Origin of the sequence: Nocardia huaxiensis (assembly GCF_013744875.1) — a bacterium.
GTDB classification, from domain to species: Bacteria; Actinomycetota; Actinomycetes; order Mycobacteriales; family Mycobacteriaceae; genus Nocardia; species Nocardia huaxiensis.
Genome location: NZ_CP059399.1, coordinates 3,447,659 through 3,503,558 on the forward strand (window position 1 = coordinate 3,447,659; position 55,900 = coordinate 3,503,558).

Consider the following 55,900-nt stretch of genomic DNA (forward strand, 5'->3'; position numbering starts at 1 on the left):
ACACCCAGCCGCTGGGAGCGCTCATCCGCGTGAACATCGCCCCCGCATAGAAACTGGTCAGCGTGACACCGTCCGGCCGCGCCTCCATGGCGACCGAGCGGATCCAGATATCGAACGCGGCCTTGGAGGAGAGGTAGAAACCCCATTTGGGGGCGACCGGGAACATGAGCCCGGCGGTGGACACATTCACGATGTGCCCGCAGCCGCGTTCCCGCATCTTCGGCAGCAGGGCCAGGGTGAGGCGCATCGGGCCGAGGTAGTTGGCCGCGGTGGTCGCGTTCAGATCCTTGGGGCGGTCGTAGGACAGGTGGATCGAGCGCCGCAGCGACTTGCCCGCATTGTGCACCAGATAGTCGACCTGGCCGAATTGCGTGAGTACCTGTTCGGCAAAGGCTTTCACCGAATCCTCGGAGGCCAGATCCAGCGGGATCGCGACCGCCTGCCCGCCCGCCGCCTTGATCTCGGTGACGATCAGATTCAACTGCTCGGCCGACCGTGCCCCCAGCACGACCGTCGCGCCGGCGTCGGCGAGGATGCGGGCGGTGGCCTCGCCGACGCCGAAGGAGGCTCCGGTCACCACGGCGACCTTGCCGTCGACTTCACGTCGTAGTCGGGCCCGGTTCTTGTACGGCCGCGGCCCGACCAGCCAGGCGACGGCCCGGCCGATCGGTCCGGCGGCGAGCCGGTTGTTGGGTCCGGCGTCCAGGGATGTGCTCACTCGTCGTACTCCGTTGTCTCGGTGGGCAATTGGGATCGGTCCAGGAGCGCGCTGATGGCGCGCGAGGAGAGGGGGGTCTCGGGGGCCAGGGTCAATACCGCCTGGCCGGTGGCGAACAGGCTGGCGACCAGCAGTTCCCGGAGCTGTACCCGGCTGAGGTCGCGGGTGCGCAGCCATTCGGTGACGGTGCCCTCCACGAAGGCCAGCCAGCCCGCGACGGCGGTGCGCGCCAAGGGCGTTCCCGCACCGCCGTTGATCTCCAGCATGAGCGCGTCGATCAGCCGATCGGACTGTCGCTGCTGGATGGCGCGCAGTTCGACGTCCGGCACCCGGGTCGACAGCGCCAGCGGCGACCCCTCGAATTCCTCGGCCGTATCGAGGTACAGATCCAGACCTCGGATGAGTCGTGACACCGCGGGTCCGCGCAGCGACTGGAGCCGGTCCCAGAAGTCGCCGGAGACGGCCTCGGCGGCGGCCAGGTACAGGCCGCGCTTGCCGCCGAAGTGGTAGTTGATCAAGCCGATGGCGACGCCCGCGCGCTGCGCGATTTCGGTGGTGGACACCTCGTCGAAGCGTTTGGCCCGGAAAACCGTCACCGCCGCGTCGAGCAGCGCCGCGCGGGATTCGTCACCGCGACCGGAGGCCGAACCTCGGTTTGAACGCTTTTCAATATCGGAGGAGTGGGCAGGATCGCTTTGAACGTCTTTCAAACCCTCGGCTCCCGCGAGCAGTCCGGGCAGCAGCGTCATGATCGGATCGGGTGCGATCGTGGCATCGGCCAGCCGTTGCACGCCCAATCCCATCCCCAGGCTGAACACGGTTTTCGCCGCATCGCGGAAGGATTCGCTCACCTCGGCACCCGCGATCTCGGCGAGCAGCCCGGCCAGCGCGTCCTGGATCGCGGACCGATTGGCGCGCAATTGATCGCGCAGGCGCGGATCCTCCTGCGCGGCCAGCGTCAGCTCGAAGTCGAGCCGATTGCGCCCGGTCGCTTCGACATTCGCGCGCATCCACTCCCGCACCCCGCCCAGCCGCCCTACGCGGGTGCCGTTCCGTCCGCGCAATCGATCGATGCCGTTCATGGCCTCGACGTGGATCAGCTCCACGACCTCCAGGCAGAGCTCATTCTTGCTGCGGAAATTCGAATACACCGCGCCTTTGGAGTAGCCGGCCGCATCGGCCACCCGCGCCAGCGAGGTGTTCGCGAGCCCGTCCGCGACGAACAGATCGCGTGCGGTGCGAACCAGTTCGGCCCGCGTGCGCGCCTGGCTTTCCGGTCGTGACATCCGTGCCATGGGTCTCAAGATACTGTCGGTATTTGAATTCCGCCAGTCTGGATTCCCGTTCATCGCCGCACGCCCCATGCGGCTGCCTGTCAAGGGGTGTTTTCGCGCACCCGGGGCTTGAAAGTTTGGCGGCCCGAACTTTACATTCAGGTGATGAAGGTTTGGCCCCACCGATTTCGGAGTGCTCCTCGGCGTGCGCTCATCGCGATGCTCGCCGTGTCCGCGACGGCCATCGCGCTCACCGGATGCGGAAGCAGCACCTCTGGTAATGGCAAACCGGTGGTGCTCACCACCTTCACCGTGCTCGCCGATATCGCGCGCAATGTGGCCGGGGAGCATCTGACCGTCGAGTCGATCACCAAGCCGGGGGCCGAGATCCACGGCTACGAGCCGACGCCCGGCGATATCCGGACCGCGTCCAAGGCGGATCTGATCATCGACAACGGGCTCAATCTGGAAGCCTGGTTCGCGCAGTTCGTCGCGGATCTGGATGTGCAGCACGTGGTCGTCACCGACGGTGTCACGCCCATCGCCATCGGCGAGGACGCCTACCAGGGCAAGCCGAACCCGCACGCGTGGATGTCGCCGCTGAACGTGCAGATCTACGTCGACAATATGGTGCGCGCCTTCGGGGAACTGGATCCCGCGCACGCCAACGACTTCCGCGCCAATGGCGACGCGTACAAGGGCAAGCTCCAGCAGGTGCACAGCGAGCTGACCACGACGCTGTCGGCGCTGCCGGCCAATGAGCGCGCGCTGGTCACCTGCGAGGGCGCGTTCTCGTACCTGGCGCGCGACGCCGGGCTGACCGAGAAGTACATCTGGGCCGTGAACGCCGAACAGCAGGCCACACCCCAGCAGATCGCCTCGGCCATCGAATTCGTGCGCACCAACAAGGTTCCCGCGGTGTTCTGCGAATCGACCGTGTCCGACGCACCCATGCAGCGGGTCGTGGAGGCCACCGGGGCCAAGTTCGGCGGCACGCTCTACGTGGACTCGCTGTCCGATGAAAAGGGCCCTGTCCCCACCTATTTGGATCTGATCAAACATGACGCCGCGACCATCAGCGCGGGTCTGACGGGACGGTCGTCATGAACGCCGCGATCGAAATCGGGGACGTCACAGTCCATTACGGAGAGGTGCCCGCGCTCGAGGGCGTCTCGCTCACGCTCGGGCACGGCCGGATCTGCGGGCTGGTCGGCATGAACGGCTCCGGGAAGTCGACGCTGTTCAAGACCATCATGGGCTTGGTCGCGCCGGACCGCGGCACGGTCCGCGTCGACGGCGGCACCTCCGCGGCGGCGCGCAAATCCGGTGTGCTGGGCTATGTTCCGCAGAGCGAGGACGTGGACTGGAGCTTCCCGCTCTCGGTGCGCGACATCGTCATGACCGGACGCTACGGGCACATGGGGTTCACCCGCCGCCCGCGCCGCGCCGACCGGGACGCCGTCGCCGAGGCGCTGGCCCGCGTGGAACTGACCGACCTGGCGGACCGACAGATCGGGCAGCTGTCGGGCGGGCAGCGCAAACGCGCCTTCGTGGCGCGCGGGCTGGCGCAGGGCGCCACCATCCTGCTGCTGGACGAGCCGTTCGCCGGCGTCGACAAGCGCTCGGAGGCCACCATCACCGCGGTGCTCCGCGAACTCGCGAATTCCGGTGCCGCCGTCCTGGTTTCGACTCACGACCTGCACGCTCTGCCCGGCCTCGCGGATGAAGCGGTGCTGCTCATGCGCCGCGTGCTGGCGCACGGCGACCCGCACGAGGTGCTGGCCCCGGACAACCTCGCGCGCGCCTTCGGCATCGACGTGCTCGACGGGGACCGCGACAGCGGTGACGAGGACGATCGCGGCAGCCGCGACCGGCACCCGGCCCGGGGCCGCGACGACCTGCGCAAGGCCGGATAGCCATGAGCCTCAACGAATTTCTCGTCGAACCGCTCAGCTACGACTTCATGACGCGGGCGCTGATCACCTGCCTCATCACCGCCGTGGTGTGCGCGGTGCTGTCCTGCTGGCTGGTGCTCATCGGCTGGTCGCTCATGGGTGACGCGGTCTCGCACGCGGTGCTGCCCGGCGTGGTTCTCGCCTATATCGTCGGCGCGCCCTTCGCGGTCGGCGCGGTGATCTTCGGCTTCCTGGCCGTCGCGCTCATCGGCGTGGTCCGCAGCACCAGCCGGGTGAAGGAGGACGCGGCCATCGGCATCGTCTTCACCACGTTGTTCGCCTTCGGCCTGGTGCTGGTGTCGGTGACGCCGAGCCAGACCGACCTGAACCACATCATCTTCGGCAATCTGCTCGGCGTGAGTCGCGCCGAACTGATCCAGGTCGCGATTCTGGCCGCCATCGTGCTGGCCGCGCTGGTGCTCAAGCGGCGCGATTTCACCCTGTACGCCTTCGATCCCACGCACGCGCACGCGCTGGGCCTGCGCCCGCGCCTGCTCGGGGCCGCGCTGCTGGCGCTGCTGGCCTTGACCGCGGTGCTGTCGCTGCAGGCGGTCGGCGTGATCCTGGTGGTGGCCATGCTGATCATTCCGGGTTCGACGGCCTATCTGCTGACCGACCGATTCGGCCGCATGCTGCTGATCGCGCCGATCATCTCGGCGGTCTGTTCGGTGGCCGGGCTGTACCTCAGCTATCACCTCGACACCGCTCCGGGCGCCATGGTGGTGGTCGCGCAGGGCGCGGTCTTCACCCTCGTCTACCTCTTCGCCCCACGTCAGGGCGTCATCGGCAAGCGCATCGGGGCCGCCCGGCGCAGGTCGGCGGCCGCCGCGGCCTGATGCCGTGAACAGGCGTTTCTCCCAGGTCAGTAGAGTTTCGGGGGATCCCGACGACTCGTGAGGAGAACGACCATGTGCTACCCCGTCCAGTGCACCTGCGGAAAGACGACCTGGGACGGCTGCGGCGCCCACGTCGACGACGTCAAGGCGATGGTCCCGGAGTCCGACTGGTGCGCCGGACACGCCGACGCCGAGATCGGCTGAGCGGGCAGCTCTTTCATCGATGGGACGCGAGCGGCCGAGGCATCCCGGCCGCTCGGCGTGCGTTCGGGGGACCGCTAGGGCGTGGCCGCCATGGCGTCGCGCACCGAGGTCTCCTGCTCGCCGAGGAAGGTCGGCTCGGGTTTGGTGACGATCGAGTACACGGCCTTGGTGGCGGCCAGCTGGTCGCGGAACCAGCACTTCCAGTAGACGTTGTTGTGCCCCTGGGTGTCGTCGCCCACGCCGACCGCGTCGATGCCGACCGCGCGGCACAGGGCCACGGTGCGGGGGAGCGAGAAGTCCTGTGTCACGGCGATGGCCGAGCGCACGCCGAAGATCTCGTAGGCGCGGGCGCAGGATTCGTAGGTGCTGAAGCCCGCGTAGTCGAGGGCGATCTTGGCGGCGGGGACGCCCTTGCCGGTCAGGTAGTTGCGCATGACGGTGGGTTCGTCATGTGATTCGCGGCCATTGTCGCCGGTCACCAGAATGGCTTTCACCTTGCCGGCTTCGAGGAGTTCGCGGCCGAGGTCCAGGCGCGCGGCCAGGAACGGGGACGGCCGGCCATTGTCGTAGATCTCCGCGCCGAAGACGATGGCCACATCGGCATTGGGTGCGGATTCGGCGCTGTACTGGAAATCGTCGGCGGTGTAGCGGATCCACAGAATCGAGCTCAGACACACCAGGATTCCGGTGATCACGGCCGTCACCAGGAGTTTTCCCATGCGGCGCGGGGGCAGCCACCGGGCGAGACGAATGCGGGCGGACTGCGCGGCGGCACGGAGCTTCATGCGGGCAGTGTGGTCCGGCCGGCTGAAGGGATGCTTATCGAACCCTTGTCGATCTTGTGTCGCGCCCACGGAATTCGGGGCTCGGGGATTGATCGATTCGGCGATGGGGGAGCGGGGTGCTTTGTAGACTCCGGCGTGAGTGAAGCGGTCTTGCTTCAGTTGTTGATGTGAGGTTTCTGATGCAATCCAGTGGGCCAGGTGTTTTCGCCGTGCGTGCGGTCACGGCATTGATCGGTGCGGCGATGCTGATCGGAGGGACGGCGGCCTGCGGCGACAGCGACTCCGGCGGGGGCGCGGCACCCTCGTCCGTCGCACCGGTCAGCTCGGTCGCACCGGCGAGCTCCACGGCCCCGGCGAGTTCGGCCGCCCCGCAGCCCACTTCGGAGACCGCCGCGCCCGCACCGGAACCCGCTGTCACCGAACCGGCCGCACCCGCCCAGCCCGCTCCCGCCGTACCGACCAAACCCATCGCGACCGCACCCGCGCCGCAAACCCAGCAGCCCGCCCCGCCCACCCTCGACGCGCCCGGATTCGAACCGCGCGCCGGCTACTGAGGAAGCGGGGCCACATGGTCGGCAACAGTGGGCGATGGCTGTGCGCGCTGGCGGTGGCCATCGCCGCATCCGTGACCGCGATCGGGGACGCGAACGCCGCGCCCCAGGGCAAACAGCTTGTGGTGCTGGGTGATTCGTTCAGCGCGAACGCCTGGGACTCCACCTCCGAGGAAGTCGCGTGCATCCGCCGCGCCACCTCCTGGCCCTCGCAGTTGAGCACCCTCATGCGGGTCGCGGGCACCGAGGACGTCCTCGACGTCTCCTGCACGGGAGCCTCCATCGACACCGGAGCCGGATACACCCTCGGCATCGAGGCCAAACTCGCCGACCAGGCGGGGGCCTTCGGGCCGCGCACCGAAGTGGTCACCATGCAGTTCGGGCTCAACGACACCTGGGGCGCCGGCGACACCACGCTGTGGAAAGCCATGGACCGCTGCATCTTCGACCTGCTGCGCGGCTGCGGCCTTGACGCCATGGACCAGGGGCGGATCCCCGACCACCGCGCGGTGACCGGTGCGGACTACGCCGCGCGAATCCGCAACGCCGTCACCTACATCAAGTACTACGCGCCCAATGCGCGCATCGTGCTGGTCGGCTATCCGGAACTGTTCCCCTCCGGCACGGATACGGTCTGCCTCAGCATCCTGGGAGTCGCGCCGTTCATCCAGCCGCGCGGGCGGGCGCTCGTGGAACTGCTCGATGCCATCGACCGGGCCCAGCGTGAAGCCGCCGCCCTGCTCGGCGTGGAATTCCTCGACTCCCGCGCGCTCACCGCCGGGCACGGGCTGTGTTCGGCCGACCCGTGGATGAACGGCCTCGGCGACTGGCGCGCTGATATCGACGGCCTGCCGTTCCATCCCTCCGTCGACGGTGACGCGGTGGTGGCCCGGGCGCTGTACGACAGGTACGCACGCCGATGAGTCTCACCACCCCGGATACCGCGAAAGCCGTCGGCACCGCGGAAGCCGTTGCCGCACAGGCGGATCAGGAGCGCCCCGCGCTGCCGTCGCTGACCGGGGCGCGGTGGTGGGCGGCCTTCGCGGTGTTCCTGCTGCACGCCCTGGTGTTCCTGCCGGTCTATCCGTTCCAGAAGTCGGAGCTGTTCCGCACCATCCACCAGTGGATGCCCATGCAGCTCGGCGCGGCGGGCGTGACCTTCTTCTTCGTGCTGTCGGGCTTCATCATCTACTGGTCGTTCAAACCCGGCATGTCGGTGCGCGGGTTCTATCGGCGGCGGGTGCTCAAGATCTATCCGACCCATCTGCTGGCGGCCGGTGCGTTCATCCTCGCTGCGAGCGTGCCGCTCTCGCGCGCGGTGGTGTGGGCGCCGAACCTGCTGCTGGTGCACACCTGGGTGCCCAAGTGGACGACCGTCGGCGGCCTGAACGTCCCGGCCTGGTCGCTGGCCGCGGAAATGCTGTTCTACCTGAGCTTTCCGCTGGCGCTGCCGTTGATCCGGCGCATCCCCACCCGGCGGCTGCTGCTGGCGCTCGGCCTGCTCATGCTGTTCATCCTGGCCCTGCACACCGCCTACTACCTGTGGGTGCCCGGCCCCAAGGGCATAGCGAATGCCTTTGCGCCGCGCCTGGTTCCGGGTGACGCGTCCCCGTTCTACGAACTGCACGCCGCGCCGGTGTGGTTCCAGCAGCCCGATATCCCGGTCTCCCCGGCCTACTGGCTCAGCTACAACTTCCCGGCCACCCGGCTGCCCGAGTTCTTCCTGGGCGTGCTGGCGGCCCGCATGGTGCTCGAAGGCCGTTGGCGCAGTACGCGTCTCGCGCCGCCACTGCTCGTGCTGGCCCTCGCTTACGCAGCCACCTGGGTGGTGCCGGTGAACTACAAGATGTCCGCGCTGCTGCTGGCCCCGATGACGGCGGTGGTCGCCACCCTCGCCGCCCGGGACCTGGCGGGCATACGCGGTCTCAACGCCCATCCGCGCATGGTGTGGCTGGGCAATGTGTCCTTCGCCTTCTACCTGATCCAGTTCCCGGTGATGGTGGTCATCACCCGGAACCTCATCGGCGGCAAGCAGTTCGGCCTGCTCGGCTGGGCGGGGTTCGCGTTACTGAGCCTGGTGGTCTCGGTGGCGGTCGGGGCGGCCGCCTACCACTGGGTGGACCTGCCGATCATGCGCCGCTTCGCGGGCCGCCGGATCAAGCCTGCCGCAGTCCGACCATAGGAAGCATTGTGCGACGGGCGAACTCGCGTGCGGCCTGCTCATCGTGCAAGGGGATCAGGCCATCCGGGGTGAGCACCAGCGAATGTCCCAGGCGCGCGAAGATTTCCGCCACCAGCTCGACATCCAGTGCGGGCACCGTGCCGTCCTGCTGCAATACCCGCAGCTTGTCGGCCAGGTACGAACGGCCCACGGCGAGAACGGGTCCCGCCTCGGTGGTGAGCCGCGGCAGGATGATCTCCGGCTCGGTGCGCAACAGCCGCTGCAACAGCTGGTTGCCGGCCAGATTGGTGATGAAGGCGACGAAGATCTCCACCATCTGCTCGTCGACAGCCCTGCCATCACCCGAGACCGCCTGCACGCGTTCCTCGATCTCGGCGACGAAGCGCTGCGCCTCGCGCACGCCCACCGCCTCCACCAGATCGTTCTTGGATTCGAAGCGGCGGTACAGCGTGGCCGGGCTGATGCCGGCGCGACGTGCTATCTCTCCCATACTGGTTCGCTTGATGCCGAAGTCCAGGAAGGCCGACAGCGCGCTCTCCAGTAGTTGCTCGCCTTCTGCCCGCGGCTTCTCCAGAATGCGTTGCAGGATGGTGGGCACCGAGGGCATCGAGTCTCCAGTCGATCGGACGAAAACCGCGACGTTGCGGCGAATGCCGCGCCATTATCTCACTGCGGTCGGTGATCCGATGCCCGCCCCGCGCGCTGCGGTCCGGTGGCCGCACGCCCGAGCGGGGTCAGTGCAGGTTCAAGGCCGCCATTTCACGCTCTATCGCATTCGCCGCGAAATCGATGCCATTGGAACGCAATTCGTGAACCCGGCGCTGCAGCGCCTCGACACCCCCCGGCTGGGCCGCGATATCGGCCACGCTGATCCGACGTCGGTGCATACCGTTGTGCTCGTACGACACCGTTCCAACCTCCTGCTAGCCCCTGGCGCGCACCCGGCTAACGGCGGCACAGCCCGGGCCGCCGGGAACGCTGCGAGCGATGCTAGCAGGCGGTTATATGGTCGCTTGTTCAGTGTGCGTGATCTCACACACACTGTCGAGTCAAAGCACTTGACCGTCCCGATGCAGGCTCGTGTTGTGAAGGTACACAGCGGCATTCAACTTGATCCGATCCAGCTCCGCCTCGCCCAGCTCGCGCCGGACCTTGCCGGGCACACCGGCCACCAGCGAGCCCGGCGGAATCTGCGCGCCCTCCGGAATCAGGGCATTGGCGGCGATCAGGCAGCCTGCGCCGATCACCGCGCCATTGAGCACCGTCGCCCCCATGCCCACCAGCACATCGTCGCCGATCGTGCAGCCGTGCAGAATCGCATTGTGCCCCACCGAGACTCCCGCACCCACGGTCAGCGGGAAACCCGGATCGGCATGCAGCACACAGCCGTCCTGGATATTGGTGCGCTCACCGACGGTGATGTCCTCCAGATCGCCGCGCAGCACCGCCGAGTACCAGATGTTCGCCTCGGCGGCGATCTTCACCCGGCCGATCACGGTGGCATTCGGCGCGATCCACGCGGCCTCGTCGATCTGCGGTGCGTGCTCGCCCAATTGAATCCTCATGACCGTGAACCTAGAGCACTGTGCACAGTGCCCGGTCCGGGCGGGTCCGGGTCAGCCCGCGCGACGGTCCGCGGTGGAGCGGAAAGCGGCCCGATGAGCGGCCGGGGAAGTGCCGAGCGCGCGATGGAAATGATGGCGCAGATTCACCGCGGTGCCCAGACCCGCGTCGGCGGCAATGCGATCCATGGTCTCGTCGGTGGACTCCAGCAGCAGCCGCGCCCGATCCACGCGCTGTTGCAGCAGCCACTGCTGCGGACTGGAACCGGTGCGCTCCCGGAAGCGGCGGGTGAAGGTGCGCCGCGACATGAGGGCGATGCGGGCCCAGGCGTCCAGGTCGATGGCCTCGTCCAAATGTGTTCTGGCCCAGACCATCGCGTGCTCGAGGGTGTCGTCGTCGAGGGGTTCCGGGACGGCAACTGGAATGTACTGCGCCTGCGAGCCGCTGCGATGCGGGGCCAGCACCAGGGCGCGCGCGAGTTCGGTGGCGGTGCGGCTGCCGTGATCGCTGCGCACCAGATGCAGGCAGCAGTCCAGGGCGGCGGCCACGCCGGCGGAGGTGATCAGATCGCCGTGATCGGACCACAGCGTGTCCGCGCGCACCTGGACCGCCGGAAACGTGCGGGCCAGTTCGGCGGCGGCCGACCAGTGCGTGGTGATCTCGCGGCCGTCGGCCAGGCCGCTGGCCGCGACCGCCCAGGAGCCCAGGCACAATCCGACCACCCGCGCGCCCCGATCGTGGGCGCGGTGCAGGGCCTCGCGGGTCGGCTCGCCGAGCGAGAGTTCGCGCCGCCAACTGGGAATGATCACAGTCTCGGCGGACTCCACCGCCTCCAGGCCGTGCTGCACGATGATGTCGAAACCCGCCGGGGTCGAGAGGATTCCGGGGTTCTCCGCGCACACCCGCACCTCGTAGGGTGTGCCCGGTGTGTCACCGAGACCCGCGCGCCCGAAGATCAGGCTCGGCACCGACAGGTGAAACGGGCTGATCTGTTCGAAGGCGAGCACGGCGACCTGATGCATGGCCCGATTTTATCGATGCCGGGCCTTCGGGCCACTGTCGCGTACCGGTCGGAACGATAAAACTGACTGTCATGACGAACACGATCGAGACCATCGCCCCCGCCACCGTGGAGATCCTGCACATCGGCGGGCCCACCGTGCGCTTCCGCTACGGCAACCTGACCTGGCTCACCGATCCCACGTTCGACGAGCCCGGCGACTACACCGCGGGACCGCTCACCCTGCACAAGCTCACCGGCCCGGCCGTGGCCGCCGAACAGATCGGGCACGTGGACGCGGTGCTGCTCTCGCACGACCAGCACCCCGACAATCTCGACAAGTCCGGGCGGGCCTTCCTGGCGCAGGTCGACCGGGTGCTGTCCACCCCCGACGCCGCCGCCCGCATGGAAGGCGTTGAGGGACTGGAGAACTGGCAGTCCGTGCGCCTGGGCGACGTGACCGTCACCGGCGTGCCCGCCCTGCACGGCCCCGAAGGCTGCGAACCCATGTCCGGCGTGGTCACCGGCTTCGTGCTGCAGGCCGACGGGCAGCCGACCGTCTACGTCTCCGGCGACAATGCCGCCGTCGACCGCGTGGAGCGCATCGTCGAACGCATCGGCCGCATCGACATCGCCATCCTCAATGTGGGCGCGGCCAATCCGGGCCGCTACGGCGACACCGACGTCACCCTCAACGGCCGCACCGCCGTCAAGGTCGCCGAAGTGCTCGGCACTGCGACGATCGTCCCCGTACACGCCGAAGGCTGGGCCCACTTCTCCGAGAACCTCGACTACCTGGAGCGCAACTTCGGCTACGCCGGCCGCGCCGACCAGCTGGTGATCCCCACCCCGGGTGAGGTGCTGGCGGTCGCCGCCCGGTAGCGGTCGCCGCCCGATTGCCGTTACCGAATTCCGCCCGTGGCGCTCATGGCGGCGGGCGGGGCGGTGGTCCACGATGGCGGTATGAGGATCGGGGTGCCACGGGAGGTCAAGGAGCAGGAGTTCCGGGTCGCGCTCACGCCGGCGGGCGCCGGGGAGCTGGTGCGGCACGGACACGAGGTGCTGATCGAAGCGGGTGCGGGCGGCGGGTCCGGATTCTCGGACGCCGAATACACCGGTGTCGGGGCGCGGGTGGTGCGCGGACCCGAGGAGGTGTGGGACGCCGCCGACATGGTCATGAAGGTGAAAGAGCCCATCGCCGTGGAGTATCCGCGCATGCGGGGCGGGCAGGTGCTGTTCACCTACCTGCATCTGGCGGCGTCGCGGGAATGCACCGAGGCGATACTGCGATCCGGGATCACGGCCATCGCCTATGAGACCGTGCGGGCCAAGAACGGGTCGCTGCCGCTGCTCGCGCCCATGAGCGAGGTGGCGGGGAAGCTCGGGACGCAGGTCGGGGCGTACCACCTGATGTCGCCGCAGGGCGGGGCGGGCGTACTGCTCGGCGGGGTGCCGGGGGTGCGGCATGCCGATGTGGTGGTGCTGGGCGGCGGCGTCGCGGGGACGAACGCGGCCACCGTCGCGCTCGGCATGGGTGCGCGGGTCACCGTGCTGGACACCAATCTCGCGCGGCTGCGGGAGCTGGACGCGCTGTACGCGGGCCATGTCACCACCATCGGATCCAATGCGGCCGAGGTCGAAAAGGCCGTGCTGGCAGCGGATCTGGTGATCGGGTCGGTGCTGGTCCCCGGCGCCCGCGCACCGAAACTGGTGACCGACAGCCTGGTCGCGCGCATGCGGCCCGGCTCGGTGCTGGTGGACATCGCCATCGACCAGGGCGGGTGCTTCGAGAGCTCACACCCCACCACGCACGCGAATCCCACCTTCCGCGTAGCGGATTCACTGTTCTACTGCGTGGCCAACATGCCCGGCGCGGTGCCGCACACCTCCACGGTGGCGCTCACCAACGCCACCCTGCCGTACGCGCGCAGCATCGCCGACCTCGGCTGGCGCTCGGCCTGTGCCGCCGATCCCGGTCTGGCGCAAGGACTTACCGCCGACGCGGGACGGCTCTACTCACCGGAGGTGGCCGCCGCCCACGGCATGCAACTGGTCGCGGCCGTCGCCTCACCCAACTGACGCCGTCGTCATACCGGCATGCTGACGCCTTCGTCATCCCGGCATGCTTTTGGCCGGGATCCACACCCCCAGCAGCTCGCTGCCTGTAGTGGATCCCGGCCAAGAAGCGCGCCGGGATGACGGGCTGGGCTATCAGTTCGCCGAATCCTCCGGCGGCAGATAGCCTTCCGGCTCCACCAGATCCCAATCCGGGTCCCCGTCGAGCGGCAGGTCGCGCAGCTTGTCCGGATTGCGGACCACATCGATATTGGTGATGCGGCCCTCGTCGATGGTGAACGAGAACACGCCGGTGCTCTTGCCGTCGAACACCACCAGGCCGGGGCGGCCATTGACCAGCACCGAACGACCCCACGCCCCACCGACCTTGGTAGCGAAGCCCAGGAACCCGAGCAGCGTCTTCGCGACCCGATCCGCACCGTGCAGCGGATGCAGGAAGGCATTGACCTTGCCGCCGCCGTCCGCGGTGAAGGTCACCTCGGCGTCCAGGACACCCAGCAGCGCACTCAAATCGCCGGAGCGCCACGCCAAAGCGAAGGCCGACACCACCTTCTCATGCTCGTCGCGGCTGGCCGGAAACCGCGGCGTCCCCTGCTCCACATGCTTGCGCGCCCGAGAGGCCAACTGCCGCACGGCCGCCGGTGTCCGGCCCACCACCTCGGCCACTTCGGGCCCGGTCATGCCGAACACATCCTGCAGCACGAACGCCGTCCGTTCGGCGGGCGAAAGCGATTCCAGCACAACGAGCAGCGCCGTCGTCACCCGCTCGTCCTGCGAGATCCGGTCCGCCGGATCATCCCAGCTGGTCACCTCCGGCTCCGGCAGCCACTCCCCGACATACTGCTCGCGCCGCGACCGCGCCGACCCCAGATGATCCAGCGCCAGCCGACCCGTCACCGTGGTCAGCCAGGCCCGCAGATTCTCGATCTCGGTCCCCTCGGGCGCGGTCTCGTAGTACCGCTGCAACCGCAGCCACGCCTCCTGCACCACATCGTCGGCATCGCTCAAACTCCCCAGCGTGCTGTACGCCACCCGCCGCAAATACCCGCGATGCTCCTCGAACTGCCGAGCCAGCTCGGCCTGATCGGGAACACCCCGCCGCTCTTCGTCGCTCATAGCCACCTCACCATGCCCATTTCCCGAGTCGTCGCGCCCGCCGCCGCCGGACAAGCCCTGTCACGGAGATGACGACGCGGACCGCAACACTGTGACATTCCGGGGCGGGAGGCCGCCCGCCGGTAGGCCGCACCGCTCGGCCCCGGCACGCGAGCCGTGCACAGCCGACGCTCAGCGACGACGCGCGGCGGCCCCTGCCCCGGCGGCGGTCGCGGCGGCGAGGAGAGCGGTCGCCAACTGCACGGCCCCGGACAGCCGAACCGCGCGGCGCAGGTCCGGAACCCGCGGCGCGGGCCCATCGCCGAGCGTGGGCCGCATCTCCACACCGTGCCGATACTCGGTGCGGCCACCCAACCGGACGCCGAGCGCACCGGCCATGGAGGCTTCCGCCACACCGGCATTCGGGCTCGGATGCTGCGCCGCATCCCGACGCCACGCCCGCCACGCCTCGCCGGGGCGTCCGCCGACCACCGGCGCCAGCACAGTCGTCAGCACGCCCGCGACCCGAGCGGGAACGAGATTGGCCACATCATCGGTCCGAGCGGCCGCCCAACCGAACTGGCTGTACCGCTCATTGCGATACCCCACCATGGCGTCGAGCGTGTTGATCGCCCGATACGCGAGCAACCCGGGAACCCCCGCGACCGCCCCCCAAACCAGCGGCGCCACAGTCGCATCGGAGGTGTTCTCCGCAATGGACTCCAACGCGGCCCGAGCCAGCCCATCGGCCTCGAGCACTTCCGGATCCCGCCCACACAGCGACGGCAGCAGCGCCCGCGCAGCCTCGAGATCCCCGGCCTCGAGATGATCAGCCATCTCCCGCCCCACCCGAGTCAACGTGCGCCCCCCGAGAACCGTCCAGGTGGCAGCCGCCGTCAGAACGACATCGCCGACCGCGCGCGCACCGGCCGACCGCCGCGCGCCGGCAAGGCGACTCAGCCCGACCCCCACCCCGGTCACCCCACCGACCAGCACCACCTCGTACACGACCCCCGCCGCCCGATCATCCCGATAGGTCACCTTTTCCAGCGCCATCGCCGCCGACCCGAATCCAGCCACCGGATGCCCCCGTCGAGGGTCACCCAGCACCCGATCCAGCGCGAACCCGAGCAGCAGCCCGACCGCAGTTGAAGTCCTCCGCACCGCCCGAGGTTAGCTGTCGCACTCGAGCCCGCCGTCGGACGTGTCGCGGGGACAGCCGCCGGCGCGCACTTCTGTCCCGGAATCTGCCACTTCGGCAGATTGCGATCGATACCGAGGTCGGCGGGGCGAGGCGACCCCGTCATCCCGGCGCGTCTTTGGCCGGGATCCACACTGTCTGTGCCACAACGTGTTTCGTGGATCCCGGCCAAAAGCATGCCGGGATTACGGGGTGATTTCAGGCCGGCTGGAGGAAGCGTGGTGCGGGTGGTGTGGCGCGGCGGGTCAGCGTCGGCTGCCGCCGTAGCGATCCGCGAGCCGGGCCTCGTTGCTGAGCTTCTTGGACTCGGCCGGGGTCCGGGTGTCCGGTGCGGTGGCCGGGGCCGATGTGGTCACGGTGGTCGGTGAGGCGGTAGCGGGTTCGGCGGCGGGCGTCTCGACTGTGGCCGGTTGGGGTGGCTCGGTGCCCGATTCCGTTGTGGCTTCGGCGCGTTCGCGGCGGCGGGCGCGGAGTTCGGCGTAGACGAAGTAGCCGAGGCCGAGGGGGGCCATGATGCCGAAGGCCAGCCATTGCAGGCCGTAGGAGAGGTAGGGGCCGGCGTCGAGTTGGGGGAGGGCCACGGGGGTGAATGCGCCGGGTTGGTTTTCGGCGAGTTGGAGGTAGCCGCCGCCACCGTTGGTGGGGATGGGGGTCAGCGGGAGGCCGAGAACCGTTGCCTCCTGGGCGGTGTCGAGGGAGTAGACCTGGCGGTAGCCGTCCTCGGTGGTCGGCACGCGCTTCGGGTCGACGCCTTCGGAGGCGCGGACGCGGGCCTCGAGACGTTGGGGTCCGGTGGGCGGGGCGGCGATCTCCGGTGGGCGGGTGCCGCCGGGGGCGGCGGCCACCATGCCGCGATCGACCAGCACGGTGGCGCCACTGTCGAGCTGGAAGGCGGCCAGCACCGCGTAGCCGGGTGCGCCGTCGAGGACGCGCAGTCGCACCAGCACGGTCGAATCCGGGACGTAGCTGCCGTTCGCGGTGACCCGGCGCCACTCGGTGTCCTGGCCGGTGCCACCCAGCATGGTGGTGACATCCACGGGCGCGGCCTCCACCGAATCGGCTATGCGCTGATTGCGTTCCGAGGTCGTGGTGTTCTTGCCCAGCTGCCAGGGCGCGAGCACGGTGAAGCACAGGTAGGCGAATCCGGCGACGACGAGGGCCAGGATCACCCAGCTCGGCCGCAGCAGGAACGTGAGCCGCCGCAGCACACCGGATTTCGCGCCGCTCATGCCCGCTCGCCTCCGGCCGGTTCGCCGAGCTCGGCGCGGACCCAGTCGAGCAGTCCGGGCACGGCCGCCTCGATCTGCGTGCGCACCAGCTCGAAATCGGAGCGATCCCCGTAATACGGATCCGGCACATCCCGCCCGTCGGCTCCCGGGTCGAAACTGCGCAGCAGCCGCCGCCGATCCGACGGCACCCCGAGCTGTGCCAGCGCCCGCTCGTGCCCCGTGTCCAGCGCCACCACCAGATCGGCATCGAGATGATCGTCCCCAGCCACCGCCGCCACATGCCCGACCGGATAGCTGTGCCGCCGCAAGGTCTCGGTGGTCCGCGGATCGGCATCCTCCCCCACATGCCAGCTGCCGGTCCCGGCGCTGCTCACCCGCACCCGATCGGCCAGCCCCGCCCGCTCCAGCTCCGCGGCGAAAATCTTCTCGGCCATCGGGGAACGACAGATATTGCCCGTGCAGATGAAAGTGATGTGAAGCTCACCCATTGATGCCCAGCTCAGCCATGGTTTCTACGCCGCCTCCGGTAGCTCTTCATCGTCCGTGACAAGGTTCTGACAAGGCAGAGCGGTAATCGTCGCGCTATAGGACTGATCCATAGCCGCCGCAACCTTGTCGAGGTCCGTGTCGAACAAGTCCGCGTACGTGTCCACTGTTTCGCTCGCGTCCTTGTACCCGAGCATACGAGCCAGCGCCATGACGTTTGCACCGGCCGACACTGCCTGCGCTGCGCACGTGTGGCGAAGTTCGACCGGAAACGCGCCAGACGATCCCCGGTACTTGATCGGCCGACTAACCGTGCTGGCCGTTTCGGACAGCGCGGCTCGCGGCAGATCTGTACGTTTCGCAGATCGTGATCTGAGCTCTCAACTCGCGCACCGGTATCCAGATCCGGCCGACAGATCGTCGAACTCGCATCGAGTTGTTACGCGACTAGGTTCGACGAGGTGGACATCGTCACCGAATCAGCTCCGTACCCGATGCCTTGTATCACCTGCGGCTCGCTGACGGAGTCCACACTCACCGAGGCGCTGGTAGGCGAAGACCACCGGTGGGATATCGACGGGCAATGCGCGACGTGTGGGGCGGTCTGGGCGGACTGCGGCTATCCGCAACCACTCGCGGGTTTTCGTGATGCCATCCTGGCCGCGAACAGAACTACTGTCCTCGAACTCGAATCGGTCGATGTGCCGGCACCCGCCCTGATGCGAGCACTACGCCTGACTCGGCCCCTGTCACTTGCACAGGCCAAAGCCTTGGCCGAGGAGCTACGCACGACCGGCCTCGAAGGCACGCGTGTCGAGATGGAGATCATCAGGCGCCAGCTTCGCGTCATGGGCGTTTCCGCGAGACTTCAACCTGGCCGACCGTAGCCGCCGGAGCCCGCGAGTGAGATCGCTGCGGAATCGCCCAGATCAGTGCGTGCGGTCGGGCACCGCGACCGTCCCAAACCGAGCGATCAGCGGCATGTGCGGATGTTCTCGCTAGGACCCGCGAATTCCGGCTTGCGGCAGCGGTCAACCTTCGTAACAACGGCTAGTCGGCAGTTCGATCCGAATTCCACGGTGGTAGACGGGTGAAGTTCGGACCGTACTTCAGGTTCATCGGCGGGTACCAGACACCTGGCCATACCGGAACTCCGAGTGCCCGAAGATTCACCGGCAGGTTTTCGTCAACCACAATGTCCGGGATGATGCGGCGCACCGGGGGTAACTCGCCGCCGTCGGTGATCAGGTCCGCCACCATTTCCAGACAGTGCTGCTCGTCGTATCCGGTGACGCCGGCATACGGCGCGAGCCACCAGAGGGTCCGCTGGTGGCAATTCCCTTACGGAGAGCCGCGATTCGGCACTCGCGTTCCTGTCGAGCGCTCGCCTTGGCACTGTTGTCTTCGAGCAATGACCTGCGGTACTGGCCGAAGGCGTGACCGTTGAGGAAGGCATTCAGATGGCGGAGCGGGTCCGCAGCCGCCAAAGGTCGCCATACCCCAATCTTGCCGGTCGGGCTCGCCCGGCTCACAGCGGCCCATAACTCGCGGTGAGGGAGACCCGTGGTGGTCGCCCTCACCGCCTGTCACCTACCCGTTCGAACGGTTCATCGGAAAGCCCATCCGGCCGCCAGCAACTCGCTGACGCCACTCTCGACGAATCCGTAGCCCGCCCCGTCCGGCATCCAGATATTCCAGCAAATGTACACGCCGACAGCGACCCGACCTGGAGTTCTGATCAACTGAATCTCGATCGGCGCATTGAGTGTGTTCGCCATAGGACCTGCAATCCAGACGGATTCGTCCCTGTGAATCACAGGGTGCTCGGCGGTCGAGCTCCGGTAGTGGACAGGTATGGTTCGAATATCCGAAGGGAAATATCCGTCAGGCGTTCTGGCCATCGAATATCTGATCCAGATCTCATCCCATCCCGGACGCAGGAGGGGGTTCTCTGCACGATCCTCATCCAGTGACCGGACAAACCATTCATAAACCGAGTCATGGCTCAATTCGTCGACTTGTTCGAAAACATTTCCCGCCGAAACGAAATCGGTGAGCATCCCTTCGGGTGGAGACGCCGCGCGGATCGTGCGTTGCGACGAAGTCGGGAAAGTCTCGTCGATCGGTATATCGAACTCATTCATCCAGTACAGAGTCGAGAGGTCTACGGAGAGTGGAATGCAGAACCCGGACATTAATCGAAACACGCCGTCCAGCGTCGACCGATCGAATTCGACGTCGGATTCGAATTCCTGCGCACATCGCTCGAGATGGAAACTGTAACCAGGTGAGTCGAAGATCTCTACGCGCCTATTTTCCATATTCCGTGACGCTCTTATTGATTCGATTGAATTCGGCGATCAGGGCGTGTGTACGCTCATCGATGATCGAGATCCTGTCGAGGTTCTCAATCTTTTTCGGACCCTTCGGTCCACGTCCGGTTTCGCCGTTGAGTCGATCCTTGAAGTCGTCGAAAATGTTGGTTGTCATGCTCGGCTTGCCCCCGGAGAGGGGTCCGCCGTCCGATCTTGTTCGTACAAGGTCACCGTTGGCCTTGAATTCGAGATTCAGAGGCGTGCCGGGAACAATTCTTGGTTCAATTCTTGCGAAGATGCTCAGATGCGGGGTCATGATCGGATCTCCTACCTTCGCGCGGTCCGCGACCTTCGTGGTCGCGTTATTGAGGTGGAATGAGAAACTCTTGGCAGCATCTACCGGGCTGCTCAAGAACGCCCCGGCCAACTGCAACCGTGCCGGGGTGTTTCGCCGACTTCATAGCACTGAGCCCTTCCGGCGGTATCTGGCGTGATTTGGCTGGAGGGGCTGAGGCTGCAACCCGCGCACCCACCCCTCCGGCGGTGGCTATTCCGCCTGCTGAATCCGCTCCAGCGCCTCGTCCAGCTCGCGCCCGATCTCGTCGAGCCCGGCAATGAGCTGATCCAATTGCGCGCCCACCCCCGCGAACTCGTCCATGAAGCCGAAGTCCATGTCCTCGAACTCGGCCCGAAGGGCAGCGCGCTGCTCAGCGAGTTCGGCCAACTGCGGATCAGGTTCGGTCACCGGCCGAGAATACGACGCGACCCACCTCGCCGGTATGCCATACGGCGAAGGCGGTCCCGGGCATGGATGCCGCTCGAACCCGGCCACGTAGGGTGTCGCCTGTGCTCCAGGACACGGCAACACGCCGCGACACCCACCTCCCGGGAGGCTGCGCCCGAACAGCGGCCACCACCCTCGGAGGTGCGATGCCGGTGTCCGGGCAGGCGTCGAATCGGGAGTGCCGGTCGCGAGAGGTGAGGAGCGGGACGTCGTGAGCGGGTCCGGGATGGGCAGTGTCGATCACGCCAAGTTGCGGCATCACGGGGATGCGGAGGTGCGGCCGGGGATGGTCGACTTCGCGGTGAACGTGCAGGGGAGTGCGCCGCCGGAATGGTTGCGGGAGCGGCTCGCCGCGCGGCTGGGGGAGCTGGGGCGGTACCCGGACGCGGGAGCGGAACAGGCCGCACGGGCGGCGGTCGCGGCGCGGCACGGGCGGCGGCCGGAGGAAGTGCTGCTGCTCGCGGGCGCGGCCGAAGGGTTCGCGATGCTGCCGCGATTGCATCCCGCACTGGCCGCGATCGTCCACCCGTCCTTCACCGAGCCGGAGCTGGCGTTGCGGGAGGCCGGAGTTCCGGTGGCACGCGTTGTGCTGGAGCCGCCGTACCTACTGGAATCCGCGCTCGGTTCGGATTCGGGCGGGGTGCCGGAGGCGGCGGACCTTGTGGTGGTGGGGAATCCGACCAATCCTACGTCGGTGCTGCATCCGGTGCAGAGCATGCTGCGGCTGCGGCGGCCCGGCCGGATCGTGGTGGTGGACGAGGCGTTTCAGGATGCGATTCCCGGGGAGACGGAATCGCTTGCGGGGGAGGCTTATCCGGATGTGCTGATCTTGCGCAGCCTCACCAAGACCTGGGCGCTGGCCGGATTGCGATGCGGGTACTTCCTCGGGGATCCGGAGGTGCTGGCGCGGTTGAATCAGGGGCGGGCGCATTGGCCGCTGGGGACCTTGCAACTGGAGGCCATCGCGGCTACCAGCGCGCCGGAGGCGGTGGCTCAGTCGCAGCGGAAGGCGGAAAGCATTGCGGCGGACCGGGATGCGATGATTCCCCGGCTGCGGGAACTCGGGATCGAGGTGCACGAGCCGGCTCGGGGGCCGTTCGTGCTGATTCGGGTGCCGGATGCCGAGCTCTTGCGGAAGCGACTGGCGGACAAGGGGATCGCGGTGCGGCGCGGGGATACGTTCCCGGGGCTCGAACCCGGCCACCTGCGGTTGGCGGTTCGGCCTGCCGGTGAGGTGGATCGGCTGGTCGCCGCGATTCGCGAAGTCGGGCTGTAGGAAACGACTGTGGTGACTGTCTCGAAAGGGGTTCGGTTGTGGTGACGGCGGTGCGGTTGGCGGATGTCATTGCGGCGCTGGATGCGGCGTACCCGCCGCAGCTGGCCGAATCGTGGGATTCGGTGGGACTGGTCTGCGGTGATCCGGCAGAACCGGTGTCCCGCGTGCTGTTCGCGGTGGACGCCACCGCCGGAGTCGTGGACGAGGCCATCGAATGGGGTGCGCAGGCGCTCGTCGTGCACCACCCGCTGCTGTTGCGCGGGGTGGACACCGTGGCCGCCGATACACCGAAAGGCGCACTGCTGCACCGGCTCATCCGGTCCGGGTGTGCGCTGTTCAGCGCGCACACCAATGCGGATTCGGCCGATCCGGGGGTCTCGGATGCGCTGGCCGCGGCCATCGGGCTGACGGTCACCGGTCCGCTTGATCCGAAACCTGTTGCGGCCGTGGACAAGTGGGAGATCACCGTGCCGCGCACGCACAGTGCGGAGGTGCTGGCGGCGCTGTTCGCGGCGGGCGCGGGGGCCGGTGGCAATTACAGCGACGCCGCCTGGCGGGTGGAGGGGACCGCGCAATACCGGCCCCTCGACGGGGCGAACCCGGCGCTCGGTGCGATCGGCGAATTGCACAGCGCTACCGAGGATCGCCTCGAAGTGGTCGCCCCGCCGTCCCGGCGCGCGGCCGTCCTCGCCGCCCTGCGTGCCGCGCATCCCTATGAGGAACCGGCCTATCACGTCACCGAACGCGCCGCCCTCGCCTCCGGCCTCGGGATCGGCCGCATCGGCGAGCTGCCCGCCCCGGAATCGTTGCGCGAGTTCACCGCTCGCGTGCGCAAGGCGCTGCCCGAGACCACCTGGGGTGTGCGTGCCGCCGGTGATCCGGATCGGGTAATCAAGACCGTCGCCGTCTGCGGCGGGGCCGGAGATTCCTTCCTGGGCAAGGTGTCTCGCCTCGGCGTGGATGCCTACGTCACCTCCGACCTGCGTCACCATCCGGCGGACGAGCACCTGCGCGCGGGCGGCCCGGCGCTGGTCGACGCCGCCCACTGGGCCACCGAATTCCCCTGGTGCGCACAGGCGGAAGGCATTGTCCGCGCCGCGCTCCCCGGCCTCGAGACCCGTGTCTCGACGCTGCGCACCGACCCATGGACTCTCGGCGTCGCAGACTGCTGAGTGTCCGGGGTGCGGGGCAGCGGCTCGGCGGGGCCGCACTCTGCCCGCGGCTCCGCCCGCCTGATCGAGGTCGTGGAGCGTCGTGCGGCTGCCGCCGCTCCGACTATTCGGCGACGACCGTGGTGGGTTCGTGCTCGACCGGGAAGTTCACCGAATTGGCGATGAAGCACCTCTTGTGTGCGTCGTGGTGTAGCCGCTGCGCGGTGTCGATCATGCTCGCCTCGGCGACCGTGACCCGGGGCCGCAGGGTCACATGCTGGAACCGCTGGTCGTCCATGACGCCGACCGCCGTGTCGTGATAGCCGGTGACCACCACACCGGCTTCGGCGCACAGGTGCAGGTACCAGAGCATGTGGCAGTCCGACAGCGAACCGACCAGCAGTTGCTCCGGATTCCACCGGCTGGTGTCGCCGCGGAATTTGGGGTCGGAGGTGGCGGGAATCGGTGGCCGCCCGGCGGCGAGCACCTCGTGATTGCGTGAATACGACCGGTAGTCGGTGGTCGCGCCGGACCACGTGACCTCAACCTCGTACACATGTTCAGCCATACGCCGACCCTCGCATATCGGGCGCGGGACCGGCAGGGGATTTCCGGCGCGCATGCCCCTGCTCGAGCGTTTTCCCTGGTTGTGGCGGGGTTGGGCAATGGGACCCCGCCGGGCGGGTACGGTGGGAGTCTTGAACCGTCCATAGCGTCCAGGAGACCTTCCGCGTTGAATGCCGAACCTTCGATCCAGTCCAAGCTGCTCGACCTCGCCGCCGTCGACGCCGAACTGACCCGGATCGAGCATCGCCGCAAGGTGCTGCCCGAGGAGCAGGAGGTGCGCACGCTGGAGGCGGAGCGCACCGCCCGCAAGGACGCCGCCGTGAAGGTCGAGATCATCATCGACGACCTCGACCGCGACATCCGCAAGCTCGAGGGTGAGATCGACGCCGTCGCCAAGCGCGAACAGCGCGACCGCGGCCTGCTCACCGCCGGCACGGTCAATGCCAAGCAGCTCTCCGAACTGCAGCACGAGCTCGGCAGCCTGGAGCGTCGTCGCAAGGTCCTGGAAGACGATCTGATCGAGGTCATGGAGCGCCGCGAGGCCGCCGCCGCCGACCACGACCACGCCGGCGCCAATCTGGACCGCGCCGAACAGGATCTGGTCGACGCCGAACGCCGCCGCGACGAGGCCCTCGCCGATCTCGCTGTGGCACAACAGCGTTGCGATTCCGACCGCGCCGCCCTCACCGCCGTCTTCCCCGCCGATCTGCTCGCCGCCTACGACAAGCAGCGCACCGGCTACGGCGTCGGCGCCGCCCTGCTCCAGGCCCGCCGCTGCGGCGCCTGCCGCATCGAACTCGACCGCGGCGAGATCGCCCGCATCGCCAAGGCCGCCCCCGACGCGGTGGTCCGCTGCCCCGAATGCAACGCGATCCTGGTCCGCACCAAGCAGTCCGGGCTCTGAGCCCCGGCCCCGCGCCCGCCCGGAGTGGCGCGCGGGGTATCCGCCCCGGCGCACGGTAGCGACGAATTCGCGATACGCGGTGGCGACACTGGAAAGCACGCGCATACCGGTCGTGGCCAAGACCGGTCGGCTATGAAGGGTGAGCGATGGTGGACAAGGTGATCGTCGAAGCCGACGGCGGGTCGCGCGGGAACCCCGGACCGGCCGGATACGGCGCGGTGGTGTGGGATGACGGGCATGTGCGGGCGCTGGCCGAACGCAAGGAATTCCTCGGCGTCACCACCAACAATGTCGCCGAATACCGGGGCCTCATAGCGGGTTTGGAGGCCGCGGCCGAACTCGGTGCGCGCGAGGTTTCCGTGCGCATGGACTCCAAGCTGGTCGTCGAGCAGATGTCCGGGCGCTGGAAGGTCAAGCACGAGGCCATGATTCCGCTGGCCGAGCGGGCCCGGCAGCTGGTCGCGGGCTTCGACCGGGTGAGCTTCGAGTGGATTCCGCGCAAGGAGAACAAGCACGCGGACAAGCTCGCCAATGAGGCCATGGACGACGCGCACCTCGTCGACGAGGTGCGAGAGGCGTTGCCGAAGAACGAAACTCCGGCGACGACACCGGCACCGGTGGACGAACCCCAGCGCGGGGTTGCGGTCGAGCCGGTGACGCCACCGCAGCAGGCCGTGCCCGGTGGCACCACCGGACCCGCACCGGGTGGCACCGCGTCGGCTCCCGGGTGGACCGGGGCCATGGGCAAGCCCACACGACTGCTGCTCCTTCGCCATGGGCAGACGGAATTGTCGGTGGAGCGGCGGTATTCGGGGCGGGGCAATCCGCCGCTGACCGCGCTCGGCCGGGAGCAGGCGGCGCGCGCGGCGAAAATGCTTGCGGCCAAGGGCGGTATCGCGGCCATCGTGTGTTCGCCGCTCGGGCGGGCCAAGGAAACCGCCGAGGCCGCCGGGCAGGCGCTGGGTGTGCCGGTGCGGGTGCTCGACGGGTTGATCGAGACGGATTTCGGTGCGTGGGAAGGGCTTACCTTCCTGGAGGCGCGGGAGCGGGATCCGGAACTGCACGACCGGTGGCTGGGGGACCCGTCGCTGGCGGCGCCCGGTGGCGAGAGCTTCGATCAGGTGCGGGAGCGGATCGAAGGCGTGCGGCGGGATCTCGTCGCACTGTATCCGGGCGCGAATGTGCTTGTGGTGAGCCATGTGACGCCGATCAAGACGCTGCTCCAGCTGGCCCTGGGTGTCGGGCCGTCGCTGCTGTACCGGTTGCATCTGGATCTGGCGTCGCTGTCCATCGCGGAGTTCTATCCGGACGGCGGCGCGTCGGTGCGATTGGTGAACGACACCTCCTACCTGTGAGCGTCTGAGCGGGCGCGAGCCCCGGCGGTTCGGCGTTTGTGCCGCTCGGGGCCGGGTATGCCGCCGTCACTGGAGGTGGCGGACATGCCCGAGCAGACCACGATCGAGCCGGGCGCGCCGGAGGGCCCGACGGACCTGAAACGGCGCTCCTGGTGGTCGGTACTCAAACGCACGGCGGCGGAACTACTGGGCGACCGCATCACCGACTGGGCGGCCGCGCTCACGTATTACAGTGTGCTGTCGATCTTTCCGGCGCTGCTGGTGCTCACCGCCCTCCTCGGCCTGCTGGGCCCCGAGCCGACTCGGTCGTTGATCGACACCGTCAAGCAGATCGGGCCGGGCAGCGGCACCGACCTGCTGGTGTCCGCGATCACCGAACTCCAGGACGCCAAGCCGCTGGCCGGACCGCTCGCCATCATCGGTGTGCTGGTGGCGCTCTGGACGGCGTCGGGATACATCGGCGCGTTCATCCGCGCCGCCAATGACATCTACGAGGTGCGGGAGGGCCGCCCGCTCTGGAAACTGCTGCCCATGCGGTTCGGGCTGACCGTGCTGCTCATGCTGCTGCTGGCGGCGGTGCTGGTCGGCGTGGTGCTGACCGGCGCGCTCGCCGACCGCGTGGGGGAGTGGCTCGGCATGGGCGAAACCGCCGTGCGCGTCTGGGGTTTCGTGAAATGGCCGACGCTCGCGCTACTGGTCTCCCTGGCCTTCGCGCTGCTGTACTGGGCCGCCCCGAACGCCCGCCAGCCGGGCTTCCGCTGGCTCAGCCCCGGCAGTGTGCTGGCCGTGCTGGTGTGGCTGGCCGCCTCCGCCGGATTCACCGTCTACGCAACGAATTTCGGCTCCTACAACAAGACCTACGGTTCCCTGGCCGGGGTGGTGGTGTTCCTGGTGTGGTTGTGGCTCACCAATATCGCGGTCCTGCTCGGCGCCGCCTTCGATGCGGAGCTGGCACGGGCCCGCGGCATCGAACGCGGCCTGCCGCCCGACCACGAACCCTTCCTGCCGCACCGCGACCCACCCGGTGACGAGGACGACCCGCCCGCCGAAAACCCGGACGGCGCAACCACTCCGGCCCTCGGGAGGAACCGCTAGTTCAGGGACGCAGTACGGCGGAGAGGAACTCGGTCTGGTCGTAGACGGCCTTCTCGAACCAGTCGTCGAAGTAGATGTCGAAATGCCCGATCGGATAATGCTTCACCACGGCGTGCTTGGTGCGCTCGGCCGCCTTCACCGTCGGTCCCGGGGGTGCGACGGTGTCGTTGTCGCAGATCGCGTAGAACACCGGCGCCTTGATGTCCTTGGTCCGCCGCGCCGGTGCGTCGAACAGCGTCGACAGACCCACCCGCGCAGCCACTTTCGGCCGATACTGCGAACTCTCCTCCGCCAGCCGCCCGTACCCCGACGGCACATCGGCGGCGCTCATCAGCGCCGACGAATGCCGTCCGCCCGCCAGCCGCACCCGGATCGGTTTGCGAATGATCGGCCCCACCAGCAGATCCGTGGTCGCCACCGTCCCCGTCTTCAGCAGGCTGATCGGCCCCTTCGCCATGGCCGAGGACCACCCGCTGGTGAACGGGCACTGCGCCACCACCGCCGCGATGTAGTGATCGTCCGGCGCCACACTCAGCACATGCCCGCCACCGAACGAACTGCCCCACAGGGCGATACGCGTGGCGTCGATCCCCCGCAGCGTGCGCGCGAACGCGATCGCGGCATGCCAGTCCTCGCGCTGCCGCTTGATATTGATCAACTGCCGGGGTTCACCCGAACTCGCCCCGAAATGCCGGTAGTCGAAGACCAGCGCCGCCATGCCAGCCGCCGCGAACCGCCGCGCGTACCGGTCCAAACCCATTTCCCGATCTGCCCCCAGCCCGTGCCCCATGACCACGAGCGGACGCGGCTTCGGCGGCCCGTCCGGCTGATACAGCCACCCCGCACACTGTTCACCACCGGAAGAGAACCCCACCTCGACACGCTCCATGGCCCCTTACCGTACATTGGTGGCGCGGACGAGTCGGTCGGGCGGTCGCGGCGAAGGGAACGGGCATGGCAATGCCGCCGCCCCTCGTCGAGGAAAGTCCGGACTCCACAGAGCAGGGCGGTTGCTAACGGCAACCCGGGGCGACCCGCGGGACAGTGCCACAGAAAACAAACCGCCGGTGGCGGCCTCCTCGGAGGACGACGCCGGTAAGGGTGAAACGGTGCGGTAAGAGCGCACCAGCGCGCCGGGTGACCGGCGCGGCTAGGTAAACCCCGCCCGGAGCAAGGTCGAAGGCCGGACTCGCGAGAGTGCGGCTGCGCAGGCGTTCGAGGGCTGCTCGCCCGAGCCTGCGGGTGGACTGCTCGAGGTACCCGGCAACGGTGTGCCCAGATGGATGACCGTCACTCGGTGGCAACACCGAGGACAGGATCCGGCTTACAGACCGACTCGTCCGCCGCTCTTTCAGAGGCGTTCCCGCGGTGCCATGATGGATGGTGCGCCGCGCCGATCCTTATGGCGCAGCAAAATTCTCGCGGAGCGAACAATGGACGTTCTGTTACTGCTGGCGGCATGGCTGGTGGGTCTGGGCGTGGTGCTCGGGGCCGTCGCGGCATCGTCGGTGCGGGTGGTCGCGCAATACGAGAAGGGCGTTGTGTTCCGGCTGGGGCGGGCCAGGGCGGTGCGAGAACCCGGATTGCGCATGCTGATTCCCGGCGCGGACCGGATGGAGAAGGTTTCCGTGCAGGTGGTCACCATGCCGGTGCCCGCGCAGGAGGGGATCACCCGGGACAATGTGACGGTTCGGGTGGATGCCGTCGTGTACTTCCGGGTCATCGATCCGCTGCGGGCGATTGTGGAGGTGCAGGACTATCTGTTCGCGGTCGCCCAGGTGGCGCAGACCTCGCTGCGATCCATCATCGGCAAGAGCGAGCTGGATGATCTGCTCTCCAATCGGGAACAGCTCAACAAGGGGCTGGAATTGATGATCGACAATCCGGCGCTGGGATGGGGCGTGCACATCGATCGGGTGGAGATCAAGGATGTGGCGCTGCCGGATTCGCTGAAACGGTCCATGTCGCGGCAGGCCGAGGCGGAACGGGAGCGGCGGGCGCGCGTCATCTCCGCGGAGGGGGAGTTCCAGGCGTCCAAGCGGCTCGCGGAGGCCGCGGCGAATATGGCCCAGGCGCCGGCCGCGCTCCAGCTGCGATTCCTGGAGACCGTGGTTCAGGTTGCGGCGGAAAAGAATTCGACCCTGGTGCTGCCGTTCCCGGTGGAACTGCTGCGGTTCCTGGAACGCAGCGGTGCGGGGGACAGCGCGGGCACGCCGGAGAAATCGCCTGAGATCCAACAGAAAACAGCTGAATAGGGAGTCGTTTCATGTCGCTGTCGATGCTGATCCAGCCGTTGGCGGTACTGGTGTTGTTCGCCATCGCTTATCTGTTCAAGTTCATCTCCGTGGTGCTGCCGGGTGGATTCCGCGGCAGACAGCCGTAACTCGGCGACACTTCCCGAACCCGCGTGCGGCGTGACCGACACCGCTCGCGCCGTGCTGTGCGCAGACCTCCGGCATGGCTGACAATTGCGGCGCGTCACTTGGCGTGTCTCGGCGCGTCCCGGTGTGCCAAACCGTGATCTTCCCGTAACTGGCCCCGGACGTGATCGGCGTCATAAAGTGTTGCGCGTTGGAAAGTTCCGTTGCGATCGCAACGGGCGAAGGGCATTCTCGAACTTCGGAAAGCAGGTCTCGTCTATATGCGAATTGCTCGCAAACTGGCAGCAGGCGCGCTCCTTGCCGCTGCCGCTTCCGTTTCGGTTGTGCTGGGTTCCGGGTCCGCATCGGCGTTCTCGGTGACCCCGCTGCCGGGTGGGGTGCAGGTGGATCTCACCCCGGCGGATACGCAGTGGGTGGCGCAGAACCAGTTCGGCAATACCATCGCCGGTCTGCCGCACCCGTCCGCCGCCTCGTTCGGTGAGGCGCTCAATTCGGCTGCTGCGCTCTCCTCGCAGTACCCGAACGGCCGCGTGGTGTTCACGGTCTACGGTCCGTTCGATCAGCTGAACGGCACCATGCTGGCCCTCCAGTAGGGTCAGCGTTCCGCAGTGGAACTGCATCAGCGGATCGTGTCGGCGCCGGTCGATTTCGGCGCCGTCCGAACCGAATTCGGATTGGCCTCGGACTATCCGTCCGAGGCCGTCTCGGAGGCCCGCGACGCGGTTGACGCGTTCGCGGGTGCCCGAGCCGACCGGCGTGACATTCCGCTGGTCACCATCGATCCCCCCGGCGCCATGGATCTGGATCAGGCGCTGTGCCTGGAACGCACGGACTCCGGCTTCCTGCTCTACTACGCCATCGCCGACGTCGCCGCGGTGGTGCGCCCCGACGGCCCGCTCGCAGCCACCTCCATGGCGCGCGGCCAAACCTTCTACCTCCCTGACGGCACCGTGCCCCTGCACCCGCCCGTGCTCTCCGAAGGCACCGCCAGCCTGCTGCCCGACCAGGATCGCCCCGCCGCCCTGTGGACCATCGAGCTCGACGAAAACGCCGAACCGCAGCGCTGTTCGGTGACCCGCGCCCTGGTCCGCTCCCGCGCCCGCCTCGACTACACCGGCGTCCAGGCCGACGCCGACGCCGGCCGCCTGCACCCCTCCGTCGCCGCCCTCCCCGAATTCGGCCGCCTGCGCATCGAAGCGGGCCTCGAACGCGGCGCCATCACCCTGCGCCTGCCCGCCCAGAACGTGGTCCCCGACGGCCGCGAGCAAACCGATGTCGACCACTGGCAACTGGTCGTCGAACCCCGCACCGCGGCCGACGATTGGAACGAACAGGTCTCGCTTCTCACCGGCATGTGCGCGGCTCGAATCATGTTGAACGGCTATGACTCCGGTGGCCGTGCCGGGGATGTCGCCGCGGTGGCGGCCAACGCCGCGCCGCAGCCGGACGGCTCCCCGGCGGTGGCGGCCGACCCGCATCTGGGCCTGCTGCGCACCATGCCCCCGCCCCCTCCTGCGGCGATCGAATCCATGCGCCGCACGGCCGCCGCTGTCGGCGTGGAATGGCCCGCCACGGAATCGGTAGGCCGCATGCTCGCCCGACTCGACCCGAACACCCCCGCCGCCCTGGTGCTCATGTCCGAGGCCACCGGTCTGCTGCGCGGAGCGTCGTACACGCTGCTGAACGGCCAGGCTCCGGATACCGTGCAGCACAGTGCGATCGGCGCTCCCTATGCCCACGTCACCGCCCCGCTCCGCCGCCTCTCCGACCGCTTCTCCACCGAGATCTGCCTTGCCTATTGCGCGGGAACCGAAGTCCCCCAATGGGTCCGGGCGGGCCTGGCCGCGGCCGCCGACGCCATGCGCCGCAGCGACGCCATCGCCGGCAAACTCGAACGCGCCTGCATCGACCTCACCGAATCCACTGTTCTCGCACAGCGAGTCGGCGCCGACTTCGACGCCGTGGTGCTGCGCGAAGCCAACGGCACCCGCCCCGCCGAAATCTTCGTCGCCGCCCCGCCCGTCCTCGCCAAATGCAGCGGCTCGCCGCCGGAAGGCAAACGCGTCCGAGTCCGCCTGGTAACCGCCGACCCCGCCACGCGCACAGTCACTTTCGACTTCACTCCGCCGGAGAACGGCTCGCACGGCAAGGCGTCGGATGGCAACGCCCCGGCGAGCCCGCCCGCGTAGCCGGATTCACCCGGCGGCGGGCCGGTATCCGCGCAAATCGAGGCCCCGCAACACAACTCGCCGCCGTGCGGCCTCGATCGGCGTGGTGGGGTGGCGAGCCGGGGTGTGGGGTCTGGCGGCGTCGGAGGACATCTACTACACTCGGTCGTAGAATTGTCGGTGTCTGGGGGCACACATGATCGACTCGACAGCGGCGCGCAGCCCGCGATCGACAACAGCGAACACCGTCCTGCGTGGGGTGACCATCGTCTTCGCCATCGCTCTGGTGGTGCACGGCGCCGATCACCTCCGGCGCGGCATGAACACCATCTCCATGCTGGTCATGGCGCTCGGCGTGATTCAGCAGCTGGCGGCGGTGGTCACCATCGCGCTGGTGTTCCGCCGCGACCGGCGAGCCCCGATCGCGGCCATGGCCGTCGGCGCCGCCAGTGCGATCGGATTCACCGTCGTGCACCTGCTGCCCGACTGGTTCGGCCCGCTCAGCGACAGCTTCATCAACCCGCCGGCCTCCGCCCGGGTGACCGGATTCTCTTGGTTCGCAGCACTGTTCGAGATCGTCGCCGCCCTGGCGATCGCCGCCGCCGGCCTGCGCGCCCGCGCCGGCCGAGGCTGAGCCCCCGGGTCAGAGGGGACGGTCGCGGAGGAATTCGGTTGCGGCCGGATACTGTTCGAGGGCCTTGGCGGCGGCTGCCTCTTCGGCGTCGCAGTAGCGCTGGTAATCGGGGGCATCGGATTCGGCGGCGTGGGCGCGCAGGGCGGCGGCGGCTTCGATGGCGTCGCGGTGGTCGCCCAGCACGCCCTGCAGGTGTTTGGCATTGCGGGACAACAGGGTTGCGGGCTCACCGAGGACGGCGGCGGCCGCCTCGGCGGAGTAGCGGAGACGTTTGGCGGCCTTGCGGATGTCGTGCAGGTGCTCGACGCGCTGCTCTTCGGTGAGAGTGGGTTCGATGCGGACCAGGCGGCGCAGGGCGCGGAAGTCATGGCGGAGGACCGTGGCGAACAGGTCGGCGGCGGGTTTGTCGGCTTCGCTGTGGCGCAGGGGTGGGTTGTCGATCAGGTCGTGCAGGCGCTCGGTGAGGGCGGTGTAGCGGCGGCTGTCGAAAGCGTCGAGGACGGCGGCGTGCGCTCCCGCGTAGATGCGGCGCTCCTTCGCCACCAGGTCCGCGCCGAAACTGGCTTCTCCGCTCCGCTTCGCTTTCGGCGATCGCTTCCCGCCGTTCTTCGCGTCGGCTCGGGCGAGCGCTCCGCTGTGGTCGCCGAGCAGTTTCTCGAAGCGGTCGGCCTTGACCTCGGCGTCGCGGGCCACGCCGAGCAGTCCTGCGAGCCAGCGCAATTCGTCGGTGATCTCGGCGGCCGGTTTGCGGCGCAGGATGCGGCGGTAGGACTTCACGACGCTGCGCAGGCGGCGGGTGGCCACGCGCATGGAGTGGACCGAGTCCGGGAGGTCCTGGCGGACTTCGGGTTCGGCGGCGCACAGCCGGTCCACGTCGAGGGATAGGGCTTCGACCAGGGCGGGACCGGCTGTGGTGTTCATCTAGTACCTGTACTTGTCCGTGGCCGAGACCAGGTGGTGGGTGATGCCGGGTTCGGCGGCGGCGTGGCCGGCGTCGGGGACCAGGTGCAGCTCCGAGCCGGGCCAGGCTTTGTGCAGGTCCCAGGCGCTGACGGCGGGGCACACGATGTCGTGGCGGCCCTGCACGATGACGCCGGGAATGTGGGTGATGCGGTCGATGTCGCGCAGCAGCTGACCGTCGTCGAGGAAGCCGCGATGCTGGAAGTAGTGGTTCTCGATCTTGGCGAAGGCCAGTGCGAACCGCGGATCGGCGGACTCGGCGACCCGATCAGGATGGGGCAGCAGCGAACTCGTGGCGCCCTCCCAAGTGGACCACGCGACGGCCGCGTCGGTGGCGGTGGCTGCGTCGGGAGAGTTCAGCAGACGGTGATACACCTCGACGAGGTCGTCGCCGCGCTCGGCTTCCGGGATCGGCGCCAGGAACTTCTCCCACTCGTCGGGATACACGTATCCCGCGGAGCCATTGTAGTACCAATCGATTTCCTTGCGCCGCAACAGGAATATCCCGCGCAAGATCAGCTCGGTGACCCGATCGGGATGGGTCTGCGCGTACGCCAGCGCCAGTGTGGAACCCCACGATCCGCCGAACACCTGCCACCGCTCGACGCCGAGATGCGTGCGCAGCGCCTCGATGTCGGCCACCAGATGCCAGGTGGTGTTGGTCGCCAGGCTCGCTCCGTCGGCGATGTGCGGCGTGGACCGCCCGCACCCGCGCTGATCCAGCAGCACGATCCGATACGCCTGCGGGTCGAAGAACTGCCGATGGAACGGCGCCGTCCCGCCACCCGGCCCGCCGTGCAGGAACACCACCGGCTTCCCGTCCGGATTGCCGCTGACCTCCCAGTAGATCCGCTGCCCGTCACCGACGTCGAGCATGCCCTGCTCGTACGGTTCGATCGGCGGGTACAGGGTGCGCATCAGAACGCCAGTCCCGAAGCCATGGAGGGCATTTCGAGCGCGGACAGCGCCTGGTCGCGCACGTCCGAGCAGTTCGCGGTGGTGATGCGGTCGATCGCGTCCTTGTCCTGCAGCACCTGCACATTGATGCCGCCATTGCGGACGGCCCACTCGTGCACGGTGGCGTTGTAGGCGATCTTGCCGAGTGTCGGCCCCTGCACGCGCCAGTCGGACAGCTGCGGCCGCAGCATGTCGCACAGCTGGGTGGCGGCGTCGGCGGACACGTTCAGCTGCTGATCGCCGCTGCCGGTGCCCGTGCTGGTCTTGGGTGCGGTCGTGGTGGTGCTCTTCGATGTGCTGGTGCTCGGCTTGCTCGAGCTCGGCTGCCCCGACCCGGTGGTCGAATTGCCGCCACAGGCGGCGGTCAGCGCGAGCACGCCCGCGGCGGCGATCAGCAGCGGAGCGCGCCGGACCCGGCGACTGCTCATCCAACGGCGATGCATAGCTTCCCTCTGGTCGTTCCGGCTCGTCAGCTACCGAGTCTGCCACCAAATTCTGGCGGGGGTCTGTGAAGAGGACGCTCGCCCGCAATTCGATAGCCGACAGCTATGAACTGTCCGGCCGGAACGCGAAAGCGCCCTCCGCGGTACTCCGCGAAGGGCGCTCGACCCGAGCCACGATCAGAAGGTGTGCTCCGGCGCGGGGAACACGCCCCGCCGCACCTCGTCCGCGTAAGCCGCTGCGGCCGAACGCAATTCGTCGCCCACACGGCCGAACTTCTTGACGAACTTGGCGGTCTTCCCGGAGGTGTATCCGGCCATGTCCTGCCACACCAGCACCTGCGCGTCGCACTCCGCGCCGGCGCCGATGCCGACCGTCGGAATGGTCAGCTTGCGGGTGACCTGACCGGCCAGCTCGGCGGGCACCATCTCCATGACGACCGAGAACGCCCCCGCCTCCTGCACCGCGATGGCATCGGCGATCAACTGCTCGGCGCCGTCGCCGCGCCCCTGCACCCGGAAGCCGCCCAGGGTGTTCACGCTCTGCGGGGTGAAGCCGATGTGCGCCATCACCGGAATGCCGGCCGCGGTCAGCTTGTGAATGGTGTCGGCGACCCGCTCGCCACCCTCCAGCTTCACCGCGTGCGCACCCGCCTCCTTCATGAAACGGACGGCGGTGGCGAGGGCCTGCTCCGGCGAGGACTCGTAGGAACCGAACGGCAGATCAGCCACCACCAGCGCGTGCGGCGCACCGCGCACCACGCCGCGCACCAGCGGAATCAGTTCGTCGACGGTGATGGGCACGGTGGTGTCGTAGCCGTACACCACATTGGCGGCCGAATCGCCGACCAGGAGCACCGGAATCCCGGCCTCTTCGAAGAGGCGGGCGGTCGAATAGTCGTAGGCGGTGAGCATGGACCAGCGCTCGCCGGACTGCTTCATCTGCTGCAGATGCTGCACACGGGTCTTGCGCTTCGCGGGCGTCTTCGGGGCTGCGGCAGCGCCGTAGGCAGGGGTCTCCGCATCGGATACGGACATCTTCGTCCCTCTTTCGTCGTCCTCGAGGCCCGTGCAGGGTCCCCGGGTTGGTGTGACAACCCCAGTGTGCCACCGGTCGCAGCACCGATTAACCCCGATCAGGGATGGGATTGCTCACAGCCGGGAGCCGCGAAAACCCAGGGGGGAGACCTGATGCGACGGCCTCCCCGCCGACTCCATCGTGAACGAGGGGTATTCGCTCGTTCCGAAGGATTTCGATGTCTCGTTCTCTCTGGACCTCCGTCGTCCTGACCACGTCCGTCGCACTGGCGATTGCCGGTATCGCGCCCACCGGGCAGGCCGAATCAGACAATCTCACCCGCTACTACGAACAGCGGATCGCCTGGGAGAGCTGCACCGGCTACGGCGCCGACGACCTGCCCGCGAACACCGAATGCGCGCAGGTCGAGGTGCCCGTCGACTATGACGATCCGGATGGGGACACCGCGACCATCGCGCTGTCCCGGGTGCGGGCGACCGGCCCGAAGATCGGATCGCTGCTCATGAATCCGGGCGGTCCCGGCGCTTCCGGGCTCTGGACCGTGCAACTCGGTGACGACACCGCGCTCGCCGAACGCTTCGACCGCGTCGGTTTCGACCCGCGCGGCATCGGCGCTTCCCGCCCGCTCGTCGCGTGCGCCACCGCGGCCGAGCGCGATGCCGAACGCGCCGAGCCGCCCGACGACTACGGTGCGGCCGGGATCGCCGAGATGGAAAGGGAGAACGCCGAATTCGCCGGCAACTGCGCGGCCCGCACCGGCGCGGATTTCCTGGCCCACGTCGGCACCCGGGACGTGGTGCGGGACATGGACGTCATTCGCGCGGTCCTCGGCGACGACCGGCTCAGCTATCTCGGATACTCCTACGGCACCCGGCTCGGCTACACCTACGCCGAGACGTTCCCGGACCGCGTGCGAGCCCTGGTGCTCGACGGCGCGATCGACCCGGACGAGAGCACCGCCGACAGCGTGGCGGGCCAGGCGGCCGGCTTCCAACAGGTGTTCGACGCCTTCGCCACCGCATGCGCGACTGAGCTGGCGGCCGACTGTCCACTCGGCACCGACCCGGATCAGGCGGTGACGCGCTATCAGGCGCTGATCAATCCGCTCTGGGACGCGCCCGCGAGTACCGAGGACGGGCGCGGGCTCGGCTACTCCGACGCGAGCACCGGCGTGATCCAGGCGCTGTACTCGGAAACGCTGTGGCCGGAACTCGCGGTCGGCTTGGGCGAGGTGGAACAGGGGATCGGCGACACCCTGCTGGGCCTCGCCGACCTGTACGTCGGCCGCGCCGCTGACGGCAGCTACGACAATTCCACCGATGCGCGGGCCGCGGTGCAGTGCGTCGACGATCCGCCGGTCACCGATCGGGCGATCGTGGCGGGCATGGATGCCGCCTGGCGGCGGACCGCGCCGTTCAGTGACGACGGGCACGGCACCGGGCAGGCGCCGCTCGGGGTGTGCGCCTTCTGGCCGGTACCCAATACCGATGCGCCGCATCGGCTTTCGGTGACCGGACTGCCCGCCACCGTGGTCGTGTCCACCACCGAGGATCCGGCCACCCCGTACGAGTCGGGCGTCGATCTGGCGAAGCAGCTCGGTGCGAGCCTCATCACCTTCGAGGGTGCTCAGCACGGCGCGGTGCTCGAGGGCAATGCCTGCGTGGACGACGCCGTCATCGCCTACCTGGTGGATCTGACCGCACCGCAGGACCTCACCTGCGAGTGAGCCCTGTGGTTCGCGGCTCCGAACTCATTCCGTGACTTCGCGCCCGTTGCGGGTAACCGTGCCGGGCGCGATCACTATGCGACGAGTGCGGAGCCGAAGGGGTGCGAAGGTGCGGAAACCGAGATGGCACGATCTGGGCATGGGTTTGAAGCGAACGGGTCGGGTCGCGCTCTTGGCGACCGCGGTGGCGATGGCGGTGGCCTCGTGCAGCGGCTCGACGGTGGAGGGGAATCCCGAGGCGACCACCACGCAGGGGGTGGAGAAGTTCTACAACCAGACGGTGAATTGGGGCAGTTGCGCCGATTACGCCGACGGTGAGCTGCCTTCGGGGGCCGAATGCGCCCGGGTCACAGTGCCGGTCGACTACGCGAATCCCGGCGGGGAGACCGCGCAGATCGCACTGTCACGGATCAAGGCCACCGGCAACAAGATCGGCTCGCTGCTGCTGAATCCGGGTGGCCCCGGCCAGTCCGGTCTCACCATGGTGAACATCGCCGACAACACCCAGATCTCCGAGCGCTTCGACCGCGTCGGCTTCGATCCGCGCGGCACCGGCTCCTCGCTGCCGGCCATCGCCTGTCTCACCGACAAGGAGAACGACGCCGAGCGCGCCGAGGCCCCGCACGACAATTCGCCCGCCGGAATCGCGGCCACCGAGGCCGAGAATCGCGAGTACGCCGCCAAGTGCGTGGAGCGCACCGGCAAGAACTTCCTCGCCAATGTCGGCACTCGGGAAGTGGTGCAGGACATGGACATCATTCGTGCGGCGCTCGGCGATCCCAAGCTCACCTACGTCGGCTACTCGTACGGCACCCGGCTCGGCTACACCTACGCCGAGAAGTTCCCGGACAAGGTGCGCGCCCTGGTGCTCGACGGCGCGCTCGACCCGGAACAGGACCCGGTCCAGGAATCGGTGCTGCAGGGCACCGGCTTCCAGACCGCGTTCAACAATTTCGCCGCCGACTGCGTGACGCGGCCGGACTGCCCGCTCGGCACCGACGCGGCCCAGGCCGTCGCCCGGTACAAGGAGATCGTGAACCCGCTGTGGGACAAGGCCGTTCCCACCGGAGACGGCCGCGTGCTCTCCTACGGTGACGCCATCACCGGCACCCGCATGGCGCTGTACTCCGACCGCTGGTGGCCGGTGCTCGCCAAGGCCCTGAACGAATTGAAGGGCGGCAGCGGCGACCGCCTGCTCGCCATGGCCGACGCCTACGACGGCCGCGACGAGGAAGGCCACTACGACAACAGCGCCGACGCCTTCACCGCCATCCGCTGCGCCGACGACCCGCCGCTCACCGACCGCGCCGTCGCCGCCAAGCAGGACGCCGAATACCGCCGCGTCGCCCCCTTCGTCGACGACGGCCACGGCACCGACGCCGCCCCGCTGGACGTGTGCGCGGTCTGGCCGGTCCCGAATACCAGCACTCCGCATCGCATTTCGATCCCGAACCTGCCCAAGACCGTGGTGATCTCCACCACCGACGACCCGGCCACCCCCTACCAGGCCGGCGTCGATCTCGCCGAGCAGCTCGGCGCGTCGCTCATCACCTACAGGGGCGCGCAACACACCGTGTCGCTGTCGGGCGTGCAGTGCGTCGACGACCCGGTGATCGCCTACCTCGTGGATCTGAAGGAGCCGGCCGCCGGCCTCACCTGCTGAGGTCGATCCGGGACTCGCCCGTGCGCGATAACGGTTCGGAGCGAGCTCGTGCGAGCTCGCTCCGAGCTTCTCGGGGGTTCGGGGGTGAGGCCCCCGAGTGGTTTCCCGAGAGTTGGGTTCATCCATGTAACACGGATTTAACTCCGACTCCTTAGGCTCGCGGTCATGGACCGTCAGAAGGAATTCGTCCTCCGCACGCTCGAAGAGCGGGATATCCGTTTCGTGCGGCTCTGGTTCACCGATGTGCTGGGCTATCTCAAGTCGGTGGCGATCGCGCCCGCCGAGCTCGAGGGCGCTTTCGAAGAGGGCATCGGGTTCGACGGTTCGGCCATCGAGGGGTTTGCCCGCGTGTCCGAAGCGGACATGGTGGCCAAGCCGGACCCGTCCACCTTCCAGGTGCTGCCGTGGTCGACGTCCAAGGGTCATCAGCACTCCGCGCGCATGTTCTGCGATATCGCCATGCCCGACGGTTCCCCGTCCTGGGCCGACCCGCGCCACGTGCTGCGCCGCCAGCTGAACAAGGCCGCCGACCTCGGCTTCAGCTGCTATGTGCACCCCGAGATCGAGTTCTTCCTGATCAAGCCGGGCGCCTACGACGGCTCCAGCCCGGTCCCGGTCGACAATGGCGGCTTCTTCGACCAGGCCGTGCACGACGAGGCCCCGAACTTCCGCCGGCACGCCATCGACGCGCTCGAATCCATGGGCATCTCCGTGGAATTCAGCCACCACGAGGGCGCGCCCGGCCAGCAGGAGATCGACCTGCGCTACGCGGACGCGCTGTCCATGGCCGACAACGTCATGACCTTCCGCTACCTCATCAAGGAGGTCGCGATCGACGAGGGCGTGCGGGCCACCTTCATGCCCAAGCCGTTCGCCGATCACCCGGGTTCGGCCATGCACACCCACATGTCGCTGTTCGAGGGTGAGCAGAACGCCTTCGCCGACGCGGACGATCCGATGAATCTGTCGGAGACCGCGCGCGCGTTCATCGCGGGCATTCTCGAGCACGCGCACGAGATCAGCGCGGTCACCAACCAGTGGGTCAACTCCTACAAGCGCCTGATCCACGGCGGCGAGGCTCCGACCGCCGCGTCGTGGGGCCGCTCCAACCGTTCCGCGCTGGTGCGCGTGCCCATGTACACGCCGAACAAGTCGTCGTCGCGCCGGGTCGAGATCCGCAGCCCTGACAGCGCCTGCAACCCGTACCTGGCGTTCGCGGTGCTGCTGGCCGCCGGTCTGCGCGGTATCGAGAAGGGCTACACGCTGCCGCCCGAGGCCGAGGACGATGTGTGGTCGCTGACCGGCGCCGAGCGTCGCGCCATGGGCTTCCGGGAGCTGCCGGCCTCGCTCGACGAGGCGCTCAAGGCCATGGAGAAGTCCGAACTGGTCGCCGAGACCCTCGGCGAGCACGTGTTCGACTTCTTCCTGCGCAACAAGCGCCGCGAGTGGGCGGGCTACCGCGCCCAGGTGACGCCGTACGAGCTGAAGGAATACCTCGGCCTGTAGCGGCGTGCGGTACGGGCGGCAAACCCGATGGTTTGCTGCCCGGGAACCTGGCTGTCACGTTTGTCCGGACCCACATGTAATTTGGGGGCATGGTCCGGCCTCCGACTACTCGTTCCGCGGTTCCCGGTGTGGGACGGCTCGGTTTGCTCGAGCCGTCGGCGGCCGATTCTCTGCGAGAGTTGGCGTGGGACAACGTCGACAGTGTGCCGCTGCTGTGGGCGCTGTCGCGATCCCCTGACGCCGATCTGGCTCTGCTCACGCTCATCCGGCTCCGGGAGCAGCTCGGAAGTGAGTGGGGCGCACTGGATTCCGCCCTGCGTGCGAACACCTCGCTGCGCGGGCGGCTGCTCGCGCTGATCGGGTCGTCCAGCGCCTTCGGTGATCATCTGGTGGCCGACCCACAGGCGTGGCGGCTGCTGGAGCGGCACGATCTGCCGTCGCGGGACGAGCTGCGCACCGCCATGCTCGACGCCGTGCAGGCGCGGCCGGAGAACGGACCCAATGCGACCGCCATGCTGTTCCGGGCGGGCATCTCCGGGCCGGAGGCGATCGCGTTGCTGCGCAAGCGGTATCGGGATCAGCTCATGCTGCTGGCCGCCGCCGATCTGGCCGCCACCGTCGAGAACGAACCGGTACTGCCGTACCAGCAGGTGGGGTGGTTCCTCACCGATCTCGCCGACGCCGCGCTCACCGCCGCGCTGGCGGTCGCGGTCACCCGGGTGTGCCCGGACCGGCCGGTGCCGGTGCGCCTGGCCGTCATCGCCATGGGCAAATGCGGTGCGCGGGAACTGAATTACGTCTCCGACGTGGATGTCGTCTTCGTCGCCGAACCCGCCGACACCACCGCCACCCGGCTCGCCGCCGAAATGATGAGCGTGGGCAGCAGCGCCTTCTTCGAGGTGGACGCGGCGCTGCGGCCGGAGGGCAAGGCCGGTGCGCTGGTGCGCACCCTCGACTCGCACGTCGCCTACTACAAGCGCTGGGCACGCACCTGGGAATTCCAGGCGCTGCTCAAAATGCGGCCCGCCACAGGCGATCTCGACCTCGGCGAGCAATACCGCGCCGCCCTCATGCCCATGGTGTGGGCGGCCAACGAGCGGCCCGACTTCGTCACCGACGTGCAGGCCATGCGCCGCCGCGTCGAAGATCTGGTGCCCGCCGATCTGCGCGAACGCGAACTCAAACTCGGGCACGGCAGCCTGCGCGATGTCGAATTCGCCGTCCAGCTCCTGCAATTGGTGCACGGCAAGGCCGACGAGTCGCTGCACGTGCAGGGCACCGTCGAAGCGCTGACGGCCCTGGCCGCGGGCGGTTACGTCGGCCGCGACGACGCCGCCAATCTCACCGCCTCCTACGAATTCCTGCGCCTGCTCGAACACCGGCTGCAATTGCAGCGACTGCGGCGCACCCACACCCTGCCCGCCGCCGAGGACGAGGAGGGCATGCGCTGGCTGGCCCGCGCCGCGCACATGCGCCCCGACGGGCGGCAGGACGCGGTGGGCGTGCTCACCAGCGAGATCAAACGCAATGCGGTGCGGGTACGACGCTTGCACGCCAAACTCTTCTACCGCCCGCTGCTGGAATCGGTTGCGCGCCTTGACGCCGCCGCGCTGCGCCTGAGCCCCGAAGCCGCCGTCCGGCAGCTGGCGGCGCTCGGTTACGCCGCGCCGGAGAATGCCCTCGGCCATCTGAAGGCGCTCACCGGCGAGGTCGGGCGCAAGGGGCGCATTCAGGCGCTGCTGCTGCCCACGCTGCTCGAATGGCTCGGCGAGACACCGAATCCCGATGCCGGGCTGCTCGCCTACCGTCGCGTGTCGGAGGGGCTGGACAATGAGATCTGGTTCCTGCGCGAGCTCCGCGACGAAGGGGCCATCGCGCAGCGGCTGATGATCGTGCTCGGGTCGTCGGCCTACCTGCCGGATCTGCTCATCAACGCGCCGGAAACCATTCGCATGTACGCCGACGGGCCGGGCGGCCCGCTGCTGCTGACGCCGCAACCGGCCGATGTGGCACGCGGAATCCTGTCCGGCGCAGGACGTTACGACGAACCCAAGCGGGCGGTCGCGACCGCCCGCTCGCTGCGCCGCCACGAACTGGCGCGCGTGGCCTCGGCCGATGTGCTCGGCATGCTGGATGTCCCGCAGGTGTGTGTGGCGCTGTCGTCGGTGTGGATCGCCACCCTCGAAGCCGCGCTGCAGGCCGTGATCCGTGCCAGTGAAGCTGAACTCGGCAAACCCGCGCCCGCCGATTTCGCCGTCATCGGCATGGGACGGCTCGGCGGCATGGAGCTCGGCTACGGCTCCGACGCCGACGTCCTGTTCGTCTGCGATCCGCGGCCCGGTGAGGACGAGACCGTCGCCGTGAAGTGGGCCATCGGCGTCGCCGAACAGGTGCAGCGGCTCCTCGGCGCGCCCAGCACCGACCCGCCGCTGCAGGTCGACGCGGGCCTGCGCCCCGAAGGCCGCAATGGCGCGCTGGTCCGGACACTGGCCGCCTACTCCGCCTACTACCAGCAGTGGGCGCAGCCGTGGGAGGTCCAGGCGCTGCTGCGCGCCCGATTCGCCTGCGGCGACCCGGATCTCGGCACCCGCTTCCTGCACACCATCGACCCCGTGCGCTACCCGGCCGGCGGCATGTCCCCCGAGGGCGTGCGCGAGGTGCGCCGCATCAAGGCCCGCGTCGATTCCGAACGCCTGCCGCGCGGGGCCAACCCCGCCACCCACACCAAACTGGGACGCGGCGGCCTCGCCGATATCGAATGGACCGTGCAACTGCTGCAACTGCAGCACGCGCACGAAATCCCCGCCCTGCACAACACTTCCACGCTGGAATCACTCGCGGTGATCGAGCGGGCGGGCCTGGTCGACGCCACCGACGCGGCACTGCTGCGCGACGCCTGGCTCACCGCCACCAAGGCCCGCAACGCACTCGTTCTCGTCCGCGGCAAGCCGGCCGATCAGCTCCCCGGCCCCGGCCGCCTGCTGTCCGCGGTCGCCCGGGTGGCCGGCTGGCCCAATGACGACGGCAGCGAATTCCTGGACCACTACATGCGCGTCACCCGCCGCGCGAAGACGGTGGTGGAACGCGTCTTCGGCGGCGGATAGGACCGATCAGAAGGCGGCGACAGGCGTGTTCTGCCCGGTGCGGATGCGCCAGTCGTCGCCGCGCAGCTCGGCGGTCAGGATGATCACGCCGTGCATCGGGTCCTGCGCGGCGTCGTCGCTGTCCTTGCCGCGCTGCCGGGCCACGATCTGCACGACGGTCGGCGTGAGCGCCACGGTCGCCTCCTGCTGATACCGGACATCCACCCCGTGCAGCGGCCCGCCCGGCGCGAACACGAACCGCTGCTTGGCCAGCAACTCGTCCCGATCGGTGACCAGGCTGCCGCTGAAGTTGACGAACGTGCAGTCCTCCCAGAACAGCGCGTTCATGGCATCGGCATCATTGGCATTGAACGCGTCCTCGTACCGCACCAACAGGTCGGACGCCACGCTGCTCATCATCGACTCTCTTCCACTCCGGCTTGCTACAACACAGCAACCCTAAAAGCTGAAGCGCACTCGAGGTCAAGCTCGCCGGCAGCACCCGCCGAGTGATCTCCGATACCGGCCCTCGCGTATCAACGGCTCCGGTCGTCTTCGGTTCGGGCGCAGGTGTTGTCGGCTGCCGGGATCTCCGCACCCAGGACGGCCGGGACCGTCGTGGGCGGGGTGCCGAACAGTTCGTCCTCGCGGTCGCGGATCAGCCAATCCGGGGTGTTGCGAGACGAATCGGGGTCCGTACCCGCGCGGCCGCCCGGCGGGTACGCGCCGGGCATCCACCCCACGGCGCCGGGACCGGTGCGCGGTGAAGCTGCGAAAGGCGTTGCGGGGGTTGCGGAGAGGGGTGCGGTGGGATTGCCCCTCGTGTCGTAGGGGACGGTTGTTCCGCCGGGGGAACCGGGCGACGCCGGGAGGCCGGACAGGCCCGGTGCGGTGAGCGCAGGGGAGTGGCCGCCGCCGGACGCTGCGGGATCTGTCGATGGATCGGTGGGACGGTCGGCCGCGGGGGCGACTGCCGGATCGGCGAATTCTGTTGCCGGATTGGAGTATTCCCATCCCGAATAGCCTGCTGACCCGCGCGGATCAGCGCCCGGCGAGACCCGGTCCGGCGTCCCGCCAGGGGCATCAGCCGGTCGAATCGACTGATAATCGTTGCTTCCCGGCGGCACAGCCAGGAAATCGGTTGTGCGGGTGGCATATCCGGATCTGCCGTGCCCGGACCCGCCGGACCCCGTCGCGGACCCGGGCACGGCCGAACCTTCACCGCCGCCGGGCATCTCGATCGGGGCGAAGGCCGGGACGCCGGAACCCGCTGCGGGGTAGAAGGGGACGTAGTTGGCTTCGATGGCGGCGAGGGCCAGCTGGAATTGCTCGTCGGCCTCCGGTGCGGACGGATCGACCGGGGGCGGAACGGTTTTGCGCAGCGCTTCGGCGGCGCAGGCGGCGGATTCGATGCGCAGGCCGGTGATGTGGGCGACCTCGGTGACATCCATGGCCTGGCGGGTGAACTGGTTGGCGGCCGTCTCGGCGGCGTCGGCGATCTGGCCCGCCAAGCCCTCGGCGAGGGCGCTCTGCATGGTCATGTGCAGGCCGTTCACGGCCCCGGCGAGACTGTCGGCGATGGAGACCCAGGTGTCGGAGAGCGAGCGCATCGCCCCGGGATCCATGGCCTGCACACAGGCGTGGATGTGCGCGTGCGAGAGGCTGCCGAAGTCCTCCAGTTGCCGAATGTAATCCGGGTCGACGTCGCTGTGCGAGATGCGGATCTGTTCGCGTTCGGCGCCCAGCTGGATGCGGCGCGCGCTGCGGCGCAGAACCTCCGGCCCATCCGGTCTCGGACCCATCAGCGCCTCCCGTCGTCGCGATCCTCTAGTGCTCGGACGCGGGCGGCAGCCGTGCGGTTCCGTCGCGCCCGGGTCGGGAGTTATTCGCAGACGCGGGGTTCACGGACGTGCTCGGAGACTGTGGACCTGCCGGGCGCCGGTGCGGCGTTCGCAGGTCAGTGGCTTGCCACGGGGTTGCAGTAGGGTGGTCCGCGAGCGTGGAGGTGGGAGAGTGGGGCATATGCTGGCGCAGGGTCAGTTGTTCGCCGGCTATCGAATCGAGCGGTTGCTCGGGGCGGGTGGAATGGGGGAGGTGTATCTCGCGCACGATCGGGATCTGCCTCGGATGATCGCCCTCAAGGTGCTCGGGCGGGGCGTCTCGGACGACGAGAACGTGCGCAGCCGGTTCCTGCGCGAGGCGGATACCGTTGCGCGGCTCGCGCATCCGAATATCGTCGCGGTGTACGCGCGCGGCGAGGAGCACGGGCAGCTGTGGATGGCCATGCAGTACATCGACGGCACCGATCTCGCGCATGTGCTGCAGAGCGGCCCGCTCGCCCCGCAGCGGGCGGTGCACATCATCACCGAGGTCGCCAAGGCGCTCGATCACGCGCACGCCACCTCGGTCCTGCACCGGGATGTGAAGCCCGCGAACATCCTGCTCACACACGGAGCCTCGGAGCAGGTCTTCCTGGCCGACTTCGGCATCGCGAAGGTGCTCGACCAGGTCGGTGAGGCGACCCGCACGGGTCAGCTCTACGCGAGCCTGCGCTACGCCGCGCCCGAACAATTCGACGCGGGCGCACCCGTCGACGCGCGCACGGATGTGTACGCCCTCGGCGGCACCCTGCTGCACCTGCTCACCGGAGCCCCGCCCTACCCGGGCGACACCGCCGGCCAACTGCTGCACGGCCACCTGAATCTGCCTGTGCCGCAACCAACGCTGCTGCGCCCGGCGCTCCCGGCCGGGTTCGACGCGGTCATTGCCGGAGCCCTCGCCAAACATCCGGAGCACCGCTTCGGCAGCTGCGGCGAACTCGCGGCAGCGGCTCGGCAAGCCCTCGCGGGCCTGCCGGTGCACGCGCCCGCGGCGGCGGGCCAGGGTCCGGCGGCCGACCGGACCATGGCGGGCGTCGCCGCGAGCTCGCCCGCCGCGGCGGGCTCCCCGGGCACGGCGGCCACCGTGGCCACCCTCGGCGCGGACGCCCCGACCGAGCAGTTCGGATCCACGAGCCCTCCTGCGCGGCAAGAACATCCGTCCGGCTCGGGCACCGGCCTGCGTCCGCGACCCGGCGGGCCCGCGGACGCCGGTGCGAAGCGCCGCCCCGGTTTCCTCGGCTGGACAGCCCTCGTTCTCGGCTGGCTCCTGCTGCTGACCGGTGCGACAGGCATTGTGCTGCACTACGTTTCCTGGTCGAACTACTGGATCGGCCTGGTGGCGGCGTTCGCGTCGTACTTCATGGTGGGCGCGTTCGTGGCGCTGGTGCTGTTCCTGATCGGGCGGCAGTGGCGCAGTGCGGCCACGGCGCTGGTGGCGTCGGGGGTCGTGCTGTGGTCGCAGCTGCCCATGCTCTGGCCGGACGGCACTGCCCCGCCGGGCGTGGATGTGACCGTGATGCAGTCGAATCTGCTGTTCGGCGGCGCCGATGTGGCCACGGTGGCGCACACGGTGCGCGACGACAAGGTCGACGTGCTGACCCTGGAGGAGCTCACGCAGCAGGCGCTGGACGGCCTGCTGGCGGCGGGCATCACCAGCGAATTGCCGTACTACCACGTGGAACCCGCGGCCGGCGGCCAGGGTTCGGGCATCTTCAGCCGCTACCCGCTGCAGGACGGCGTGAAGATCGACGGCTTCCTCCTGCACAACCTGCGCGCCACCATGATTCACCCGCAGCTGGGCCCCGTCACGGTCTTCCAGTTCCATCCGGTCCCGCCGCTCGGGAACCCCGGCACCTGGCAGCGCGAGTTGCAGCGCGTCCGCGATGTGCTCGACCAGCAGCCCGGAAAGGTCGTCGTGGGCGGCGATTTCAATGCCACCTTCGATCACGCCGACTACCGAAATCTGCTGCGCGGCCGCTACGCCGATGCGGGCGAACTGGTCGGCATCGGCGCGCTGCCCACCTGGCCCGAGGACAAGCCGGGCGGTCCGTACATCGGCATCGACAAGGTTCTCGTCGCCGGCGGCCACGCCACCGAAGTCCGCTCGCTCACCATCCCCGGTTCCGATCATCGGGCCGTTGTTGCGCGACTTCGCCTTTGAGCGATAGCAAAGGTGGATACTCGGTAGACACGGCACGGTGAATTCGCCGTCGCCGATGGCGGTCTCGGACCGGCACTCGGGAGGGCGAGATGCGGAATTCGCGACTGTGGGCCGGCGTCGCCGCCGTGGTCCTGGTCGCCGGGGTGGCGCTCACCGGTTGCGGTGTGGTGAAAGGCCCCGGCTCCCAGACGGTTTCGAATCGAGTGGACGATCCGTTCGAGATCGAGGGCATGGCCTCGGCCACCGGGCCCAACGGCCCCCGCGAAGGCGTCCCCGACGCGGAACTGCCCGTCCAGGGCGGTGACGGCGGCGCCATGGACCAGCTGGTCGTCAACGCCCTCGCCGACCTGCAGGAGTTCTGGACCGGCGAGTATCCCCGCAATTTTCCCGGCAGCTTCACCCCGCCCAGCCTTTTCGTCTCATGGGATGCGACCGCACCCCGCAGCCAGGCCGTGGAGTTCTGCCGGGAAACCACTTTCGAACTGGTGAACGCCGCGTACTGCGGCCTGGACGAATCCATCGGCTGGGATCGCGGCGTGCTGCTGCCCGAACTACAGCAGAAGTTCGGCGCCATCGCGGTGGTGATGGTCATGGCCCACGAGTACGGGCACGCGCTGCAGACCCAGGCCCGGCTCAATGGGGCGCTCACCCCGAACGTCGTGGTGGAACAGCAGGCCGACTGTTTCGAAGGAGTGTTCCTGCGCCATGTGGCGGAAGGGGATTCGCGGCACTTCACCGTCAACACCACCGACGGTTTGAACAGCGTGCTGGGCGCCACCATCGCCGTGCGCGACAAGGTGGCGGGGGAGTCGGCGGACGAGCACGGCACCGCGTTCGAACGCGTGACGGCCGTGCAGATCGGATACGAGGACGGCGCCCAGGCGTGCGCCGAGATCACCCGCGCGGAGCTGGAGGAGCGGCGCGGGACGCTGCCCACCAGCTACCGGCTCGGCCTGGACGACCGGCAGCTGACCGTCAACCGGCAGACCCTCGATCAGGTCGCGGGCACGCTCACCGCCACCTATCCGGTGCGCAAGACCCCCACCTTCGACTATTCGGGCGTCACTCGCGGCTGCCCGGATGTCACCACGACACAACCGGTTTCGTACTGCCCCGCGGACAATACGGTCGGCACCGACGTGCAGTCGCTGGCCCGGCTGGCGCGCGGCGGCGACGAGGACGAACTGCTGTCGTCCATGGTGGCCGGGGACTACAGCGGCTTCGTGCTGTTCGTGTCGCGGTACATGCTCGCGGTGCAGGAGGATCGGCAGCTGTCGCTCACCGGCGCGGAGACCGCCGGATTGCGCGCCGCCTGCCTGGCCGGCGCCTACAGCACCAAGCTCAGCGTCGGCGTCAACGAAATCTCGTTGTCCTCCGACGATCTCGACGAAGCCGTCTCCGGGCTGCTCGCCGATGGGCTGGCCGCCGCCGACGTCAACGGTGAGGTGGTGGCCAGCGGCTTCGTGCGCCTGGAAGCCTTCCGCACCGGCGTCCTGGACGGTGATTCGGCCTGCTACAGCACCTATCGCTAGTTCGGCGGGATGTGCGCCTCCAGCCAGTTCACCAGATCGGTGATCACCTTGTCCTGCTCCGGCTCGTTGAAGATCTCGTGGTAGAGCCCGTCGTAGCGGATGACCGTCTTGTCCTTCGACGCCGCCAGCTGATCGATGATGTCGGTGCCCAGCGGCGAGGCCAGCCCATCGGAGCTGCCGTGCTGCACCAGCAGTGGCACGGTCAGATTGTCCAGGTGCGACAGCACGAAATCCCCGGCGCGCAGCATCTCCAGCCCGGTGCGGGCGGGCACCCCACCGTGCCACACCAGCGGATCGGTGTCGTAGGCGTGCACCACCTGCGGATCACGGCTCACCAGCGTCGAATCCAGTTTCAGCACAGGCAGATTCGGCAAGTATTTGCCGATCAGCGGCGCGACCAGGCGCTGCACGGCATTGCCCGCCTCGATCTTGACCGCCGGCCCCGACAACGCGATGCCGTCGACCTCCAAGGGTGCGCGGGTGGCCAGGTAGGCGGTGGTGAGCCCGCCCATGCTGTGCCCGATGACGAAGCGCGGCAGCCCGGGATGTTTCTCGGCGGCCAGCTTCACCATGGCCGCCACATTGTCGGCCGCGCCGTCCAGGGATTCCACATTCGCGTTCTTGCCGGCCGAGCGCCCGTGGCCGATATGGTCCAGCGCGTACGCGGCGATCCCGGCCTCGTTCAGGCGCTTCGCCACATGCGCGTAGCGGCCGGAGTGCTCGGCGTACCCGTGCACGATCACCGCGACCGCGCGCGGCTCGGCATCCGGCAGCCAGGACTGCCAGTACACGCGGCCACCTGCGCCCTGGAATTCGCCGGTCTCGGTTCGGGTCATCGGTCCTCCGTTCGCGTGGATGCGGTGCTGCGCCATTGTCGCGCACTACTCACGCAAAGCGGGCGAGACGGGCGATGAGGAGCTTGTTGAAGGTGATCAGGCGGGCATAGTTCACACGCGAAATGCGCTCGTCGGTGCCGTGAATGCGCTCCAGATCCTGGCCGGTGAGCACGATCGGCGCGAAATTGCAGCGCGTCACCGCGAGATCGTCGTAATGCCGGGAATCCGTCGCACCCGGCACGATGCCGACGGTCACCACGATCCCCGGCACCACCTCCCGCGCCAGCTCCGCGACCAACTCCACCTCGGGCCCGGCCGCCGGATCCGGCGTCGGCTCCGAGGTCGCGCCCGCCAGCTCGACCACAACCTTCTTGTCCCGCACCACCTTCCGGGTGTGACGCAGCACATCCGCCACCGAATCACCGGGCAGGATACGGAAATTCACGAACGCCTCGGCCCGCTGCGGCAGCACATTGGGTTTCACCCCGCCGTGAATCATGGTGGGGGCGGTAGTGGTTCGCACCAGCGCCTCGGTCTGCGGGCGCAACGCCAGGATGCGCGCGATGGCGGGTCCGGCCACCCCGGTCCAGCCCAGCAGCGTCCGGCGCGGCTCCGACATGACCTCCCGCAGCCGGGTCACCATCTCCAGGGTGACCGGCGTCAACCGCAGCGGGAACGGATGATCCTGCACCCGCGCCACCGCCCGCGCCAGCCGCCCCACCGCGGTCTGCCTGCCCGGCATGGACGAATGCCCGCCCACATCCACCACCGACAGTCGGACCGTGGCAAAACCCTTCTCGCCCACCATGATCGTGGCGACGGGCCGGTCCACGCCGTCGGCCACCCTGGTGGTGATCACACCACCCTCGTCGAGCAGCAGGTCCGCCCGCACCCCGAGCTCGCGCAGCCGCCCGGCCATGCGCGTCGCGCCCGCTTCGCCGAACACCTCCTCGTCGTGACCGAAAGCCAGATAGATGGTGCGCTGCGGCCGAACCCCTTCCGCCAGCGCCGATTCCACCGCCTCGAGAATGGCCAGCACCCGGCTCTTGTCGTCGATGGCCCCACGGCCCCAGATGAAGTCGCCGTCCACCGCGCCCGCGAAAGGCGGATGCGTCCAGCCCTTCTCATCGTCCACGGGTACAACGTCCATGTGCGCCAATAGGATCGCGGCGGCGGACGTGCGCGCGCCCGCAGCAGCCGCCACGGTTCCTGACCCCGTGTCGTGTTCCGCCGCCGTGCCGTTCCACCGATACAGGCGGCTGTGACCGAAGGTCTCCCACTCCAGATGCCGGTGCACCAGCGGGAACGCCTGCTCCAGATGCGCTGCCAGCCGGTCGAATTCGGCGAGATTCGTCTCCGCCGGATCCTCCCGAGAAATGGTCGCGCAGCGCAGGGCGGCGGCCAGGCGTTCGGCGGTGGCGTCGTCCACGCCGGTGGATGCGGGTGCGATTCGGGTCATCGGTCACCTGTCCGGGTAGGGAAGTCGACGGTCACCCTCGCATTGTTCAGCAGATCGGGGGAGAGGGTGAGGCTCTTCTCGGCGCGCCACTTGCTGATGCCGTCGCTCAGACCGCCCTGCACGTCCGCGACGCGCGCGCCGGTGAGCAGCGGCAGGCGGATCTGCGCCGCGTTCACCTTCACCTGGGCCAGGGCCGGAGCGTGCGCCCACAGGTCGTCCACCACATCGGTGATGCGGATGCCGATGCGGTGCCCGGCCTGGATCGGCCAGTCCTGCGCCAGCAGCCGCACCTGCGTGGTCGCCGAAACCGGCGCGATGCCGCGCGTGATGACCGTGCCCACCCCGCCGGGCGCGATGTCGTAGACCTCCACCGCGACCGTCGCCTGCGCCGGACCGTCGAGGGTCAGTGTGGCGCTCGGCGCGCCCGCCAGATGCTGATCCTGTTCCAGCGGCTGGCTGATCGACCAGATCTCCCGATCCGCGCCCGGAATCAGGCCGCGATCGGTGTAGACGCCGGTGTTCAGGTTCATCGCCACCGCCCGGCTGTCGGCCGGCGGCCACGCCTGCTCGCCGCGCCACTGCCCGTCGAACTGGCCGACCGTGATGCGCGGTCCCGGCACGGTCACATCCTTGCCCGCCACATGCCGGTCGAAGAAGGCAAGCAGTTCGACATCGAATTGCGGTGTGCCGCACTTGGTCGTGCAGGTGCGATGCCCCCACTGCCCGAACCAGGCCCGATGCTCGCCCGCGCCCAGTCCGTTCCACAGGTCGAACACCCGGTCCGGCCGCGTGTTGTTGTCGATGAACCCCTGGCCGAGGAACAGCGGAATCGTATTGCCGCGCAACCGGTCGGCCAGGTTGCGGTCCTGCCAGTACGCCGCCGTGCCGTCATGATCGGTGGTGTCGGCCAGATACCGCTGATAGCAGGCGAGGTCGATATTCAGCGCGTTCATCCGGTATTCGCCGGAATCCTCCCAGTGCCCCGGCGTCGACGCGATCAGCAGATGCTCCAGCCCCGCCGAATCACCCGGCCGCACACCGGATTCCGTCACCGGCTTGCCGGAGAACTTCCACGAGACGCCCTGCATGTACAGGTACGCGTAGGGATCGGCCACCGGCTCGAACGAGGCCACCGCCGCCAGCCCGGCCGGTTGCTCCAGCAGGCCCATCAGCCCGGTCCAGCCCTCGTACGAGACGCCCACCAGACCGACCTTGCCGGTCGACCACGACTGTCCCGCAGCCCATTCCACGGCCGCCTTCACATCCGCGCGTTCCCCCGGACCGCCGAAATCCGGGCAGCCGTTGGAGCCGCCGAAGCCGCGCAGATCCACGATCACATAGGTGTATCCGGCGGCCAGGAACAGATCGATCTGCAGATTCTCGGTGGACGGCCCGCCCTTCGGCGTCGGCTGGCTCAGGTACGCCAGATGCGCGCGGTACGGGCTCACCGTCATGATGACCGGCGTCTTCACATCGTCGGCGAGCCCGGCCGGCCGCAGCACATCCGCGTGCAGCCGCAGCCCGTCCGCGGTGGTGATGTACTCCTGCCGCCACTGGAACGACGCCTCGGCCGCCGCCTGCCCCGGCACGACCACCGCACCCACCACCAGCAGCACCCCGATCAGGGCACGCCACAACACCATCCGCATGAACACCATATTGACCTTGGTGTGCCCCGGGGCCGTGGGCCAGCCCCAGGAACCGGGGGTCTACACCGGGCGCAGGCTGATCATCTTGCGCAGGCGCTGCTTGTCGCGCTCCACCCGGCGGGCCTCGTAGGCGATGGGGAAGTAGCGCACGCGCTCCGGAAGCTTCGGGACGGCGCGGCCGATCACCCAGCCGAGGGCGCGCAGGGTGCGCTCGTCGCGGGCGGTCCACTCCAGCCCGAGCTTCTCGCGAATGATCTCGGGTGTGGTGCCGACGGTGAAGAAGTACTGCATGCGCCCGACCGGCGTGGTCACGGCGTGCCACAGCGGATGCAGGGGTGCGGGAATCTGCTTGGGCGGGGCCAGATTCTGGATCACCTTCAGATAGTCGTAGGCGGTGCCGGTCACCTCGAGGTGGTTCTCGACCTGGTCGTAGAACCACGGCTCCCACTCGGCGAAGGTCGCCGGGACCTCCTTGGGGGCCACGTGGAAGTTGCGCATGAGCTGCACCACCTCCTGGTAGTACGACTCCTTCTCCGCCTCGGTGAGCGGCTTGTCGGAGAAGTACTTGTTGCCCTCGGTGAAGGCGAACACGGCGGTGTGCAGCACCCACGCCCACGGCGCGGAGGCCAGAGCCCGATGCTTGCGGCCCTGTGCGTCGGTGGAGTTGAGCGTCGCGTGCATGGTGCGCAGCCGGTCGGCCTCCGCGAGGGCTTCCTCGCCGCCGTAGATCCACATCATGACCGAGGCCACACTGCGCGCCGCGCGGCCGAGCGCATCGGTGCGGAAGGTCGAATGTTCGTCCACCACCGCGGAAATCGACGGCTCCATGGTCTGCAGCAGGAAGGCGGAACCGGCGGTGAGGGAGAAGGTGATGAGGCCGGTGTCCTCCCACATGCGCGAGCCGGGGCCGAAGGGCTTGCGCTCGGGGCGGGTCGCTGTGGTCGCATGATCGAGCTGCTGGACGGCGGCGGTCATGGCGATCTCCTTTGATCACGGTTCCTGTCCAGCGCCATGCTGCGACAGGATGAGAGACTTACGCTTGAATACTCTCACTCTATCGCGCCTGTGGCAACCGTCACGCGGATCGAAGCGGCCTCGGCGCCGGACGCCGAGTGTGGTCTCGTTCGCTGCCCCGCACCTTTTTTTCGCAGATGGGCAAGTGCGCCAACATTTTCCGGCGACCATTTCGGTTTGACGGCGTATGATCGGCCACGATGAATACCAGGGATAGAGCGAGCCGACTATGACAGCGGAGTGGGACGCCTTCATCGAAGCCCTGGCAACCTGCCTGGCCGATCTCCCGTCCCGCGCCACCCTGATAATCACCGCCAGCGGAAATCGCTACGTTCAGTTCCAGCAGTTCGACATCAAACTCTCCGCCGAGCTCACCGGCAATTACTATCTCGCCCAACCGATTTCGGATTCCGCCGCGCAGCGTCTGCGCGATCTCGGCTGGACCGCCCCCGCCCTGCACCGCGAAATCGAGAACTGGCGCCGCACCCTCACCTGGCCGCTACCCCCCGACGCCCTGCCCGACCTGGCCCGTTCCGCCGCCCTCGGCCTGCACGAGGCCCTGGGCATCGACACCCCCGGCGAGCTGAGCGCGAAAGGCTGGACCGACCACCGCCGCCCCCTGAGCCTCGGCGCTCTGAGCACCGTGACCCACCGCGATCCAGCCCGTCACACCCTCAATTAACCTGTCACGCAACCAAATTCTTGCGCAGCTTCAGAATGGTCGCGGCGTCCAGCCCGAGTCCCTGCGTGAGAAACTTCCCGAAATCCCCGTACTTCGCGGTCACCTGATCCACGGCGATATCCAGGTACTCCTCGCGCACCTCCTGCAGCGGAATCAGCAGATCCGGATTCTGCATGATTCCGGCCTGCTTCAACTGCTGCCGCAATGCCGCGTCCGCCGCCGCCCGATAGTCGTTCGACTTCATATAGTCGTCCCGCGCAATCGATTCCGGCACCCCCACCGCCCGCAACACCACATACGACACCCACCCCGTGCGGTCCTTCCCCGCAGTGCAGTGGAACAGCGTGGCGGTACTCGTATTGGCCAGATCCTTCACGGTCTGCCCGAACTTGCTCAGCGAATCACTGTTGAAGAAACTCCGATAGACATCCCCCATGATCTGCTCGGCCTTCCCGTCCCCCAGCAGCTCCTGCTGCTTCACCGGATCCTTGGACTGGATGGCCGCGAACATCTTGGTGAACATCCCGGTGTCATCAATGGGTCGCGACACCAGTGGCACCCCACCCGGCAACCGGTCCGCCCCCATCCCCTGCACTTCCGCGGTGGTCCGCAAATCGATCACCTGCTGCAGCTTCAGCGTCCCCAGCTTCGCCACATCCGCATCGGTGAGCTTCCCCAGCGCATCCGCCCGAATCATCTTCCCGGACTTGGTCTTCGACCCGTCATAAGTCCAGAACCCACCCATATCCCGAACATTGACAGCCCCTTGCAGCGTGATCTGCCCCCCACCCGCCAATGCCTCGGGATCGGCCGAAACCACCGGCGCGGTAGCCGTCACCCCCAACACGCCAACCACCGCTACAGCAGCAGAAATAACCGAAATCGTCAGTCGCCTAAATGAATTAACTTTCACGGCCGCGACAGTATGACCCTGCCTACCAGAGAATCCGTATTCCCCCAACTCTGGTCATTGACCAGGACTCACCCCCCGCTCACCGAGATATCCAGTGGCGCAGCCCCCCGAACTATGCTGCGCCACAAGATATCTCGTGAGTTTCCGGCCGCAATATTACCAGCAGTCATATTGAGGCCGGAAAATCGCTCGATCTCGAGGACCTGTCGCCTATCGGGTGGCGTCCGGCACCCACTGGAGCCCGGAGGCGCCGGTAGACACGCAGATCACCGGCTGCCCGGTGTTCACGTCCCAATCCGGCTTCATCATCTCGCTCCGAGTACACGGCGTATGCGCCACCGGCGTGCTCGCCGCAGCCGGCCCCGCCAACCCGATCAACGCAGCCCCCACCACCCCGCCGACAACCGCAGTAACCTTGAGCGCCTTCATAATCCAAGCCTTCCTTCGTCAGAACACGCAGGGAGACCAACCCCCCAGTCGCACCCCCACAGTCTGCCCTGCCCAACTCCTGAGCGCCACTAACAATGACCTATACAAAAGACCAGATTCCCGCCCCGGGAAAAGGGGAAAGCCCCCAGCGGTGAGGCTGGGGGCTTTCCGAGAGCTGTTGCCGCT

At 68.4% G+C, this 55,900-nt stretch carries 55 protein-coding genes and 1 other RNA gene (1 of these 56 only partly in view); 27 read left to right on the top strand and 29 right to left on the bottom strand.

The genetic code is table 11. The annotated features are described in order from the left end of the window. Positions 1–718, bottom strand: the 5' portion of a protein-coding gene (locus tag H0264_RS15320) for an SDR family NAD(P)-dependent oxidoreductase (RefSeq protein ID WP_181584580.1). Its footprint begins 224 nt before the window's first position; the window shows 718 of its 942 coding nt (coding positions 1–718); its start codon is at positions 716–718; the stop codon falls past the left edge of the window. After that, a complete protein-coding gene (locus tag H0264_RS15325; protein ID WP_181584581.1) occupies positions 715–2,013 on the bottom strand; it encodes a TetR/AcrR family transcriptional regulator in 1,299 nt (432 codons plus the stop codon). Before H0264_RS15325 ends, H0264_RS15320 begins: the two co-directional genes overlap by 4 nt. Before the next feature lie 198 nt (positions 2,014–2,211). On the opposite strand from H0264_RS15325, the gene H0264_RS15330 reads away from it, so the two are divergent. The 4 genes from H0264_RS15330 (at position 2,212) to H0264_RS39010 (ending at position 4,987) form a co-directional block, all read left to right on the top strand. Further along, on the top strand, positions 2,212–3,099 hold the full coding sequence (locus tag H0264_RS15330; RefSeq protein ID WP_276314006.1) for a metal ABC transporter substrate-binding protein: 888 nt from the start codon (positions 2,212–2,214) through the stop codon (positions 3,097–3,099). Beyond that, positions 3,096–3,908 carry a metal ABC transporter ATP-binding protein gene (locus tag H0264_RS15335; protein WP_181584582.1) on the top strand — a complete coding sequence of 271 codons (813 nt, stop codon included), beginning with the start codon at positions 3,096–3,098 and terminating at the stop codon, positions 3,906–3,908. Before H0264_RS15330 ends, H0264_RS15335 begins: the two co-directional genes overlap by 4 nt. Positions 3,909–3,910: 2 nt before the next feature. Further along, a complete protein-coding gene (locus H0264_RS15340) occupies positions 3,911–4,783 on the top strand; it encodes a metal ABC transporter permease (protein WP_181584583.1) in 873 nt (290 codons plus the stop codon). A 72-nt stretch (positions 4,784–4,855) separates the two neighbouring features. Then, positions 4,856–4,987, top strand: coding sequence for a hypothetical protein (locus tag H0264_RS39010; RefSeq protein ID WP_276314005.1), 132 nt, complete (start codon positions 4,856–4,858; stop codon positions 4,985–4,987). Between the two features lie 74 nt (positions 4,988–5,061). Here H0264_RS39010 and H0264_RS15345 read toward each other — a convergent pair whose 3' ends face one another. Next, on the bottom strand, positions 5,062–5,772 hold the full coding sequence (locus H0264_RS15345) for a SanA/YdcF family protein (protein WP_181584584.1): 711 nt from the start codon (positions 5,770–5,772) through the stop codon (positions 5,062–5,064). Between the two features lie 209 nt (positions 5,773–5,981). Here H0264_RS15345 and H0264_RS39015 point away from each other — a divergent pair, with 209 nt between their 5' ends. The 3 genes from H0264_RS39015 to H0264_RS15360 are packed head-to-tail and all read left to right on the top strand — an operon-like array spanning position 5,982 to position 8,505. Beyond that, positions 5,982–6,326 carry a hypothetical protein gene (locus H0264_RS39015; protein ID WP_181584585.1) on the top strand — a complete coding sequence of 115 codons (345 nt, stop codon included), beginning with the start codon at positions 5,982–5,984 and terminating at the stop codon, positions 6,324–6,326. Between the two features lie 14 nt (positions 6,327–6,340). Next, positions 6,341–7,246 carry an SGNH/GDSL hydrolase family protein gene (locus H0264_RS15355; RefSeq protein WP_181584586.1) on the top strand — a complete coding sequence of 302 codons (906 nt, stop codon included), beginning with the start codon at positions 6,341–6,343 and terminating at the stop codon, positions 7,244–7,246. Continuing rightward, the gene (locus tag H0264_RS15360) at positions 7,243–8,505 is read left to right on the top strand and encodes an acyltransferase family protein (protein WP_181584587.1); all 1,263 of its coding nucleotides are present in this window, start codon (positions 7,243–7,245) and stop codon (positions 8,503–8,505) included. Before H0264_RS15355 ends, H0264_RS15360 begins: the two co-directional genes overlap by 4 nt. Here H0264_RS15360 and H0264_RS15365 read toward each other — a convergent pair. The 4 genes from H0264_RS15365 to H0264_RS15375 all read right to left on the bottom strand — a co-directional run bounded on the left by H0264_RS15365 (position 8,480) and on the right by H0264_RS15375 (position 11,090). Further along, positions 8,480–9,112 (bottom strand): TetR/AcrR family transcriptional regulator, encoded by a 633-nt coding sequence (locus H0264_RS15365; protein ID WP_181584588.1) that lies wholly within the window; start codon positions 9,110–9,112, stop codon positions 8,480–8,482. The genes H0264_RS15360 and H0264_RS15365 overlap by 26 nt on opposite strands. 127 nt (positions 9,113–9,239) lie before the next feature. After that, on the bottom strand, positions 9,240–9,371 hold the full coding sequence (locus H0264_RS39020) for a hypothetical protein (protein ID WP_276314003.1): 132 nt from the start codon (positions 9,369–9,371) through the stop codon (positions 9,240–9,242). 183 nt (positions 9,372–9,554) lie between these two features. Then, positions 9,555–10,070 (bottom strand): gamma carbonic anhydrase family protein, encoded by a 516-nt coding sequence (locus tag H0264_RS15370; RefSeq protein ID WP_181584589.1) that lies wholly within the window; start codon positions 10,068–10,070, stop codon positions 9,555–9,557. 51 nt (positions 10,071–10,121) lie between these two features. After that, a complete protein-coding gene (locus H0264_RS15375) occupies positions 10,122–11,090 on the bottom strand; it encodes a GlxA family transcriptional regulator (RefSeq protein WP_181584590.1) in 969 nt (322 codons plus the stop codon). Positions 11,091–11,161: 71 nt separating this feature from the next. On the opposite strand from H0264_RS15375, the gene H0264_RS15380 reads away from it, so the two are divergent. Further along, complete coding sequence (locus H0264_RS15380) at positions 11,162–11,950, top strand: MBL fold metallo-hydrolase (protein ID WP_181584591.1); 789 nt, start codon at positions 11,162–11,164, stop codon at positions 11,948–11,950. 81 nt (positions 11,951–12,031) lie between these two features. Next, the gene (gene ald / locus H0264_RS15385) at positions 12,032–13,147 is read left to right on the top strand and encodes an alanine dehydrogenase (protein ID WP_181584592.1); all 1,116 of its coding nucleotides are present in this window, start codon (positions 12,032–12,034) and stop codon (positions 13,145–13,147) included. A gap of 132 nt (positions 13,148–13,279) precedes the next feature. Here ald and sigJ read toward each other — a convergent pair whose 3' ends face one another. From sigJ to H0264_RS15405, 4 genes are all read right to left on the bottom strand, one after another. After that, positions 13,280–14,260 (bottom strand): RNA polymerase sigma factor SigJ, encoded by a 981-nt coding sequence (sigJ, locus tag H0264_RS15390; RefSeq protein ID WP_181584593.1) that lies wholly within the window; start codon positions 14,258–14,260, stop codon positions 13,280–13,282. 171 nt (positions 14,261–14,431) lie between these two features. Continuing rightward, positions 14,432–15,403, bottom strand: coding sequence for a cobalamin biosynthesis protein (locus H0264_RS15395; RefSeq protein WP_181584594.1), 972 nt, complete (start codon positions 15,401–15,403; stop codon positions 14,432–14,434). A gap of 282 nt (positions 15,404–15,685) precedes the next feature. Next, positions 15,686–16,645 (bottom strand): SURF1 family cytochrome oxidase biogenesis protein, encoded by a 960-nt coding sequence (locus tag H0264_RS15400; RefSeq protein WP_181585574.1) that lies wholly within the window; start codon positions 16,643–16,645, stop codon positions 15,686–15,688. A 20-nt stretch (positions 16,646–16,665) separates the two neighbouring features. Next, a complete protein-coding gene (locus H0264_RS15405) occupies positions 16,666–17,157 on the bottom strand; it encodes a low molecular weight protein-tyrosine-phosphatase (RefSeq protein WP_181584595.1) in 492 nt (163 codons plus the stop codon). Positions 17,158–17,616: 459 nt separating this feature from the next. On the opposite strand from H0264_RS15405, the gene H0264_RS15410 reads away from it, so the two are divergent. Beyond that, positions 17,617–18,042 carry a hypothetical protein gene (locus H0264_RS15410; protein ID WP_181584596.1) on the top strand — a complete coding sequence of 142 codons (426 nt, stop codon included), beginning with the start codon at positions 17,617–17,619 and terminating at the stop codon, positions 18,040–18,042. A gap of 163 nt (positions 18,043–18,205) precedes the next feature. On the opposite strand, the gene H0264_RS15415 is transcribed toward H0264_RS15410, so the two are convergent. From H0264_RS15415 to H0264_RS15430, 4 genes are all read right to left on the bottom strand, one after another. Continuing rightward, positions 18,206–18,415 carry a hypothetical protein gene (locus H0264_RS15415; RefSeq protein ID WP_181584597.1) on the bottom strand — a complete coding sequence of 70 codons (210 nt, stop codon included), beginning with the start codon at positions 18,413–18,415 and terminating at the stop codon, positions 18,206–18,208. Between the two features lie 347 nt (positions 18,416–18,762). Further along, positions 18,763–19,299, bottom strand: coding sequence for a hypothetical protein (locus H0264_RS15420; protein WP_181584598.1), 537 nt, complete (start codon positions 19,297–19,299; stop codon positions 18,763–18,765). Positions 19,300–19,465: 166 nt separating this feature from the next. Next, positions 19,466–19,786, bottom strand: coding sequence for a hypothetical protein (locus tag H0264_RS15425; RefSeq protein WP_181584599.1), 321 nt, complete (start codon positions 19,784–19,786; stop codon positions 19,466–19,468). 231 nt (positions 19,787–20,017) lie between these two features. After that, positions 20,018–20,215, bottom strand: a complete 198-nt coding sequence (locus H0264_RS15430; RefSeq protein WP_181584600.1) for a hypothetical protein — start codon at positions 20,213–20,215, stop codon at positions 20,018–20,020. Between the two features lie 265 nt (positions 20,216–20,480). Here H0264_RS15430 and cobC point away from each other — a divergent pair, with 265 nt between their 5' ends. Together cobC and H0264_RS15440 are read left to right on the top strand one after the other, a co-directional pair. Further along, a complete protein-coding gene (gene cobC, locus H0264_RS15435; protein ID WP_181585575.1) occupies positions 20,481–21,530 on the top strand; it encodes an Rv2231c family histidinol phosphate aminotransferase CobC in 1,050 nt (349 codons plus the stop codon). Between the two features lie 41 nt (positions 21,531–21,571). Next, entirely contained in the window at positions 21,572–22,702 is a 1,131-nt protein-coding gene (locus tag H0264_RS15440) for a Nif3-like dinuclear metal center hexameric protein (RefSeq protein ID WP_181585576.1), read from the top strand. 103 nt (positions 22,703–22,805) lie between these two features. Here H0264_RS15440 and H0264_RS15445 read toward each other — a convergent pair whose 3' ends face one another. Further along, positions 22,806–23,249 (bottom strand): OsmC family protein, encoded by a 444-nt coding sequence (locus tag H0264_RS15445; protein WP_181584601.1) that lies wholly within the window; start codon positions 23,247–23,249, stop codon positions 22,806–22,808. Between the two features lie 165 nt (positions 23,250–23,414). Between H0264_RS15445 and H0264_RS15450 the strand changes: the two genes are divergently transcribed. The 3 genes from H0264_RS15450 (at position 23,415) to H0264_RS15460 (ending at position 26,602) form a co-directional block, all read left to right on the top strand. Further along, entirely contained in the window at positions 23,415–24,152 is a 738-nt protein-coding gene (locus H0264_RS15450) for a zinc ribbon domain-containing protein (protein WP_181584602.1), read from the top strand. Between the two features lie 146 nt (positions 24,153–24,298). Further along, positions 24,299–25,507, top strand: coding sequence for a bifunctional RNase H/acid phosphatase (locus H0264_RS15455; RefSeq protein WP_220139985.1), 1,209 nt, complete (start codon positions 24,299–24,301; stop codon positions 25,505–25,507). Between the two features lie 84 nt (positions 25,508–25,591). Then, positions 25,592–26,602 carry a YihY/virulence factor BrkB family protein gene (locus H0264_RS15460; protein WP_181584603.1) on the top strand — a complete coding sequence of 337 codons (1,011 nt, stop codon included), beginning with the start codon at positions 25,592–25,594 and terminating at the stop codon, positions 26,600–26,602. Position 26,603: 1 nt separating this feature from the next. Here the strand turns inward: H0264_RS15460 and H0264_RS15465 are convergent, their stop codons facing one another. Further along, positions 26,604–27,491 carry an alpha/beta hydrolase gene (locus H0264_RS15465; RefSeq protein ID WP_181584604.1) on the bottom strand — a complete coding sequence of 296 codons (888 nt, stop codon included), beginning with the start codon at positions 27,489–27,491 and terminating at the stop codon, positions 26,604–26,606. 29 nt (positions 27,492–27,520) lie between these two features. Between H0264_RS15465 and rnpB the strand changes: the two genes are divergently transcribed. From rnpB to H0264_RS15490, 5 genes are all read left to right on the top strand, one after another. Then, an RNA gene (rnpB, locus tag H0264_RS15470) (RNase P RNA component class A) lies at positions 27,521–27,945 on the top strand. A gap of 90 nt (positions 27,946–28,035) precedes the next feature. Next, entirely contained in the window at positions 28,036–28,857 is an 822-nt protein-coding gene (locus H0264_RS15475) for an SPFH domain-containing protein (protein WP_181584605.1), read from the top strand. Between the two features lie 386 nt (positions 28,858–29,243). Then, entirely contained in the window at positions 29,244–29,576 is a 333-nt protein-coding gene (locus H0264_RS15480) for a hypothetical protein (protein ID WP_181584606.1), read from the top strand. 15 nt (positions 29,577–29,591) lie between these two features. Then, positions 29,592–31,172: an RNB domain-containing ribonuclease gene (locus tag H0264_RS15485; RefSeq protein WP_181584607.1), complete on the top strand. Its 1,581-nt coding sequence runs from the start codon at positions 29,592–29,594 to the stop codon at positions 31,170–31,172. Between the two features lie 175 nt (positions 31,173–31,347). Next, positions 31,348–31,785 (top strand): hypothetical protein, encoded by a 438-nt coding sequence (locus H0264_RS15490; RefSeq protein ID WP_244976197.1) that lies wholly within the window; start codon positions 31,348–31,350, stop codon positions 31,783–31,785. Between the two features lie 9 nt (positions 31,786–31,794). Here the strand turns inward: H0264_RS15490 and H0264_RS15495 are convergent, their stop codons facing one another. The 4 genes from H0264_RS15495 to panB form a co-directional block, all read right to left on the bottom strand. Next, positions 31,795–32,706 (bottom strand): CHAD domain-containing protein, encoded by a 912-nt coding sequence (locus H0264_RS15495; protein WP_181584608.1) that lies wholly within the window; start codon positions 32,704–32,706, stop codon positions 31,795–31,797. After that, the gene (pip, locus tag H0264_RS15500; RefSeq protein ID WP_181584609.1) at positions 32,707–33,663 is read right to left on the bottom strand and encodes a prolyl aminopeptidase; all 957 of its coding nucleotides are present in this window, start codon (positions 33,661–33,663) and stop codon (positions 32,707–32,709) included. Then, positions 33,663–34,130: a hypothetical protein gene (locus H0264_RS15505; protein ID WP_181584610.1), complete on the bottom strand. Its 468-nt coding sequence runs from the start codon at positions 34,128–34,130 to the stop codon at positions 33,663–33,665. Before H0264_RS15505 ends, pip begins: the two co-directional genes overlap by 1 nt. A 192-nt stretch (positions 34,131–34,322) precedes the next feature. Beyond that, on the bottom strand, positions 34,323–35,180 hold the full coding sequence (panB, locus tag H0264_RS15510) for a 3-methyl-2-oxobutanoate hydroxymethyltransferase (RefSeq protein ID WP_181584611.1): 858 nt from the start codon (positions 35,178–35,180) through the stop codon (positions 34,323–34,325). A gap of 218 nt (positions 35,181–35,398) precedes the next feature. Between panB and H0264_RS15515 the strand changes: the two genes are divergently transcribed. The 4 genes from H0264_RS15515 (at position 35,399) to H0264_RS15530 (ending at position 43,180) form a co-directional block, all read left to right on the top strand. Then, positions 35,399–36,907 (top strand): alpha/beta hydrolase, encoded by a 1,509-nt coding sequence (locus tag H0264_RS15515; protein WP_181584612.1) that lies wholly within the window; start codon positions 35,399–35,401, stop codon positions 36,905–36,907. Positions 36,908–37,046: 139 nt separating this feature from the next. Continuing rightward, positions 37,047–38,570: an alpha/beta hydrolase gene (locus tag H0264_RS15520; protein ID WP_276514542.1), complete on the top strand. Its 1,524-nt coding sequence runs from the start codon at positions 37,047–37,049 to the stop codon at positions 38,568–38,570. Positions 38,571–38,735: 165 nt separating this feature from the next. Further along, positions 38,736–40,076: a type I glutamate--ammonia ligase gene (gene glnA, locus H0264_RS15525; RefSeq protein ID WP_181584614.1), complete on the top strand. Its 1,341-nt coding sequence runs from the start codon at positions 38,736–38,738 to the stop codon at positions 40,074–40,076. A gap of 89 nt (positions 40,077–40,165) precedes the next feature. Further along, positions 40,166–43,180 (top strand): bifunctional [glutamine synthetase] adenylyltransferase/[glutamine synthetase]-adenylyl-L-tyrosine phosphorylase, encoded by a 3,015-nt coding sequence (locus H0264_RS15530; RefSeq protein WP_181584615.1) that lies wholly within the window; start codon positions 40,166–40,168, stop codon positions 43,178–43,180. 6 nt (positions 43,181–43,186) lie between these two features. Here the strand turns inward: H0264_RS15530 and H0264_RS15535 are convergent, their stop codons facing one another. Both H0264_RS15535 and H0264_RS15540 read right to left on the bottom strand, forming a co-directional pair. Beyond that, positions 43,187–43,567, bottom strand: a complete 381-nt coding sequence (locus H0264_RS15535; protein ID WP_220139986.1) for an SgcJ/EcaC family oxidoreductase — start codon at positions 43,565–43,567, stop codon at positions 43,187–43,189. A 128-nt stretch (positions 43,568–43,695) separates the two neighbouring features. Further along, positions 43,696–44,961 (bottom strand): WXG100 family type VII secretion target, encoded by a 1,266-nt coding sequence (locus tag H0264_RS15540; protein ID WP_181584617.1) that lies wholly within the window; start codon positions 44,959–44,961, stop codon positions 43,696–43,698. 220 nt (positions 44,962–45,181) lie between these two features. On the opposite strand from H0264_RS15540, the gene H0264_RS38615 reads away from it, so the two are divergent. Together H0264_RS38615 and H0264_RS15555 are read left to right on the top strand one after the other, a co-directional pair. Beyond that, a complete protein-coding gene (locus H0264_RS38615) occupies positions 45,182–47,200 on the top strand; it encodes a protein kinase domain-containing protein (protein ID WP_244976198.1) in 2,019 nt (672 codons plus the stop codon). A gap of 89 nt (positions 47,201–47,289) precedes the next feature. Continuing rightward, positions 47,290–48,732 carry a neutral zinc metallopeptidase gene (locus H0264_RS15555; protein WP_181584618.1) on the top strand — a complete coding sequence of 481 codons (1,443 nt, stop codon included), beginning with the start codon at positions 47,290–47,292 and terminating at the stop codon, positions 48,730–48,732. On the opposite strand, the gene H0264_RS15560 is transcribed toward H0264_RS15555, so the two are convergent. From H0264_RS15560 to H0264_RS15575, 4 genes are read right to left on the bottom strand one after another with little or no spacing between them, the layout of a single operon-like run. Continuing rightward, complete coding sequence (locus H0264_RS15560) at positions 48,729–49,568, bottom strand: alpha/beta hydrolase (protein ID WP_181584619.1); 840 nt, start codon at positions 49,566–49,568, stop codon at positions 48,729–48,731. The genes H0264_RS15555 and H0264_RS15560 overlap by 4 nt on opposite strands. A 49-nt stretch (positions 49,569–49,617) precedes the next feature. After that, a complete protein-coding gene (locus H0264_RS15565; protein WP_181584620.1) occupies positions 49,618–51,027 on the bottom strand; it encodes a M20/M25/M40 family metallo-hydrolase in 1,410 nt (469 codons plus the stop codon). Next, complete coding sequence (locus H0264_RS15570; protein ID WP_244976199.1) at positions 51,024–52,676, bottom strand: CocE/NonD family hydrolase; 1,653 nt, start codon at positions 52,674–52,676, stop codon at positions 51,024–51,026. Before H0264_RS15570 ends, H0264_RS15565 begins: the two co-directional genes overlap by 4 nt. Positions 52,677–52,736: 60 nt before the next feature. Continuing rightward, positions 52,737–53,651 carry an oxygenase MpaB family protein gene (locus tag H0264_RS15575; RefSeq protein ID WP_181584622.1) on the bottom strand — a complete coding sequence of 305 codons (915 nt, stop codon included), beginning with the start codon at positions 53,649–53,651 and terminating at the stop codon, positions 52,737–52,739. 268 nt (positions 53,652–53,919) lie between these two features. Between H0264_RS15575 and H0264_RS15580 the strand changes: the two genes are divergently transcribed. Beyond that, positions 53,920–54,372, top strand: a complete 453-nt coding sequence (locus tag H0264_RS15580; protein ID WP_181584623.1) for a TY-Chap domain-containing protein — start codon at positions 53,920–53,922, stop codon at positions 54,370–54,372. A 4-nt stretch (positions 54,373–54,376) separates the two neighbouring features. Here H0264_RS15580 and H0264_RS15585 read toward each other — a convergent pair whose 3' ends face one another. Together H0264_RS15585 and H0264_RS15590 are read right to left on the bottom strand one after the other, a co-directional pair. Further along, a complete protein-coding gene (locus H0264_RS15585; RefSeq protein WP_231086728.1) occupies positions 54,377–55,285 on the bottom strand; it encodes a tyrosine-protein phosphatase in 909 nt (302 codons plus the stop codon). A 210-nt stretch (positions 55,286–55,495) separates the two neighbouring features. After that, a complete protein-coding gene (locus H0264_RS15590) occupies positions 55,496–55,714 on the bottom strand; it encodes a hypothetical protein (protein WP_181584624.1) in 219 nt (72 codons plus the stop codon). Between the last annotated feature and the right edge of the window lie 186 nt (positions 55,715–55,900).

Bases quoted from the DNA above. Each gene is read 5' to 3' on its own strand.
- H0264_RS15325 (WP_181584581.1), bottom strand. From the start codon at position 2,013: ATGGCACGGATGTCACGACCGGAAAGCCAGGCGCGCACGCGGGCCGAA.
- H0264_RS15330 (WP_276314006.1), top strand. From the start codon at position 2,212: ATGCTCGCCGTGTCCGCGACGGCCATCGCGCTCACCGGATGCGGAAGC.
- H0264_RS15335 (WP_181584582.1), top strand. From the start codon at position 3,096: ATGAACGCCGCGATCGAAATCGGGGACGTCACAGTCCATTACGGAGAG.
- H0264_RS15340 (WP_181584583.1), top strand. From the start codon at position 3,911: ATGAGCCTCAACGAATTTCTCGTCGAACCGCTCAGCTACGACTTCATG.
- H0264_RS39010 (WP_276314005.1), top strand. From the start codon at position 4,856: ATGTGCTACCCCGTCCAGTGCACCTGCGGAAAGACGACCTGGGACGGC.
- H0264_RS15345 (WP_181584584.1), bottom strand. From the start codon at position 5,772: ATGAAGCTCCGTGCCGCCGCGCAGTCCGCCCGCATTCGTCTCGCCCGG.
- H0264_RS15355 (WP_181584586.1), top strand. From the start codon at position 6,341: ATGGTCGGCAACAGTGGGCGATGGCTGTGCGCGCTGGCGGTGGCCATC.
- H0264_RS15360 (WP_181584587.1), top strand. From the start codon at position 7,243: ATGAGTCTCACCACCCCGGATACCGCGAAAGCCGTCGGCACCGCGGAA.
- H0264_RS15365 (WP_181584588.1), bottom strand. From the start codon at position 9,112: ATGCCCTCGGTGCCCACCATCCTGCAACGCATTCTGGAGAAGCCGCGG.
- H0264_RS15370 (WP_181584589.1), bottom strand. From the start codon at position 10,070: ATGAGGATTCAATTGGGCGAGCACGCACCGCAGATCGACGAGGCCGCG.
- H0264_RS15375 (WP_181584590.1), bottom strand. From the start codon at position 11,090: ATGCATCAGGTCGCCGTGCTCGCCTTCGAACAGATCAGCCCGTTTCAC.
- H0264_RS15380 (WP_181584591.1), top strand. From the start codon at position 11,162: ATGACGAACACGATCGAGACCATCGCCCCCGCCACCGTGGAGATCCTG.
- ald (WP_181584592.1), top strand. From the start codon at position 12,032: ATGAGGATCGGGGTGCCACGGGAGGTCAAGGAGCAGGAGTTCCGGGTC.
- sigJ (WP_181584593.1), bottom strand. From the start codon at position 14,260: ATGAGCGACGAAGAGCGGCGGGGTGTTCCCGATCAGGCCGAGCTGGCT.
- H0264_RS15405 (WP_181584595.1), bottom strand. From the start codon at position 17,157: ATGGGTGAGCTTCACATCACTTTCATCTGCACGGGCAATATCTGTCGT.
- H0264_RS15415 (WP_181584597.1), bottom strand. From the start codon at position 18,415: ATGGTGGCGGACCTGATCACCGACGGCGGCGAGTTACCCCCGGTGCGC.
- H0264_RS15420 (WP_181584598.1), bottom strand. From the start codon at position 19,299: ATGAATGAGTTCGATATACCGATCGACGAGACTTTCCCGACTTCGTCG.
- H0264_RS15425 (WP_181584599.1), bottom strand. From the start codon at position 19,786: ATGACCCCGCATCTGAGCATCTTCGCAAGAATTGAACCAAGAATTGTT.
- cobC (WP_181585575.1), top strand. From the start codon at position 20,481: ATGGGCAGTGTCGATCACGCCAAGTTGCGGCATCACGGGGATGCGGAG.
- H0264_RS15445 (WP_181584601.1), bottom strand. From the start codon at position 23,249: ATGGCTGAACATGTGTACGAGGTTGAGGTCACGTGGTCCGGCGCGACC.
- H0264_RS15455 (WP_220139985.1), top strand. From the start codon at position 24,299: ATGGTGGACAAGGTGATCGTCGAAGCCGACGGCGGGTCGCGCGGGAAC.
- H0264_RS15460 (WP_181584603.1), top strand. From the start codon at position 25,592: ATGCCCGAGCAGACCACGATCGAGCCGGGCGCGCCGGAGGGCCCGACG.
- H0264_RS15465 (WP_181584604.1), bottom strand. From the start codon at position 27,491: ATGGAGCGTGTCGAGGTGGGGTTCTCTTCCGGTGGTGAACAGTGTGCG.
- H0264_RS15475 (WP_181584605.1), top strand. From the start codon at position 28,036: ATGGACGTTCTGTTACTGCTGGCGGCATGGCTGGTGGGTCTGGGCGTG.
- H0264_RS15480 (WP_181584606.1), top strand. From the start codon at position 29,244: ATGCGAATTGCTCGCAAACTGGCAGCAGGCGCGCTCCTTGCCGCTGCC.
- H0264_RS15490 (WP_244976197.1), top strand. From the start codon at position 31,348: ATGATCGACTCGACAGCGGCGCGCAGCCCGCGATCGACAACAGCGAAC.
- H0264_RS15495 (WP_181584608.1), bottom strand. From the start codon at position 32,706: ATGAACACCACAGCCGGTCCCGCCCTGGTCGAAGCCCTATCCCTCGAC.
- pip (WP_181584609.1), bottom strand. From the start codon at position 33,663: ATGCGCACCCTGTACCCGCCGATCGAACCGTACGAGCAGGGCATGCTC.
- H0264_RS15505 (WP_181584610.1), bottom strand. From the start codon at position 34,130: ATGAGCAGTCGCCGGGTCCGGCGCGCTCCGCTGCTGATCGCCGCCGCG.
- panB (WP_181584611.1), bottom strand. From the start codon at position 35,180: ATGTCCGTATCCGATGCGGAGACCCCTGCCTACGGCGCTGCCGCAGCC.
- H0264_RS15515 (WP_181584612.1), top strand. From the start codon at position 35,399: ATGTCTCGTTCTCTCTGGACCTCCGTCGTCCTGACCACGTCCGTCGCA.
- H0264_RS15520 (WP_276514542.1), top strand. From the start codon at position 37,047: ATGGGTTTGAAGCGAACGGGTCGGGTCGCGCTCTTGGCGACCGCGGTG.
- glnA (WP_181584614.1), top strand. From the start codon at position 38,736: ATGGACCGTCAGAAGGAATTCGTCCTCCGCACGCTCGAAGAGCGGGAT.
- H0264_RS15530 (WP_181584615.1), top strand. From the start codon at position 40,166: ATGGTCCGGCCTCCGACTACTCGTTCCGCGGTTCCCGGTGTGGGACGG.
- H0264_RS15540 (WP_181584617.1), bottom strand. From the start codon at position 44,961: ATGGGTCCGAGACCGGATGGGCCGGAGGTTCTGCGCCGCAGCGCGCGC.
- H0264_RS38615 (WP_244976198.1), top strand. From the start codon at position 45,182: ATGCTGGCGCAGGGTCAGTTGTTCGCCGGCTATCGAATCGAGCGGTTG.
- H0264_RS15555 (WP_181584618.1), top strand. From the start codon at position 47,290: ATGCGGAATTCGCGACTGTGGGCCGGCGTCGCCGCCGTGGTCCTGGTC.
- H0264_RS15560 (WP_181584619.1), bottom strand. From the start codon at position 49,568: ATGACCCGAACCGAGACCGGCGAATTCCAGGGCGCAGGTGGCCGCGTG.
- H0264_RS15565 (WP_181584620.1), bottom strand. From the start codon at position 51,027: ATGACCCGAATCGCACCCGCATCCACCGGCGTGGACGACGCCACCGCC.
- H0264_RS15570 (WP_244976199.1), bottom strand. From the start codon at position 52,676: ATGCGGATGGTGTTGTGGCGTGCCCTGATCGGGGTGCTGCTGGTGGTG.
- H0264_RS15575 (WP_181584622.1), bottom strand. From the start codon at position 53,651: ATGACCGCCGCCGTCCAGCAGCTCGATCATGCGACCACAGCGACCCGC.
- H0264_RS15580 (WP_181584623.1), top strand. From the start codon at position 53,920: ATGACAGCGGAGTGGGACGCCTTCATCGAAGCCCTGGCAACCTGCCTG.
- H0264_RS15590 (WP_181584624.1), bottom strand. From the start codon at position 55,714: ATGAAGGCGCTCAAGGTTACTGCGGTTGTCGGCGGGGTGGTGGGGGCT.